This is a genomic window from Escherichia sp. AM3 (assembly GCF_032029835.1).
GTDB lineage: Bacteria > Pseudomonadota > Gammaproteobacteria > Enterobacterales > Enterobacteriaceae > Escherichia > Escherichia coli.
Genome location: NZ_JAVUPQ010000019.1, coordinates 1 through 57,671, shown reverse-complemented (window position 1 = coordinate 57,671; position 57,671 = coordinate 1). Strand labels below are relative to the sequence as shown.

Here is a 57,671-nt window from a genome sequence, read left to right as displayed (position 1 = left end):
GCTGATCGGTCCGAAGAAGATCATAAAGCGCCCCAGATCCGCCGGATTCCAACGCTGCGGCTTTTGAATTTGCTCGTCGTCGACGTTATCAAACGGGATCGCCACCTGTGACACATCATACAGCAGGTTCTGAATAAGCAAGTGTAACGGCAACATCGGCAGGAAGGGCAAGAAAGCACTCGCCACCAGCACGCTGAACACATTACCGAAGTTGGAGCTCGCCGTCATTTTGATGTATTTCAGCATGTTGGCGAAAGTGCGACGTCCTTCAATAACCCCCTCTTCCAGCACCATCAGGCTTTTTTCCAGCAGGATGATATCAGCCGCTTCACGGGCAATATCTACCGCGCCGTCCACAGAAATGCCGATATCCGCAGCGCGTAAGGCGGGCGCATCATTAATACCATCGCCCATAAAGCCAACCACATGCCCTTCGCGCTTCAGTAAGGTCACAATGCGTTCTTTATGCATCGGCGTCAGACGAGCAAACAGCGTGGTGCGCTGTGCGAGATTTGCCAGTTCGTCGTCAGATAGCGTTTCAATATCACTACCAATGACCACCTCTCCCGCGTCCAGCCCCACTTCATGGCACACTTTCGCTGCAACTAACTCACTGTCGCCAGTAAGGATTTTTACGGTAATTCCACTCGCTTTTAATGCCTTCAGTGCCGGAGCAGTTGTCTCTTTTGGCGGATCAAGGAAAGCAATATATCCTTCGAGGATCAGGTCGGATTCATCCGCCCGCTGGTAATCTCCTTCACGCGCTGGCAGGTATTTCGTCGCCACCGCAACCACGCGCAGCCCCTGACGATTCAGCGTATCAGTAACCCGCTTAATCTTACGCAGCATGATGTCATCGAGCGGCACAATCTCGCCATTGTGACGCACCTGCGAACACACATTGAGGATTTCCTGCAATGCACCTTTGCAAACCAGCTGATGGTGCTCGGTATTTTCTGCCACTACCACCGACATCCGGCGACGCTCGAAATCAAACGGAATCTCATCAATTTTTTGCCAACGACTGGCCAGCGAGCGCGCTGACTCTTCATCCGTACCTTCGAGCACCGCTGTATCGAGCAGGTTTTTAAGTCCGGTCTGATAATGACTGTTCAACCACGCGCTATGCAGCACGCGTTCGCTGGTTTTACCGGAGATATCGGTATGATTCTCCAGCACAATTTTGTCCTGTGTCAGGGTGCCGGTTTTATCAGTGCACAGAATATCCATTGCGCCAAAGTTCTGAATAGCATCCAGATGTTTGACGATCACTTTCTGTTTCGACAGCTTTACTGCGCCGCGCGCCAGCGTCGAGGTAACAATCATCGGCAACATTTCCGGCGTTAAGCCTACCGCGACCGAAAGCGCAAACAGTGCCGCTTCCCACCAGTCGCCTTTGGTGTAACCGTTGATAAGCAACACCACCGGAGCCATCACCAGCATAAAGCGAATCAGCAGCATACTGACGCGGCTGATCCCCTGCTGAAAGGCATTCGGCTCGCTTTCCTGCTCACTAACACGCCCCGCCAGTTGACCAAACCAGGTGTTGGCTCCTGTAGCAATCACCATTGCTTGTGCCGTGCCGCTCACCACGGTGGTGCCCATAAAACACAGGGTATCGCACTCCAGCGGATTGCTGTGCTCCGGCTGGCGAGTGGTAGCGGCTTTTTCTACGGGCAGAGACTCACCGGTTAACGACGCCTGAGCGACGAACAGATCCCGCGCCTGCAAGATACGTAAATCTGCCGGGATCATATCTCCCGCCGCCAGTTTTATAATATCGCCGGGCACCAGCTGGTCGATCGGGATCTCCAGCCAGCCATTTTCGCCTTTGTCGTTAATTACGCGCAGCACCGTCGCGGTATTGCTGACCATCGCTTTCAGGGCATCTGCCGCTTTAGTGGAACGTGCTTCCTGAATAAAGTTCAGCAACGTTGAAATAGCGACCATTAGCGCGATAACGCCCGCGGCAAATAAATCTTCCGTGGCGTAAGAAATAGCGCCGAGAATGGTGAGTAAAATATTAAAGGGGTTGCGATAGCAGACCCATAAATGTACCCACCACGGCGACGGTTGTTGTGCGGGTAATTTATTTTCACCATGTTGTTCGCGGGCAGATTCCACTTCCGCCTGATTTAACCCTTCCGGATGGGTGTCGAACGTTTTCCATAATTCTTCTTCGGGCATCACCGCCATTTTCAGGCAATGCGCACTTAAGGACGGCGGGACCGCCGTATTCACTGTCTGCTGCGCGCCAGGCAATGGATCGCGATGAACCAGACGGGAAGGTAAATGGCGAATGAGCCGGGTAAAAATTTCTTTAAACATAAGGAGTCCCTCCGCACTGTCTGAAACAGTACAGAAATGTCTTCAGGCGTGGCGAAGCCTTACCTGAAGGTAATAAAGCTGAGCAGGGACGTTAAAACGTCACGGCCTTACGCATCCGGTAACGCCGTGAAAAGACGGGCTTACCGGAAAAGTTTTAATCTCCGTCGAGGGAGAGGCGTGGGATCAGGTTCCATATAACCTCCGGTAAGTGAAAAAAGCGCCGCAAATAATAAGGAGAATCCAATAATATTCGTAGCATCTATGGCGATATAATACCTGCTGGCAACTAAACCAACGATAAACCAGACTTTACCCATTGCTGAATGCACGGGTAAAGTTAGGCTCAAATAATTAAACAACACGTTACAGGACAACAGGATGCAAAATCGGCTGACCATCAAAGACATCGCGCGCTTAAGCGGCGTGGGGAAATCTACGGTTTCCCGGGTGCTGAATAACGAAAGCGGCGTGAGCCAGCGCACCCGCGAGCGTGTTGAAGCAGTGATGAATCAGCATGGATTTTCCCCTTCCCGCTCTGCGCGCGCTATGCGTGGGCAAAGCGATAAAGTGGTCGCCATCATTGTTACCCGCCTGGATTCGTTGTCAGAAAATCTCGCCGTTCAAACCATGCTGCCAGCGTTCTATGAACAAGGTTACGACCCAATCATGATGGAAAGTCAGTTTTCCCCGCAATTAGTTGCCGAACATTTGGGGGTGCTGAAACGGCGTAATATCGACGGCGTAGTGCTGTTCGGTTTTACTGGCATAACAGAAGAAATGTTAGCCCACTGGCAGTCATCGCTGGTTCTGCTGGCGCGTGACGCAAAAGGCTTTGCTTCGGTCTGTTATGACGACGAAGGGGCAATCAAGATCCTGATGCAACGGCTGTATGACCAGGGGCATCGTAATATCAGTTATCTCGGCGTGCCGCATAGTGACGTGACAACCGGTAAGCGACGTCACGAAGCCTACCTGGCGTTCTGCAAAGCGCATAAACTGCATCCCGTTGCCGCTCTGCCAGGGCTTGCTATGAAGCAAGGCTATGAGAACGTAGCAAAAGTGATTACGCCTGAAACTACTGCGTTACTGTGCGCAACCGACACGCTGGCACTTGGCGCAAGTAAATACCTGCAAGAGCAACGCATCGACACCTTGCAACTGGCGAGCGTCGGTAATACGCCGTTAATGAAATTCCTTCATCCGGAGATCGTCACCGTAGATCCTGGTTACGCCGAAGCTGGACGCCAGGCGGCCTGCCAATTGATCGCACAGGTAACCGGGCGCAGCGAACCGCAACAAATCATCATCCCCGCCACCCTGTCCTGATCGTTACCTGAACGATAAATTGTGATCTTCGCTGCGCTTCGGGAACGTTCCCGTTTTTAAATTTTTCCGCGCAATATATTCTGCAGCCAACCAAAAATGTCATCTGCCATGGGGCTTTATGATGAGCAAAATAAACCAAACGGATATCGATCGGTTGATTGAACTGGTCGGCGGGCGCGGCAATATTGCGACGGTGAGCCACTGTATTACTCGCCTGCGCTTTGTCCTCAACCAACCGGCCAATGCCAGACCGAAAGAAATTGAGCAACTCCCCATGGTGAAAGGCTGTTTCACCAATGCCGGGCAATTTCAGGTGGTGATTGGCACCAATGTGGGTGATTACTATCAAGCACTGATTGCGTCAACCGGACAGGCGCAGGTTGATAAAGAGCAGGTAAAAAAAGCCGCCCGGCAGAATATGAAATGGCATGAGCAGTTGATCTCTCATTTCGCGGAGATCTTCTTCCCGCTGCTGCCCGCGTTGATTAGCGGCGGTTTGATCCTCGGTTTTCGCAATGTGATCGGCGATTTGCCCATGAGCAACGGTCAGACGCTGGCGCAAATGTACCCTTCCCTGCAAACGATCTACGATTTTCTGTGGTTGATCGGTGAAGCGATCTTCTTCTACCTGCCGGTCGGTATTTGCTGGTCAGCGGTGAAAAAAATGGGCGGCACGCCGATCCTTGGTATCGTGCTTGGCGTGACACTGGTTTCTCCACAGCTGATGAACGCTTATCTGCTCGGGCAGCAGCTGCCGGAAGTATGGGACTTTGGCATGTTCAGCATCGCCAAAGTAGGCTATCAGGCGCAGGTGATCCCGGCACTGTTAGCCGGACTGGCGCTGGGCGTTATTGAAACTCGCCTTAAACGCATCGTGCCGGATTACCTCTATCTGGTGGTGGTACCCGTCTGTTCGCTGATCCTCGCGGTGTTCCTCGCCCATGCGCTGATTGGTCCGTTTGGACGCATGATTGGCGATGGCGTTGCCTTTGCGGTACGTCACCTGATGACCGGCAGCTTTGCACCTATTGGCGCAGCATTGTTTGGCTTCCTGTACGCCCCGCTGGTGATCACCGGTGTACACCAGACCACGCTTGCTATTGATTTGCAGATGATTCAAAGCATGGGTGGCACGCCAGTGTGGCCGCTGATTGCGCTGTCGAATATCGCTCAGGGCTCCGCCGTGATAGGCATTATCATTTCCAGCCGCAAGCACAATGAACGCGAGATCTCCGTGCCTGCCGCTATCTCCGCCTGGCTTGGGGTCACTGAGCCTGCAATGTACGGCATCAACCTGAAATATCGCTTCCCGATGCTGTGCGCGATGATTGGTTCTGGTCTGGCAGGATTGCTATGCGGCCTGAACGGCGTTATGGCGAATGGCATCGGCGTAGGCGGCCTGCCGGGAATTCTCTCGATTCAACCGAGCTACTGGCAGGTATTTGCGCTGGCAATGGCTATCGCCATCATCATCCCGATTGTACTCACCTCGTTTATCTATCAGCGGAAATACCGCCTGGGCACGCTGGACATTGTTTAATTTTCTTCGGGGCGCAATTGCGCCCCCTCGCATTTGCAGGAATAACGTAATGACTAATCTTCCCCACTGGTGGCAAAACGGCGTTATCTACCAGATTTATCCAAAGAGTTTTCAGGACACCACGGGTAGCGGCACCGGCGATTTACGTGGCGTTATCCAACGCCTGGACTATCTGCATAAACTGGGCGTTGATGCCATCTGGCTAACCCCCTTTTATGTCTCTCCCCAGGTCGATAACGGTTACGATGTAGCGAACTATACGGCGATTGATCCCACCTACGGCACGCTGGACGATTTTGACGAACTGGTGACGCAGGCAAAATCGCGCGGGATTCGTATCATTCTCGATATGGTGTTTAACCATACCTCTACCCAACATGCCTGGTTTCGCGAGGCGCTGAACAAAGAAAGCCCTTACCGCCAGTTTTATATCTGGCGCGATGGCGAACCAGAAACGCCACCGAACAACTGGCGTTCAAAATTTGGCGGTAGTGCGTGGCGCTGGCATGCGGAAAGCGAACAGTACTATTTGCATCTCTTTGCACCAGAACAGGCGGATCTCAACTGGGAGAATCCAGCGGTACGCGCAGAGCTGAAAAAAGTCTGTGAATTCTGGGCCGATCGTGGGGTCGACGGGTTGCGCCTGGATGTGGTGAATCTGATCTCCAAAGACCCGCGTTTCCCTGAAGACCTGGATGGCGACGGGCGTCGCTTCTACACCGACGGGCCACGAGCACACGAGTTTTTGCACGAGATGAACCGCGATGTGTTTACGCCACGCGGGTTAATGACCGTAGGTGAAATGTCCTCCACCAGCCTTGAGCATTGCCAGCGATACGCGGCACTGACAGGCAGTGAATTGTCGATGACCTTTAATTTTCATCACCTGAAGGTCGATTATCCCGGTGGTGAAAAATGGACGCTGGCTAAACCTGACTTTGTGGCGTTGAAAACATTGTTCCGCCACTGGCAACAAGGAATGCACAACGTGGCATGGAATGCCTTGTTCTGGTGTAACCACGATCAGCCGCGCATTGTTTCTCGCTTTGGTGATGAAGGTGAATACCGCGTGCCTGCGGCAAAAATGCTGGCGATGGTGCTGCACGGCATGCAGGGAACGCCGTATATCTACCAGGGCGAAGAGATTGGCATGACCAACCCACATTTCTCGCGCATTACTGACTATCGCGACGTGGAGAGCCTCAATATGTTTGCCGAGCTGCGCAACGATGGGCGTGATGCCGACGAGTTATTGGCAATCCTCGCCAGTAAATCCCGTGACAACAGCCGCACGCCCATGCAATGGAGCAACGGCGATAATGCCGGGTTTACGGCTGGCGAACCGTGGATTGGCCTGGGCGATAACTATCAACAAATCAACGTAGAAGCCGCGCTGGCCGATGATTCCTCGGTGTTTTACACCTACCAAAAGTTAATCGCATTGCGTAAGCAAGAAGCCATCCTGACATGGGGCAATTACCAGGATCTGCTGCCAAACAGCCCTGTATTGTGGTGCTATCGCCGTGAATGGAAGGGGCAAACCTTGCTGGTCATTGCCAACCTTAGCCGTGAGATCCAACCCTGGCAGCCAGGGAAAATGCGCGGCAACTGGCAACTTGTGATGCATAACTACGAAGAAGCCTCACCACAACCCTGTGCCATGACTTTACGGCCTTTTGAGGCTGTCTGGTGGTTACAGAAGTAAATCTTCCCTAAGCCCCGGTAATGCCGGTCATTCCGGGGTTTTGTCTGTCAGTATGTTGTTTTTGTTGATTTTTCAACCAGAAAATTCATTAAAAAATTTACATATCGCTGTAGCGCCCGTCATCCGTACGCTCTGCTTTTTACTTTGAGCTACATCAAAAAAAGTTAAAACATCCTTGATGCAAAGCACTATATATAGACTTTAAAATGCGTCCCAACCCAATATGTTGTATTAATCAACTATAATTGCTACTACAGCTCCCCACGAAAAAGGTGCGGTGTTGTGGATAAGCGGATGGCGATTGCGGAAAGCACCGGAAAACGAAACGAAAAAACCGGAAAACGCCTTTCCCAATTCCTGTGGATAACCTGTTCTTAAAAATATGGAGCGATCATGACACCGCATGTGATGAAACGAGACGGCTGCAAAGTGCCGTTTAAATCAGAGCGCATCAAAGAAGCGATTCTGCGTGCAGCTAAAGCAGCGGAAGTCGATGATGCCGATTATTGTGCCACTGTTGCTGCGGTTGTCAGCGAGCAGATGCAGGGCCGCAACCAGGTGGATATCAACGAGATCCAGACCGCAGTTGAAAACCAGCTGATGTCGGGTCCATACAAACAACTGGCTCGTGCTTATATCGAGTACCGTCACGATCGCGACATTGAACGTGAAAAACGCGGTCGCCTGAACCAGGAGATCCGTGGTCTGGTCGAGCAGACCAACGCCTCGTTACTCAACGAAAACGCCAACAAAGACAGCAAGGTGATTCCAACCCAGCGCGACCTGCTGGCCGGGATCGTGGCTAAACACTATGCACGTCAGCACCTGCTGCCGCGTGACGTGGTGCAGGCACATGAGCGTGGCGATATTCACTATCACGATCTCGATTACTCGCCGTTCTTCCCGATGTTCAACTGCATGTTGATCGACCTGAAAGGCATGCTGACCCAGGGCTTTAAGATGGGGAACGCCGAGATTGAACCGCCGAAGTCGATCTCTACGGCAACCGCGGTAACTGCGCAGATTATTGCTCAGGTTGCCAGCCATATTTATGGCGGCACCACCATTAACCGTATCGATGAAGTGCTGGCACCGTTTGTCACCGCCAGCTACAACAAACATCGCAAGACCGCAGAAGAGTGGAACATCCCGGACGCCGAAGGCTACGCTAACTCTCGTACCATCAAAGAGTGCTATGACGCCTTCCAGTCGCTGGAGTACGAAGTAAACACCCTGCATACCGCCAACGGTCAAACGCCGTTTGTAACTTTTGGTTTTGGTCTGGGCACCAGCTGGGAATCGCGCCTGATTCAGGAATCTATCCTGCGTAACCGTATCGCAGGTCTCGGTAAAAACCGTAAAACTGCGGTGTTCCCGAAACTGGTGTTTGCGATTCGCGATGGTCTGAACCATAAAAAAGGCGATCCGAACTACGACATCAAACAGCTGGCGCTGGAGTGCGCAAGCAAGCGCATGTATCCGGATATCCTGAACTACGATCAGGTAGTGAAAGTCACCGGTTCGTTTAAAACCCCGATGGGCTGCCGCAGCTTCCTCGGCGTGTGGGAAAATGAAAACGGCGAGCAGATCCACGATGGTCGTAACAACCTCGGCGTGATCAGCCTGAACCTGCCGCGTATTGCTCTGGAAGCAAAAGGCGATGAAGCCACCTTCTGGAAGCTGCTGGATGAACGTCTGGTGCTGGCACGTAAGGCGCTGATGACCCGTATCGCTCGTCTCGAAGGCGTGAAAGCGCGCGTGGCCCCGATCCTCTATATGGAAGGTGCTTGTGGCGTGCGTCTCAATGCTGACGATGATGTTTCTGAAATCTTCAAAAACGGTCGTGCGTCTATTTCGCTGGGTTACATCGGCATCCACGAAACCATTAACGCGCTGTTCGGCGGCGAGCATGTTTACGACAACGAGCAGCTCCGCGCGAAAGGTATCGCGATTGTTGAACGTCTGCGTCAGGCAGTGGATCAGTGGAAAGAAGAAACGGGTTATGGTTTCAGTCTCTACAGCACGCCGAGTGAAAACCTGTGCGACCGCTTCTGCCGTCTCGATACTGCTGAGTTTGGCGTGGTGCCGGGCGTGACCGATAAAGGTTACTACACCAACAGTTTCCACCTTGATGTGGAGAAGAAGGTGAACCCGTACGACAAGATCGACTTTGAAGCGCCTTACCCGCCGCTGGCGAACGGTGGTTTCATTTGCTACGGCGAGTATCCAAACATTCAGCACAACCTGAAAGCGCTGGAAGATGTCTGGGATTACAGCTATCAGCATGTACCGTATTACGGCACCAATACACCGATTGATGAGTGCTACGAGTGTGGCTTTACCGGTGAGTTCGAGTGCACCAGCAAAGGCTTCACTTGCCCGAAATGTGGTAACCATGACGCCTCCCGTGTGTCGGTAACTCGCCGCGTGTGCGGATATTTAGGTAGCCCGGATGCACGTCCGTTTAACGCTGGTAAGCAGGAAGAAGTTAAGCGCCGCGTTAAACATTTGGGGAATGGGCAGATAGGTTAATCTTCACTCTGCGCTAAGCAAATGCCGGATGCGGCGTAAACGCCTTATCCGGCCTACATTTGGCAACGGCTCCAGGCCTGATAAGACGCGACAGCGTCGCATCAGGCATTGATTACCGGATGCAGCCTACACGCGGACTGATAAGCCAGGCGAAATAATGAATTATCATCAGTACTATCCTGTCGACATCGTCAACGGCCCCGGCACTCGCTGCACCCTGTTTGTCTCCGGGTGTGTTCATGAATGCCCCGGTTGCTATAACAAAAGCACATGGCGGGTAAATTCTGGTCAGCCATTTACCAAAGCAATGGAAGACAAGATCATTAAAGATCTGAATGACACTCGTATCAAACGCCAGGGGATTTCCCTCTCCGGCGGCGATCCGCTGCATCCGCAAAACGTGCCGGATATTCTGAAACTGGTAAAACGCATCCGCGCCGAGTGTCCGGGTAAAGACATCTGGGTGTGGACAGGCTATAAACTCGACGAACTCAACGCTACGCAAATGCAGGTTGTTGATTTGATTAACGTGCTGGTCGACGGCAAATTTGTGCAGGATTTAAAAGACCCTTCCCTGATCTGGCGCGGCAGCAGCAATCAGGTGGTGCATCATTTGCGATGATAAGTTCCCTGTTACCTGAGTGCAGGCAACAGGGAAATGAGGAATTAACGATACTTCTGGTGATAGGCGTTGCGGGTCGTTTTCAGTTGCTCTGCAGCAGCCTGCGCTTCTTTTACTTTACCTTCATTTGCCAGCTTCAGCGCGTCGTCAATCTGACCGACCAGAATGTCGAAACCGTGGCAGAAATCTTTCATTTCCGGGCTGTCCGGTGATTTATCTTCGAGCTTCGGCGGCGTTGCTTTTTGCGCATCCAGCGCTGCGGCGCGCATCTTCGTTAACGCGTCTTTGACTTGCGTCGCGTTATCGGCTTTTTCGACCACTTTTAAATTGTCGTTGAGGGTTTCCATATTGTCTTCAAGATCAGCGGCAAACGACGCCGAACTGAATACCAACGAGGAGACTGCAAGAATAGCTAACAGGCTTTTACGCATTGCTCACTTCCTTTTTTATTTACACTTCATCCTTCACACTGCCTCATCGACGGCTACGCTCATTCGCCCGGGTCACGTACTGCGAGTACGCTCCCCGGCCCTCATTCACTTTCCGTCTCGATGCAGTGCGAATGATTTTGTGTAATTTTTTAGTTTATAGCGCGGCAGGTCGCGCCAGTTTTTTACTGCCCGGCGATTTTCATCTCCGGCAACAGCACAGAACCACACTGTATATTACTGCGTGTTTCAATATCGTTACCGACGGTGACAATATTGCGCCACATATCTTTTAAATTACCTGCGATGGTGATTTCACTAACGGGATACTGAATTTCGCCATTCTCTACCCAGAAGCCCGCCGCACCACGGGAATAATCACCGGTAATTGCACTCACGCCCTGGCCCATCAATTCCGTCACCACCAGCCCGGTGCCCATCTCTTTGAGCATCTGCTCGAAGCTTAGACCTTGTCCGGCAATCCGCCAGTTGTGAATACCGCCCGCATGTCCGGTGCTTTTCAGCCCCAGTTTTCGCGCCGAATAGCTGGTCAGCAGCCACTGAGTCAGGATGCCATCTTTAATAATATCGCGACGCTCGGTGCGCACACCTTCGCTGTCGAATGGCGTCGATGCCAGCCCTTTCAGCAGATGCGGATGCTCTTCAATGGTCAGCCAGTCCGGCAGAATTTGTTTACCCAGCGAATCCAGCAGGAAGGTGGATTTACGGTAAACCGATCCACCCGCTATCGCCCCCACCAGATGGCCAAAAAGCCCGGTTGCCACTTCATTGGCAAAAATGACCGGCGCTTTCATGGTGGAGAGTTTACGCGGTGACAGGCGCGATAAAGTACGGCGAGCACAGTCGGCCCCAACCCACTCTGGCGTTTGCAGATCGCTCATCGCACGACCAATGGTGTAGGCGTAATCACGCTCCATATCGCCATTTTCTTCGGCAATTACACAGCTGGAGAGCGAATGACGCGTTGAGCAGTAACCCTGCAACATGCCGTGGCTGTTGCCAAAAACTTTGACACCGTAGTGGCTGTTAAAGCTGCCACCTTCGGTATTGGTGATGCGTTTGTCCGCCTGCAATGCCGCCTGTTCTGCGCGGGCCGCCAGTTCAATGGCTTCATCCGGGGAAACTTCCGCAGGGTGGAACAAGTCGAGATCTGGTGCGTCAAAGGCCAGCAGCTCTTTGTCTGCCACGCCGGCACAGGGATCTGGCGAGGTATAACGGGCAATATCCAGCGCCGCCTGTACAGTACGGGCAATGGCCTGCGGGCTTAAATCGGTGGATGATGCGCTACCTTTGCGGTTCTGGTGATAAACAGTGATCCCCAGCGCGCCATCGCTATTGAATTCAACATTCTCCACTTCACCATAACGCGTGCTTACGCTAATGCCGGTGGTCTTGCTGACGGCAACTTCCGCACCGTCCGATTTGCCTGAGGCCAACTCCAGCGCAGTGGAAACTGCTTCTTCCAGAATCTTGCGCTGCGCTTCAACTTGAGAGATTACTTTCATTGCAAGTGCCATAATGTAGAGAGTTTCTCTGAAGTCTAACAGAGAACCGTTTTTCAGTGCGCATCTTAACTGGTAACATTAGCCTCTTTTTTTAAGGAGCCTGAGATGACTAAGCAGCCCGAAGACTGGCTCGACGACGTTCCCGGTGATGACATCGAAGACGAAGACGATGAAATTATCTGGGTCAGTAAAAGTGAAATTAAACGTGATGCCGAGGAGCTAAAACGCCTTGGCGCGGAAATTGTTGATCTGGGGAAAAACGCGCTGGATAAGATCCCGTTAGATGCGGATCTGCGCGCGGCTATTGAGCTCGCCCAGCGTATTAAGATGGAAGGTCGCCGCCGCCAGTTGCAGCTCATTGGTAAGATGCTGCGCCAGCGCGATGTTGAACCGATCCGTCAGGCGCTGGATAAGCTGAAAAACCGTCACAACCAGCAGGTGGTGCTGTTCCATAAACTGGAAAACCTGCGCGATCGTCTGATCGACCAGGGTGATGACGCCATCGCTGAAGTATTAAATCTGTGGCCCGATGCCGATCGTCAGCAACTGCGTACTCTGATCCGTAACGCGAAGAAAGAGAAAGAAGGGAATAAGCCGCCGAAATCCGCACGCCAGATTTTCCAGTATCTGCGCGAACTGGCGGAGAATGAAGGGTAATTTTCGTTGTTGATGTGAGTATGGTTTGCCGGATGCGGTGCACCTGTAGGCCTGATAAGACGCATCAAGCGTCGCATCAGGCACTATGCTCAAATGCCGGATGCGGCGTGAACGCCTTATCCGGCAATGCTATCTCAGGCTGAGGCCGAATTACTGAGCAGCTTCCGCCTTCTTCGCCAGACCATCCAGCAGTTTCTGATGGATCCCACCAAAACCGCCGTTGCTCATCACCAGAATATGGTCGCCAGGCTGAGCGGTTTTCACCACCATATCTGCCAGCGTATCCACATCGCCACTCCAGTGTGCAGGCTGAACGCAGGCTTCTGCCACTTCTGCCACCTGCCACGGAATATGCGCCGGTTGCAGCAGGAAGACTTCATCGGCACGACCTAATGAAGGTGCCAGATCGTCTTTGCAGATCCCCATTTTCATGGTATTCGAGCGCGGTTCCAGCACAGCAATAATGCGCGCCGTACCACCAACTTTGCCACGCAGCGCCGCCAGCGTTGCCAGAATCGCCGTCGGGTGATGGGCAAAATCGTCATATACCGTGACGCCATTCGCTTCACCACGCAACTCCAGACGGCGACGAGCATTAATAAACGAACCCAGCGCGTTAGCGGCATCTGCCGGCGCTACACCAACATGGCGAGCCGCTGCAATCGCCATCAGGCCATTGTGCATATTATGTTCGCCTACCAGCGACCATTTCACTTCGCCCACTTTTTCGCCATCCAGCAAAACTTCCCATTCGGAAGCATCGGTGGTCAGCTTTTTCGCCTGCCAGTGACCCTGCTCGCCCACCAGCTCCTGCTCGCTCCAGCAGCCCATCGCCATGGTCTGTTTCAGGTTGATGTCGTTTTCTGGCCAGATAATACGGCCCTGCCCTGGAACGATACGCACCAGATGGTGGAACTGTTTCTGGATCGCTTTCAGGTCGTCAAAGATATCGGCGTGATCGAACTCAAGGTTGTTGAGGATCAGCGTACGCGGGCAGTAATGAACAAATTTAGAGCGTTTGTCGAAGAAGGCGCAGTCATACTCATCCGCTTCGATAACAAAGAAGTTGCTTTCGCCCAGACGCGCCGAAACCTCAAAGTTCCCCGGCACACCGCCGATCACAAATCCCGGTTTGTAACCGCACTGTTCCAGAATCCAGGTCGCCATTCCCGCGGTGGTGGTTTTGCCATGTGTACCGGCAACGGCCAGCACCCAGCGGTCGCGCAGCACAAAATCGTGCAGCCACTGTGGACCTGACATATAAGGGATGTTTTTTTCCAGTACCGCTTCCACACACGGATTTCCACGGGTCATGGCGTTGCCAATAATCACCAGATCCGGCTGCGGATCGAGCTGGCTGGCATCGTAACCCTGAATCAGTTCAATGCCTTGCTTCTCAAGTAAGGTGCTCATCGGCGGATACACATTGGCGTCCGAACCCGTTACTTCATGGCCTAACTGGCGCGCCAGCATCGCCAGACCGCCCATAAACGTGCCACAAATTCCTAAAATATGAATGCGCATACGTCACTATCCTTTTTTAATCTGCCGCTCATTTTACGCATATGTCGGGCAAGTGAGAAACGCATTTCAGGATAATCCGCAATTTGCTGGCGCGATTCACCTGAGCGCAACATTCCGATTATTTGTTAAGATTGTTACGGTCGCTTTACTCCATAAACATTGCAGGGAAAGTTTTATGAAAACGTTAGGTGAATTTATTGTCGAAAAGCAGCACGAGTTTTCTCATGCTACCGGTGAGCTCACTGCTTTGCTGTCGGCAATAAAACTGGGCGCCAAGATTATCCATCGCGATATCAACAAAGCAGGACTGGTTGATATCCTGGGTGCCAGCGGTGCTGAGAACGTGCAGGGCGAGGTTCAGCAAAAACTCGACTTGTTCGCTAATGAAAAACTGAAAGCCGCACTGAAAGCACGCGATATCGTTGCGGGCATTGCCTCTGAAGAAGAAGATGAGATTGTCGTCTTTGAAGGCTGTGAACATGCAAAATACGTGGTGCTGATGGACCCACTGGATGGCTCGTCCAACATCGATGTTAACGTCTCTGTCGGTACCATTTTCTCCATCTACCGCCGCGTTACGCCCGTCGGCACGCCGGTAACGGAAGAAGATTTCCTCCAGCCTGGTAACAAACAGGTTGCGGCAGGTTACGTGGTATACGGCTCCTCTACCATGCTGGTTTACACCACCGGATGCGGTGTTCACGCCTTTACTTACGATCCTTCGCTCGGCGTTTTCTGCCTGTGCCAGGAACGGATGCGCTTCCCGGAGAAAGGCAAAACCTACTCCATCAACGAAGGAAACTACATTAAGTTTCCGAACGGGGTGAAGAAGTACATTAAATTCTGCCAGGAAGAAGATAAATCCACCAACCGCCCGTATACCTCACGTTATATCGGTTCACTGGTCGCGGATTTCCACCGTAACCTGCTGAAAGGCGGTATTTATCTCTACCCAAGCACCGCCAGCCACCCGGACGGCAAACTGCGTTTGCTTTATGAGTGCAACCCGATGGCATTCCTGGCGGAACAAGCGGGCGGTAAAGCGAGCGATGGCAAAGAGCGTATTCTGGATATCATCCCGGAAACTCTGCACCAGCGCCGTTCGTTCTTTGTCGGCAACGACCATATGGTTGAAGATGTCGAACGCTTTATCCGTGAGTTCCCGGACGCGTAATCTCCTGCGCCTCTCCACACGGAGAGGCGTTTTTATCGCTGCGCAATGTTGACTCTTGTCACTGGCGAACTCTGACGATTCTCCCACAGCACCGTTAATCCACGCTGTAATGCTATAAAAATAAACAACAAAATACCGATGGCGATTTTCGTCCACCATGAGCTCAGCGTGCCATCAAAGTTTATGTAAGTCTGAATCAGTCCCTGAATCGCCACGCCAAAAAGCGTCCCTAATACCGTTCCAACGCCACCGCTCAGAAGCGTACCGCCAATTACCACTGAGGCGATAGCATCCAGTTCCACACCTACGCCCGCCAGCGCATATCCGGCCTGGGTATAAATCGAGAAGACAATCCCCGCCAGCGTTGCCAGTCCGGTGGAGAGCATATAAATGCGAATAGTGGTGCTGCGAGTGGAAATCCCCATCAGGTTCGCCGACGTTGCGTTGCCGCCAATGGCGTATACCTGATTACCAAAACGGGTACGATGCGCGAGGAAAATACCGATAACCACCACCGCCAACATCAGCAGTCCCATCGCACTTAAGCGACCGCCGCCAGGGATTTTCCACGCAAGGCTTGAGAGCGTGTCATAAATGGGATGGTTTATCGGAATCGACTCTTCCGAAACGAGATAGCTGACACCGCGCAAAAAGAACATCCCCGCCAGGGTAATGATAAATGCCGGGATCTTCAGGGCGTCGATCAAAAGCCCCATAAATGCGCCGAAGGCACAGCCCATCACCAGCACTAGCGGAAACGCCAGCAGCGGCGAGAGGCCGAAATCGCCAATCACTTTTGCCAGAAACACGCCAGTAAAGGCGATCACCGAACCGACGGAGAGATCGATCCCACCGGAGAGGATCACAAAGGTCATGCCAACGGCAATGATCCCAAGAAAGGCGTTATCGGTCAGGATATTGCAGATCACTCTTGTGGAAGCAAAACCGGGAAACTGGGTCAGGCAGTAAAGATAACCCAACACAAAGACGCCGATGGTGATCATCAGTGGCAAATTACGTTTTATCACGGCTACGTACTCCTTTAATCAGACTGATAAAGCGTTGCGACTGGACAATCAGCACGCAAAGAACCACCACCGCTTTTACAACCTGGTTCATCTCTGGCGGAAAGCCCGAAAGCAAAATTCCGGTGTTCATCCCCTGAATAATCAGCGCCCCCACCACCGAAAGCAGTAGGTTAAAACGTCCGCCCATCAGCGATCCGCCGCCAATCACCACCGCGAGAATGGCGTCCAGCTCCAGCCATAATCCGGCGTTATTGGCATCGGCACCGCGAATATCCGCCGCCACGATAATGCCCGCAATCGCCGCACACAGCCCGCTCAACACGTAGGTAAGCATGACGATGATCCGCGTGTTTACCCCGGCATTTTTTGCCGCCCGAATGTTGATACCAACGGCTTCGATAAACATCCCCAGCGCCGTTTTGCGGGTCAACAGCCAGAACAGGAGAAGCGTCAGTACCGCAATAATGACTGGCGTTGGCAGGAACAATAGCGATCCACTGCCAAACCATGAGAGATCCGGCGAGTTAAACGTGACGATCTGCCCGGAGGTGATCAGTTGCGCCACGCCGCGCCCGGCGACCATCAGGATCAGAGTGGCGACAAACGGCTGAATTTTGAGGATCGCTACCAGTATGCCGTTCCACAATCCCGCCAGGATGCCAGTGCCCAGGGCGCTTAACAAAACAATCGGCAGGCTGAATCCCGCGACCGTCATCGCAGCCGTTGTGGCTCCGGCGATAGCCATCACCGCCCCTACGGAGAGATCGATACCACCTGTAGCGATCACCAGCGTCATGCCAATCGCCAGTAACGCAACGGGAGCTGCACGGTTAAGGATGTCGATAGGGCTACCGAACAAACGCCCATCCTGAAGCACCACCTGCCAGAAATGCGGGGCTACCAGGCTATCGACCAGCAGCACTAGCAATAGTGCTACCAGCTGCGGCATCCCCGTCGGCCAGCGAAAGCGCCTTTTCGGCGGCGTAGTGTCCGGGAGAGATTGAGGCATCACACTGTTCTCCTTACGCCGCAATGGCGTTCATGATCGCCGGAACGGAAAGCTCTGCCAGCGGGATCTCCGCCACCTGTTTGCGATCGCGCATGATAATCACCCGATCGGCATAGCCCACCAGCTCTTCCAGTTCGGAGGAGATCACCAGCAGCGCCAGACCGTCAGCACACAGCGTTTCAATCAGGCGGATGATCTCGGCGTGGGCACCAACATCAATGCCGCGGGTTGGCTCATCAAGGATCAGAAATTGCGGTCGGGTCAGTAGCCAACGTGAAAGCAACACTTTTTGCTGATTGCCGCCAGAGAGAAATTCAATCGGTTGTTCAGTTGAAGGTGTGCGAATGCCAAGCTGGCGGATAAAGCGTTCGGCAATCTCTTGCTGTTCTTTGCGGGAAATGGGACGTAGCCAGCCGCGCTGGGCCTGGAGAGCGAGGATGATATTTTCCCGCACCGAGGCGGCAGCGATGATGCCATCGGTTTTCCTGTCTTCCGGGCAGAAGCCAATGCCCAGTACCGAAGCCTGATGTGGCGATCGCAGGTTTTGCGGTTTGCCTTTGATCAACGCCGTGCCGCTGTCAGCAGGTTTGATACCGAAGATCACTTCGGCGGTTTCGGTACGTCCTGATCCCAGCAATCCAGCCAGACCGACGATCTCGCCGGGGCGTACTTCGAGATCAAACGGTGCGATCGTTCCTTTTTTGCCGTAATTTTTGAACGCGGCAACGGGTTTGTCGCTCAACAATGTTCGCCCGGCACGCTGTAGCGCGTGGGTATCCAGCTCGCGCCCCAGCATCATTTTTACCAGTTCGATCTGCGGTAGCTCGCACGTTTCCCGACAGCCTACGAAACTGCCGTTGCGTAAGACGGTGATCCGATCGCTGACCTGATAGACCTGATCGAGAAAGTGAGTGACAAAAATCAGGCTGACGCCGCGATCGCGCAACTGACGCATCAGGTCAAACAGTAACTCCACTTCCTGGGTGTCGAGACTGGCGGTGGGTTCATCGAGGATCAGCACTTTGGCAGAGAGATCGATAGCCCGGCAAATAGCGACGATTTGCTGCATCGCGACTGAAAAGCGGTTGAGCGGTTCGCGCACGTCGAGGGAGAAACCGTAAGATGCCATCAGTTCGGTGGCGCGCTTTTCCATCTCTTTGCGGCGTAGAAGGCCGAAGCGTTTGGGTTCGCGGCCTATAAATAGATTATCAGCGACCGACATATTGGGTAGCAGGTTTACTTCCTGATAGACGGTGCCGATACCGAGTTGTTGTGCATGGGCGGTATTTTTCGGTGAGATAGCCTGGCCTTCCAGCCAGATGGTGCCGCGATCGGCGTGGTATACACCAGTTAATGCTTTGATTAGCGTTGATTTTCCTGCCCCGTTTTCACCAAGCAGCGCCATGATTTCGCCGCGGCGCAGGCTGAAATCAACGTTGTCTAACGCTTTGACGCCGGGGAAAAATTTACTTAATCCTTCGGTGCGGAGGATCTCCTGGTGTTGGTTAGTCGTCATGGTTTCCCCCGGTGTAAAGCGTGCTCCCAGTAGGCATGATAAGACGCGGTAAGCGTCGCATCAGGCTTCAGCGCACCACCGCCGGATGCGGCGCGAGCGCCTTATCCGGCCTACGAATCGGCATCAGGCATAGCAACCCTCAATACCCCATATTTTTCTTCTTCTCTAACTCTTCTTTTGCGGTATCAGGCAGATAAAGGGTGGATTTGGTCAGCGTCAGCTTTTCAGGCATGGTGCCGTCTTTTTTGTATTTCTCCAGCGCGTCGAAGGCGGGACCTGCCATATTCGGCGTCAGTTCAACACTGGCGTTCGCTTCGCCATCAATCATCGCTTTGTAGATATCCGGTACGCCGTCGATAGAACCTGTCAGAATATCTTTGCCTGGTTTCAGGCCCGCTTCTTTAATTGCCTGAATTGCACCAATCACCATGTCGTCGTTATGGGCGTAAACCATGCAGATGTTTTTGCCGTTGTTTTCCGCTTTGATAAAGCTCTCCATGACTTCTTTGCCTTTACTGCGGGTGAAGTCACCTGACTGCGAGCGGATAATTTTGATATTTGGCGCATTCTTAATGGCTTCGGCAAAGCCTTTCTTACGGTCAATGGCGACGCTGGCCCCAACAGTGCCCTGCAGCTCCACCACGTTGCATGGTTTGCCATTCACTTCTTTTACCAGCCAGTCACCAATCAACTTGCCTTCGAGAATGTTGTCGGCAGTGACGGTGGTCATATAGAGAGATTTGTCTTTCACATCAATAGAACGATCGAGCAAGAAGACCGGGATTTCGGCATCTTTCGCCTCTTTTAATACCGGTTCCCAACCAGTCGCAACCACCGGAGCGATAAAGATCGCATCCACCCCTTGCGCGACGAAGGAACGTACCGCTTTAATCTGGTTTTCCTGCTTTTGCTGACCATCGGCAATTTTCAGCGTAATTCCGCGTTTTTCGGCCTCACTTTTCGCCACATTGGTTTCTGCGGCGCGCCAGCCAGATTCCGATCCGACCTGCGAAAATCCTACGGTTAATGGAGCGGCCAACGCCATAGACGACATGGCTGCCGAGACTGCAGAGACTACAAGTAAGCGTTTCCACATAGGGTTGTCCTCGTCGGGGTAATTATTATTGGTGAAAAGATGTTCGCGAAAAAACTATAGACAATTCGTTATGTAACGGATTGCGTTACATCACACTTCAAAGAAGTAAATAAAACGTTAATCACAAGTTTGTAATCGCTTTCATCTCACTATGAAAAATGCGGCTACGGTTATGGATTTTCCTGCTCTGTATACCGTCTTAAAATTGGCGAAAAAGGAAAATGAAGACGAAAACAAGCGAAGACATTCGGCGCGAGTTGGCTATAATACTCGGCACTTGTTTGCCACATATTTTTAAAGGAAACAGACATGAGCTTACTCAACGTCCCTGCGGGTAAAGATCTGCCGGAAGACATCTACGTTGTTATTGAGATCCCGGCTAACGCAGATCCGATCAAATACGAAATCGACAAAGAGAGCGGCGCACTGTTCGTTGACCGCTTCATGTCCACCGCGATGTTCTATCCGTGCAACTACGGTTACATCAACCACACCCTGTCTCTGGACGGTGACCCGGTTGACGTACTGGTCCCGACTCCGTACCCGCTGCAGCCGGGTTCTGTGATCCGTTGCCGTCCGGTTGGCGTTCTGAAAATGACCGACGAAGCCGGTGAAGATGCGAAACTGATTGCTGTTCCGCACACAAAGCTGAGCAAAGAATACGATCACATTAAAGACGTTAACGATCTGCCAGAGCTGCTGAAAGCGCAGATCGCTCACTTCTTCGAGCACTACAAAGACCTCGAAAAAGGCAAGTGGGTGAAAGTTGAAGGTTGGGAAAACGCAGAAGCCGCTAAAGCTGAAATCGTTGCTTCCTTCGAGCGCGCAAAGAATAAATAAGTTCTTCTAGCGCAATAACCCTGAACGCCGGGCTTCGGTTAGTAAGGGTTTTTTTATGCCCGCGATAAATAAACTCTCTATTCCACCATCATTATTCTCAGCGGTTGCAAGGCTTGAACGGTAAGAACAAGCAAACCCGACCACCATTTTGCTGTTCATAGCCACTTGCTGGAAGTTAGCCGACCTCACTCATACTCACCGTTCAAAGCGTGCCCCCGTTTTACCCCTGCACATTTGTGAACGCCAGCAGAGTTTTTTATGCGATTGCAGATATGGAAAGCGGCTCGGAGAGAAAAGCAAAAGATGGAAAAGTTACAAAAAAAAATCGCGAGATACATCGCATAAAACAACGCCACCCGAAGGTGGCGTGCTTTTATTATTACTTATCCCTGTCTAACCAGTCGCCGCTTTCAATTAGCTTTAATCCATCGACGGGTCGTTGATAAACGTACATCCATGCACTCCCGTACGGCGTCTGAATCAACTGGCGCGCGTATTCACCGCCCCTGGTGCGCAAGGCATCAAGTTCGGCCAGCGTGGCGTTGTCAATACGATAAACTTCACCGTGTACTGTTCCGTTCCCCGGAACTGCGCCTGGATAGTGGCCCAGGCTATACAACTGGTAGTTATCGATACTGAAATCGCCCAGTAACTGGGCATTGGTCATCCAGTGACTGTTGCCTTGTTTGTGGCGTAAACTGCCGTAGACAAATATTCGCATTGCTAAAACTCGAACTGATAGAGCAAATCCAGTGCCTGGTCTACACCAGACACGGCTTCCAGATATAGCTTAGGCATCAGGCGATAACGTAACGTGAGTGTTGCTATAGAGTCAAATATACCCACGCCGTATTTCACTTGCAGACCTGGCAATACATAGCCGCTGACCACTACCTGGGAGGAGTCGCCTACTCCCTGGGTGTCGAGCGCTAAATTGCTTACGCCAAACGTCTCGCCGATTTTACCCACAATCTGGCCACTTTGCGCAACCCCCAGACCAATCAGCATCGAGGTCATTGCCGCACTGTCGCTCTGATCGCTCTCCAGCCCTTGTCCACGTAGCAAATAAGACAATGCAGCTTGTTGCGACATCGCCGGGTCAGAGAAGATCTCCGCTTTCGGTTCGTCCGCCAGACCAGTGACGCGAACTCCGGCGATTACGTCGTCTTCTGTAGCATCCGGGTTACGAATAGCTTCAATATTAAGATACGGTTGATCCGGCGGACCAGAGAACAGTAACTCACCTTTACGCACAATCAGATCCTGACCATAGGCATGGAAGCGCCCTTCAGGGATGTTGATCTGCCCGTTCAGGCCCAGCCCTTGTTTGTCCTGAACGACGTTAAGATCGCCCGTCAGCCGCGCTTTCAGGCCAAAGGCGTCAATGCGCACATTGTTGCCAACGTGGACAATCAGGTTACTGTTAATCGGAATCGACGCCGTTTTCGGCTCTTCCGGTTGCAGGTTATCGTTAAGCATCACCACATCGCTGGAGACGCCTACTGCGCTTTCCGGCAGATCGTGCACCACGATGCGCGCCCACGGGACATCCACGCGACCATCGAGGGTAAACAGGTTTGGTGTAGCCTCGAAGACAACATCTGGCGATACATCCATTCGTACCATCGGCGGCACGGTGATCCGCACTTTACTGCCTTTCGCCGTTACCCGCGCCCGCCAGTTTTCAATTTGGCTCCAGTCGGCATCACCGTTCAGGTAGATTTCACCCTGCTGGGTCCGTACTGTACCGGCAAGCGTCGAGCGCATACCATTAAAGTTGACCGCAAGCTGGCTCGGTTGCATATCAAACGGCATAAAGTTGCCGTCGATATCCACACCCGTAACCTGAAGCTGACCAAACAACTGCGGGCTTTGCACATCACCACCCAGACGCAAGTTGGCACTCACCATCCCCGCTGCTTTTTCCCCACGGGTAAAGATGGGGTTTATCATCGCAAGGTTGAAGTTACGGATATTGACGTTGCCACCAAGATTACGGCGGCCTTGCGGATCGGTCACCTGCACCTGTCCATCAAACTGGCCGTTATTGGTCAGGCGGATGGTCCAGCCCAATTCGGCACGGTTGTTACGCAATTCCGCCGTCAGATTCAGTGTCTGAAACGCCACGGGCAGCGCCGCATCGTTGACGGTTTGCGTTACCTGCACGTTACGCCCCGAAAGGGTGATACTGCCCTGCGGCAGCCCCTCTTTGGTGGTGTCCCAGGCAACGTCCGCTTTACCCGTGAAGATACCGCTGGCCTGAGTGGTTTCTGGTATAAATGGTTTCAGCATGGCCAGGTCGAAGCGGTTGAGATTCACCACCGCACGCCCTTCGGCACCCGCATCGATAGTTTGCGGCACGCACAGTTCCGCATTCGGGTTAAGCCAGCAGTGTGGCCCGATGCTGATTTTTTGCTCCTTATTGCGGTAATCCAGCGCAATATCGCGGGTCAGCGACCACGGGCCGACCGGCGTCTGGAAGCGGGTATTGCTAAGAGTTCCCTTCCAGCGTTCTTCTTTGCGATCAAAACTTCCTGCCAGATTAAGCTGCCCGGAGACAGGCTCGCCCTGAATCCGCAACTGTAACTCGTGCTGTTTTTCGCTGCCTTTGGCATTCAGGGTGACGAGGTTGATATTTACATCCGGCTGCGAAATTTGCTCAACGCGTACGTCGAGTTTCCCGGCGATCTGATCGGTGGATTTAATGTCGCCTTCCACGCGAACCTGCGCCACGGAAAGTTCCTGCCAGCGCAGGCCGCGCGCGGTGATATCTGCCAGTAGTTGTGGCGCTTCCACCGTGCCGCGTACTTTCACCAGCCCTTTCGCTGTACCGCCAAGCCCCGGCAGCGCGTTATCCAGCCCCGGCGCGTTGATGGTGGCATCAAGATTGAGATCTTTTACCCCCAGCTCGCCTTTCACTTCGGCACTGTTTGGCCCCAGTTCCAGATGAAGCCCTGGGATCATCCACTGCATATAACTGTTGCCTTTCAGCGTGCCGTCAACGTTCACTTTGTTCTGTTTGACGTTACCGGTCAGCTTCAGTTCTGGCACCTCCATCTGCCAGGTGCCGCCGTACAGGCTACCGCGGGTTTTAATCAAGCCATTGAGTTTCGACGGCCACTCTGGGATCTCTTTGGCGGTGTTAATGCCGTTAAGCGTTAGCTCACCGCGCCAACTAATGGCCTGCTGCCAGTCGAGCAACGCCTTGAGTTCAGTTTTCCCTTCCAGCGCCGCGACGGTGAGTTTGTCGAGATTGACCTGCTGTTCATTACCTTTGGCATCAAGGGTAATGGTGGCTGGCGGGATCTCCAGTCCCTTCACTGCCGTACGCATAGAGAGCGTGTAATCGGTCATTTTGCCGGTAAGTTTCAGTTTCAGATCATCCGCCTGATACTGCTTCTCACCAGTGAACGGCCAGTAAATCTGTTTGCTGTTCACTTCCACGTTGAGCGGCAATCCGGCTTCCGCCAGTCGCGTCTGGGCGCGTAAATCCATATCCACCGGACCGGAAAGATTAACGCCAATCTCCAGCTGTTCGCGCAGCGCGCCGCCCACTTTTAGCTTCACTTTTTCACCTTTCAACGGCTCCACGTTCAGTGTGCTGTTGAGGGTGATATCCACCGGCCAGTTGTCTGACAGCTGCGCCGTGCCGCTGGCGTTGACGATCCCCTGGTTGGAATCGATATCCAGGGCGTCCAGTTTAGTATTGCCGTCAATGCTGCTCACTTTCAGCAGCATGGTGCGCACGGTGATGTCCGTGTCGCCCGTCACGCGTAACTGCTCGCCTTTAAACTCTTCAATGTTCAGGTTAAGCGGCAAATGCACGTCGGTCATTTCCGGCAATACCGGGCGAGAAAAGAGATCTTTCAGCGTTTCGCCGAGCGGCTTTTCATCCGGCTGCGGATTTTCAATCTTCGGTTCGACGACCTCTTCCTGCGCCACTTCCGCCACTTTCGGCAGAGCAATCAGCAGGCCTTTCAGCGACGTCGGTTTCAGGGTCAGGGTTTTCTCCTGCCAGTTCAGGCCGGAGGTGAAGTCCATCACCGATACCGTGGTGTCATCAATCTTGATGTTGACGTTATCCAGCGCCACCCGTGTCAGGGTGATGGGATACGGCGTGGAGAGATCCAGCGGACCGCTATCTTCCTCTTCTTCAACCTGTTCAGAAGGAGGCATTTTTTTACTGTCGATGTTGACCTGAATGTCTTTCAGCGCCAGGTCATTAATACAAACGCTACTGTTCCACAGGCACTCAAGCCCGACCGCCAGATGCAGATTGCCCGCTTTTACCGCCACGCCTGGCTGCTCATAACGAACGTCAGACAAGGTGAGATCGCGCCAGCCGCCGGTGACCTTGCCAATATCCAGTCCTGGTACCCAGCGATCCGCCGCTTTAAATACCAGATGCAGGCCACTGGTGGTGCCCACCAGAAACGCCACCGATCCCAGCAACAGTAAGATAACGATAACCACGCCGAGGCTGATTTTTTTCCATAAACTCATAATTCTGGCCCCAGACCGATGTAAAACTGTAACCCGTGTTCGTCTTTATCCGCGACCGGTACGGCAAAATCGAGTTTGATTGGCCCGACCGGCGATTCCCAGCGCACGCCGACCCCGGTACCGGTTTTAAAGTCGCTGCGGCGAATATCGCTTACCGCTTCGCCACTATCGACAAACACCGCGCCCCACCATTTTCCGGTCACGTTGTACTGGTACTCCAGCGATCCGGTTATCAACTTCGAGGCCCCTTTCAGGTCACCGTTGGCGTATTTCGGAGCGATAGATTTGTATTTGTAGCCACGAATACTGCGGTCGCCCCCGGCGAAGAAACGCAGATCCGGCGGTACTTTGTCGAAATCACCGGTTTCAATCCAGCCCAGCGTGCCGCGTGTAACAAAACGATGGCGATCGTACAGTGTGCGGATCCAGACGTTTTGTGCCTGGAAAACGGAGAAATCGACATCTGAGCCCCAGGCCGTGTTGGAGTAGTCGATAGAGTAGCGTTGCGAGTCGCCCCAGGTTGGCATCAGGCCACCACGAGAACGCGTGCGGCTAATCATCACCCCAGGATAAAACAGCATCGTGGTGTTGGTAATTTCACCCTGAGTAAAGTGGTCGAGACTCCAGCGCAGGTTAATGGCACGCTGCCAGCCGCTGGAGAGATCCCAGTAGCGAGAAGCCACCAGCGTAGTGGAGTCAGATTCGGTATCGTTCAGGTCAGTGCGCTTAAAACCGCCCTGCACCAAATAATATTGTTCCAGTGGATTCTTCAGCAGTGGCATTTTATAGCTGAAGTCGAGGGTCTGTTCCGGCGCGGAAATACTGGTACTGGTGGTCAAACTGTGACCGTATGAGTTCATCCACGGCTTTTTCCACGTCGCTTTCACGCGCGGTCCCACGTCCGTAGAGTAACCGACCCCGGTTTCGATGGTGTTTTCTGTTCGCGGCGAAACCACGCCCGTCAATGGTAATACTTTCGTTTCGCGCGCTTTATCAAATTGTGGAGCCACCACCACCGAGTTAAACCAGCCGGTAGCAGAAAGTCGGCGGTTCAGTTCCGCCAGATCTTTCGATTCGTACTCATCGCCCTCTTTAAACGGCACCAGATTTTGCAGGTATTCATCGCGGATTTGTGATCCTTCAAAGGTCACATGCCCAAAGCGGTAACGTTCGCCACTGTTATAATCAATATCCCAGAAGGCTTTATGCAGGCCGAGCGCAATGCCCAGCTGCGCTTTGGTAAATTCGCTATCGAAATAACCTTTACGCAACGCAATGCTGGTTAAGGACTTTTTGAAATTTTCATAATCGCCCTGGTTCAGCACCGTGCCAATAGCCGGGCGAGTATCGAGCAATTTCAAATAGTCTTTATCGGTCCGCGCGCCGCCGCGCAATACCACATCGGTGCCGCCAATTAACACCGGCACGCCTGGCGTGACTTTGGCGATCAATACCTGCCGCCCTTTCTTTGGCGGTGGACGGAGATCAAATTCAATGGTCGGCTGGTAATAACCCAGCGCTTTCAGACCTTCGCGGATGGCATCATCGACGCGTGCGCGAAAGCGACGGTCTGGCGCCACTTCATCACTTTCAATCGTAGAAAGCTGCGCACGAACGTTCTTTTCCAGCTGTCCCGATACCCCCTCGACCTGTAGACGGACGTTCGCGGCGACGGCAGATCCGCTTAAGCAGAGTAAGCTTACACAGCATAACTGTCGGATATAGCGCACATTTTCTCCTGAATATCCTTTTTTCCTGCCCCTGGAACGCCGTTAAACGGCTTAACAAAAATCCAGTAATATGGATTAAAAAGCAGACTAAACCCCAAATATTTCTTATGTTTTACTTTAGACCTATTCACGGTGGTTATTGTGTGCAAATACGCCTCTTGTTACAACCTTAACCCCAATGACCGATTTTCGGGAGAGCGACACCATGAGTTTATTTGATAAAAAGCATCTGGTTTCCCCCGCCGATGCCCTGCCTGGACGTAACACCCCGATGCCCGTAGCCACGCTGCATGCGGTCAACGGTCACTCAATGACCAATGTACCTGACGGAATGGAGATTGCCATTTTTGCGATGGGTTGTTTCTGGGGTGTGGAGCGTCTGTTCTGGCAGTTACCCGGCGTTTACAGCACCGCCGCAGGCTATACCGGAGGCTATACGCCAAATCCGACTTATCGGGAAGTGTGCTCCGGTGATACGGGTCATGCCGAAGCGGTACGCATTGTTTACGATCCTTCCGTCATCAGCTATGAGCAGTTGCTACAGGTATTTTGGGAGAATCACGATCCCGCCCAGGGAATGCGTCAGGGCAATGACCACGGCACGCAGTATCGTTCAGCGATTTATCCGCTGACCCCAGAACAGGATGCCGCAGCTCGCGCCAGTCTGGAACGTTTTCAGGCGGCGATGCTTGCCGCCGATGATGATCGTCACATCACCACGGAAATCGCTAACGCCACACCGTTTTATTATGCCGAAGATGACCACCAGCAATATCTGCATAAAAACCCGTATGGTTACTGTGGAATTGGCGGAATTGGCGTCTGTCTGCCACCGGAAGCATAGCGTTACGGGTACAAATGTAGATTGTTGATAAAGTGCGCTTTATTTATGCCAGATGCGGCGTAAACGCCTTACCAGGCCTACAAAATCGTCCAAATTCAATATATTGCAAGGACTGCGTAGGCCTGATTGGCATAGCGCATCAGGCAGTATTGCATTTATCAGCTGTCTGAATTTTAACCCTCTGGCGACTTTACAGTACCTTACGCTATACTAGCCACTGAAAATGCCGGTTCACTTTCTTCGAATCGGCTTTCAATGTGTATTTCACACAAATTAATCAACTTCCCCTTCCGAGGATCTGGCCTGAAAGGTCGGATAAGATATGTTAAACAGTATTTTAGTCATACTCTGCTTGATCGCTGTAAGTGCGTTCTTCTCGATGTCCGAGATCTCGCTTGCCGCCTCACGCAAAATCAAACTTAAACTGCTGGCTGATGAAGGCAATATAAATGCCCAACGCGTTCTGAATATGCAGGAAAATCCCGGCATGTTCTTTACCGTGGTCCAAATCGGTCTGAACGCAGTGGCGATTCTCGGCGGTATCGTCGGTGATGCGGCATTTTCTCCAGCTTTTCACAGCCTGTTCTCCCGCTATATGTCGGCAGAACTCTCTGAGCAACTGAGCTTTATTCTCTCTTTCTCGTTAGTGACTGGCATGTTTATCCTGTTTGCGGATTTAACTCCGAAACGCATCGGTATGATTGCGCCAGAAGCGGTGGCTTTGCGTATCATCAACCCGATGCGCTTCTGCCTGTACGTTTGCACCCCGCTGGTGTGGTTCTTCAACGGCCTGGCGAACATGATCTTCCGTATTTTCAAACTGCCAATGGTACGTAAAGATGACATCACTTCTGATGACATCTACGCGGTAGTGGAAGCCGGTGCGCTGGCGGGCGTGTTACGTAAACAGGAACACGAGCTGATTGAAAACGTCTTTGAGCTGGAATCCCGTACCGTTCCGTCTTCAATGACACCGCGTGAAAACGTGATTTGGTTTGATCTCCACGAAGATGAGCAAAGTCTGAAGAATAAGGTGGCGGAACATCCGCACTCTAAGTTCCTCGTCTGTAATGAAGATATTGACCACATCATCGGTTATGTCGATTCTAAAGACCTGCTGAACCGCGTGCTGGCTAACCAAAGCCTGGCACTGAACAGCGGCGTACAAATTCGCAACACGCTGATTGTACCGGATACGTTAACCCTTTCAGAGGCGTTGGAAAGTTTTAAAACCGCAGGTGAAGACTTCGCGGTGATCATGAACGAGTACGCGCTGGTGGTGGGGATCATCACCCTCAACGACGTGATGACCACGCTGATGGGCGATCTGGTCGGTCAGGGGCTGGAAGAGCAGATTGTCGCCCGTGATGAGAACTCATGGCTGATTGACGGCGGCACCCCGATTGACGACGTCATGCGCGTGCTGGATATTGACGAGTTCCCGCAGTCGGGCAACTACGAAACCATCGGCGGCTTTATGATGTTTATGCTGCGTAAGATCCCGAAACGCACCGATTCGGTGAAATTCGCCGGCTACAAATTTGAAGTGGTGGATATCGATAACTACCGTATCGACCAGCTGCTGGTGACCCGGATCGACAGCAAGGCCACCGCCCTTTCGCCAAAACTGCCTGACGCTAAAGATAAAGAAGAAAGCGTCGCGTAACCCCCAGAAACATCAACGGCTCCTGAATCAGGAGCCGTCTTATTACTGCATAGCACTTTGGTTAAGCCATCTCTGTTTGCAGACGCATAACCTGACGGTTAACTTCGGACATCACTGACAAATGCAGCTTATCCTTCACTTTTGGGATAAGAATCTTACCCTTATCAAATTCAAAAGCGCCAACGTCCTTGATGTATAACCGTCCACGGAACAGGATCTTTACGTACTTCGCCACCTGAAGTGGGTTGTACCGTTGGAAAATTTTCATTGTTATCTCCTGCTGAGTATTACGCCTGTGCGGTGCCACAATCGGCCCAACTATTATGAGGCGCAAATTTTAATGCTTAGTGACTATAGACTATCCGGGCAATGTTTCCACCGCGTATAACTTTTTTTACCTAAAGGTTACAATTATTCAGAATTATCTTTTTACCGAAGCGCGGTCTTCAGTATAAGCATTCATTTTTCATATGATTTGTGCGCTTGACCGCAAACTGGCATCACACTTGCGGGAAATTCGATAAATAGCACATATGATTAAAACTCAGACCCAAGTGGTCGGATCACCTGCATATCATAAGAAGGAAACACCATGACCCTACGCAAGATTCTGGCACTCACCTGCCTGCTGTTGCCGATGATGGCTTCCGCACATCAGTTCGAAACCGGTCAGCGAGTGCCGCCGATTGGCATTACCGATCGGGGCGAGTTGGTGCTTGATAAAGATCAGTTTAGCTACAAAACCTGGAACAGCGCGCAGTTAGTGGGAAAAGTGCGAGTACTGCAACATATTGCTGGTCGCACCTCTGCAAAAGAGAAAAACGCGACGCTGATTGAAGCGATTAAATCAGCGAAGTTACCGCACGATCGTTACCAGACCACCACCATTGTTAACACCGACGACGCAATTCCGGGTTCCGGCATGTTTGTGCGCAGCAGTCTGGAGAGTAATAAAAAGCTTTATCCCTGGTCGCAGTTTATTGTTGATAGCAATGGCGTCGCACGCGGTGCCTGGCAGCTGGATGAAAAAAGTTCCGCTGTAGTGGTGCTGGATAAAGACGGTCGCGTGCAATGGGCCAAAGACGGGGCGCTTACTCAGGAAGAGGTGCAGCAAGTGATGGACCTGCTGCATAAATTAATTAATAAATAGACACTCTGAACCCCGGATTCAGGAACGACTCGCGCGGAGTGTAATCCAGCGGTTTACCCTGCCAGTCGTGAACGTGCGCTCCGGCAGCTGCAGCGACAGCATGTCCAGCGGCGGTGTCCCAAATATTCGTTGGTCCGAAGCGCGGGTACAGCTGCGCCTGTCCTTCCGCCACCAGGCAGAATTTCAGCGAAGAGCCGATGGACGTGGTCTGATGTTCGCCAAGCTGTTGCAGATACTCTTTCAGCTCCGCATCTGCATGGGAACGGCTGATAACCACCAGCGGCGGGCGCGCATCGCGGACCTGAATCTGCTTGCGCACACCGCACTCTTCTTTCCACGCTTTGCCTTCTGCCGCGCTGTACATTACGTTCATTACCGGCGCATACACCACGCCTAAAATCGGTTTGCCATGGTCAATGAGCGCAATGTTAACGGTGAATTCGCCATTACGTTTAATAAACTCTTTAGTACCATCCAGTGGGTCTACCAGCCAGTAACGCTGCCAGTGCTGACGGACTTCCCAACCGGGAGGATCTTCTTCAGAAAGGACCGGAATATCCGGTGTCAGCGTACGTAAACCGTCCATGATAACGGTGTGTGCGGCAATATCCGCTGCCGTTACCGGAGAATTGTCCGCTTTGCTGACGACGTCCATCGGTTTCGTCCCGTCGTAGACCTGCATAATGGCATCGCCTGCATTCCGTGCAAGCTGGCATACTTGATCTAACATTTCTCCACCTCGTCTCTGTGAGCGGTGTTAACTTATTGTTTTACTTATACCCTATCGTTAATGAATGCGCCAACTGTGATAGTGTCATCATTTTCAAAGCGTAAAATTGTGGCATTCTTCACTGTTCTATAAGTAAGACGTTTATTCTCCCTTTTCTTTCGTATTCCCGATGATAAAAGGATGTCCCTGATGATTAAGTTTAGCGCAACGCTCCTGGCCACGCTGATTGCCGCCAGTGTGAATGCAGCGACGGTCGATCTGCGTATCATGGAAACCACTGATCTGCATAGCAACATGATGGATTTCGATTATTACAAAGACACCGCCACGGAAAAATTCGGACTGGTACGTACGGCAAGCCTGATTAACGATGCCCGCAATGAAGTGAAAAACAGCGTACTGGTCGATAACGGCGATTTGATTCAGGGGAGTCCACTGGCCGATTACATGTCGGCGAAATGATTAAAAGCAGGTGATGTTCATCCGGTTTATAAGGCGCTGAATACGCTGGATTACACGGTCGGTACACTCGGCAATCATGAATTTAACTACGGTCTGGATTACCTGAAAAATGCGCTGGCGGGAGCGAAATTCCCTTATGTAAATGCCAACGTCATTGACGCCAGAACCAAACAGCCAATGTTTACACCGTATTTAATTAAAGATACCGAAGTGGTCGATAAAGACGGAAAAAAACAGACGCTGAAGATTGGCTATATTGGCGTCGTGCCGCCGCAAATCATGGGCTGGGATAAAGCTAATTTATCCGGAAAAGTGACGGTGAATGATATTACCGAAACCGTGCGCAAATACGTGCCTGAAATGCGCGAGAAAGGTGCCGATGTCGTTGTCGTTCTGGCGCATTCCGGGCTATCTGCCGATCCGTATAAAGTGATGGCGGAAAACTCAGTTTATTACCTCAGTGAAATTCCTGGCGTTAACGCCATTATGTTTGGCCATGCTCACGCCGTTTTCCCAGGTAAAGATTTTGCTGATATCGAAGGGGCTGATATCGCGAAAGGCACGCTGAATGGTGTTCCGGCGGTAATGCCGGGCATGTGGGGCGATCATCTTGGGGTGGTCGACTTACAACTCAGTAATAACAGCGGTAAATGGCAGGTGACGCAGGCGAAAGCGGAAGCACGGCCGATTTACGACATCGCCAATAAAAAATCCCTCGCGGCGGAAGACAGCAAGCTGGTAGAAACACTCAAAGCCGATCACGATGCCACACGCCAGTTCGTCAGCAAGCCAATCGGTAAATCCGCCGACAATATGTATAGCTATCTGGCGCTGGTGCAGGACGATCCGACCGTGCAGGTGGTGAACAACGCGCAAAAAGCGTATGTCGAGCATTACATTCAGGGCGATCCGGATCTGGCAAAACTGCCGGTGCTTTCAGCTGCTGCACCGTTTAAAGTTGGTGGTCGCAAAAATGATCCGGCAAGCTATGTGGAGGTGGAAAAAGGCCAGTTGACCTTCCGTAATGCCGCCGATCTTTATCTCTACCCCAATACGCTGATTGTGGTGAAAGCCAGCGGTAAAGAGGTGAAAGAGTGGCTGGAGTGCTCCGCCGGACAGTTTAACCAGATTGATCCTGACAACACGAAACCACAGTCACTCATCAACTGGGATGGTTTCCGCACCTATAACTTTGATGTGATTGATGGTGTGAATTATCAGATTGATGTTACCCAGCCTGCCCGTTATGACGGCGAGTGCCAGATGGTTAATGCCAATGCGGAAAGGATTAAGAACCTGACCTTTAATGGCAAGCCGATTGATCCGAACGCCATGTTCCTGGTTGCCACCAATAACTATCGCGCTTACGGCGGCAAATTTGCCGGTACGGGCGACAGCCATATCGCTTTTGCTTCACCGGATGAGAACCGCTCGGTGCTGGCAGCGTGGATTGCTGATGAGTCGAAACGTGCGGGGGAAATTCACCCGGCGGCAGATAACAACTGGCGTTTAGCACCGATAGCTGGCGATAAGAAACTGGATATCCGTTTCGAAACCTCTCCATCAGATAAAGCCGCGGCGTTTATTAAAGAGAAAGGGCAATATCCGATGAATAAAGTCGCGACCGATGATATCGGGTTTGCGATTTATCAGGTGGATTTGAGTAAGTAATACACTTCTTTTTCGGCCTATAAATCATCAACCGCATCCGGCACTTTTGTCGGATGCGATGCTGGCGCATCTTATCCGCCCTACAAGTCATGAACCGTAGGCCGGATAAGCGCAGCCGGCAGTTATGCCGCACGTTCATCCCGCACCGCCAACACCTCGGGCAAATTCAACTCAATCCAGTCCGCCAGTGCAGCAACCTTTTCGCTCACCTGCTCGCCCAGCGGCGTGAGGCTATATTCCACATGCGGCGGCACCACCGGATACGCGATACGGTTAAGAAAACCATCCTGTTCTAACGCCTGTAACGACTGCGCAAGCATCTTTTCGCTCACCCCGCCGATTTTGCGCCGCAGGTCGCTAAAGCGATGAGTACCTTCGCGTAGCGCCACCAGAATCAACACCCCCCAACGGCTGGTGACGTGTTTCAACACCTCGCGCGACGGGCACTGTTCCGCAAAGAGATTACCCTCTTTCAGTTGTTGCGACAGGCTAACCTGACTCATTCCATACTTACCTTTTTGTGTGTACTTACTAAAAGTAAGTTTAGGTGTTAGCGTATTTAAACACAAGACAAAACGATGGAGACTTCCCATGATCGCTATTACTGGTGCCACTGGCCAACTTGGTCACTATGTTATTGAATCCTTGATGAAAACGGTTCCTGCCAGCCAAATAGTGGCTATCGTTCGTAATCCGGCAAAAGCCCAGGCCCTGGCAGCACAAGGCATTACCGTGCGTCAGGCTGACTACGGCGATGAAGCCGCACTGACATCTGCACTTCAGGGAGTGGAAAAACTACTGCTGATCTCTTCCAGCGAAGTGGGTCAACGTGCCCCGCAGCATCGTAATGTTATTAATGCCGCAAAGGCGGCTGGCGTGAAATTTATCGCTTATACCAGCCTGCTACATGCAGATACCTCCCCGCTCGGCCTCGCCGATGAGCACATCGAGACGGAGAAAATGCTGGCTGATTCTGGCATCGTTTACACCCTGCTGCGCAACGGCTGGTACAGCGAAAACTACCTCGCCAGCGCCCCGGCAGCACTGGAACACGGCGTATTTATCGGTGCGGCGGGCGATGGCAAAATCGCCTCAGCAACGCGGGCAGATTATGCGGCAGCTGCGGCACGCGTGATTAGCGAAGCCGGTCACGAAGGCAAGGTTTACGAACTGGCGGGCGATAGTGCCTGGACGTTGACACAGTTAGCGGCAGAGCTGACCAAACAGAGCGGCAAACAGGTTACCTATCAAAATCTGAGCGAAGCCGATTTCGCCGCGGCACTGAAAAGCGTCGGACTGCCCGACGGACTGGCGGATATGCTGGCGGATTCTGACGTTGGCGCATCGAAAGGCGGTCTGTTTGATGACAGCAAAACACTTAGCAAATTGATTGGCCACCCAACGACAACGTTAGCCGAAAGCGTAAGCCATCTTTTTAATGTTAATAACTAGTTAATTAAAGTGGCATCCTCCCGCATCCTCTCTGATAATGACGGGATGCCGGGAGCAATCATGTCTGCTTCCTGAACTTTCTTCTGACAGATCAATGGATGCCAGTAATGATTAGCGGCGTGCTGTACGCCCTGTTAGCAGGGTTGATGTGGGGGCTTATTTTTGTCGGGCCGTTGATCGTGCCGGAATACCCGGCGATGTTGCAGTCGATGGGGCGTTATCTGGCGTTAGGGTTAATTGCGCTGCCCATTGCCTGGCTGGGACGCGTGCGTCTGCGTCAGTTGGCGCGTCGCGACTGGCTTACCGCCTTGATGCTCACTATGATGGGCAACCTCATCTATTACTTCTGCCTTGCCAGTGCCATTCAACGTACTGGCGCGCCTGTTTCCACGATGATTATCGGCACCCTGCCGGTGGTCATTCCCGTCTTCGCCAATCTGCTTTATAGCCAGCGCGACGGCAAACTCGCGTGGGGAAAACTCGCCCCGGCACTGATTTGTATTGGCATCGGCCTGGCGTGTGTGAATATTGCTGAGTTAAACCACGGACTCCCCAATTTTGACTGGGCACGTTATACCTCTGGCATCGTGCTGGCGTTAGTTTCCGTGGTCTGCTGGGCGTGGTATGCCCTGCGCAACGCCCGCTGGCTGCGGGAAAATCCCGACAAACATCCAATGATGTGGGCGACGGCGCAGGCACTGGTCACGCTGCCGGTTTCTCTCATCGGCTATCTCGTCGCTTGTTACTGGCTGAATACGCAAACGCCGGACTTCTCCCTACCCTTTGGCCCCCGTCCGCTGGTGTTTATTAGTCTGATGATTGCGATAGCCGTGCTTTGCTCATGGGTTGGCGCACTCTGCTGGAACGTCGCCAGCCAGCGATTACCGACAGTGATTCTCGGGCCGCTGATTGTTTTCGAAACGCTGGCAGGTTTGCTGTACACCTTTTTACTCCGCCAGCAAATGCCGCCGCTAATGACGCTGAGCGGTATCGCGCTGTTAGTGATTGGCGTGGTCATCGCGGTCAGAGCAAAACCAGAAAAACCTTTAACTGAATCTGTCTCAGAAAGTTGACACGCTGGCAGTGAGTTAAATAAGTCTCTGCTACGTAAGGGTTATAGCTTTTGCCTTAAAGATGCATTTAAAATACATCTTATCTTATTAAGAATGAGGTATCAGCTATGGCTTATCGCGACCAACCTTTAGGTGAACTGGCGCTCTCTATTCCTCGCGCTTCAGCTCTGTTTCGTAAATATGATATGGATTACTGCTGCGGCGGTAAGCAAACGCTGGCGCGTGCGGCGGCACGTAAAGAACTGGATGTTGAGGTCATTGAAGCTGAACTGGCAAAGCTCGCTGAACAACCGATTGAGAAAGACTGGCGTAGCGCCCCGCTGGCAGAAATCATCGACCATATCATCGTGCGCTACCACGATCGTCACCGCGAGCAACTGCCGGAGCTGATTCTGCAAGCGACTAAAGTCGAGCGCGTTCACGCCGACAAACCGAGCGTGCCAAAAGGGCTGACAAAATACCTGACTATGCTGCATGAAGAGCTTTCCAGCCACATGATGAAAGAAGAGCAGATCCTCTTCCCGATGATCAAACAAGGCATGGGCAGCCAGGCAATGGGGCCAATCAGCGTAATGGAAAGCGAGCACGATGAAGCGGGCGAACTGCTGGAAGTGATCAAACACACCACCAATAACGTCACACCGCCGCCGGAAGCCTGCACCACCTGGAAAGCGATGTATAACGGCATTAATGAACTGATTGATGACCTGATGGATCACATCAGCCTGGAAAACAATGTACTGTTCCCACGCGCGCTGGCGGGTGAGTGATCTAAAAGCTGGATGGCATTGCGCCATCCAGCATGATAATGCGGTTATTTCCGCAGTTCAGCAGCCCGCTTCTTACCAATAAACAACCAGCCCAGCCCCAGCGCGATAAACCACAGCGGAGTGACCAGCAGCGCCTGGCGAGTGTCATCTTCCAGTGTCAGCAACACGACCACGAACACAAAGAACGCCATACATACCCAGCACATCAGCTTGCCGAGCGGCATCTTGTAGATCGACTTCTCATGCAGATGAGGACGCTGTTTGCGATACACAAGGTACGAGCAAAGGATAATTGTCCAGACGAACATAAACAGAATCGCGGAAACGGTTGTAATCATCGTGAACGCGCCAATCACGCTAGGATTCACATACAACATCACCACACCGCCGAGCAGGCAGATGCAGGAGAAGGTCAGCCCTTTCGCTGGTACTGCGCGCTTAGAAAGTTTAGCGAACGCTTTCGGTGCCACACCTTCCTGCGCCAGACCAAACAGCATACGGCTGGTAGAGAAGACGCCGCTGTTAGCGGAAGACGCCGCAGAGGTCAGTACCACAAAGTTGATCACACTTGCGGCAGCAGGCAGCCCCACCAACACGAACAGTTCAACAAACGGGCTTTTCTCCGGGACTACCGAACTCCACGGCGTCACGGACATAATCACAATCAGCGCGAAGACGTAGAACATAATGATACGGATCGGAATGGAGTTAATCGCGCGTGGCAGTGATTTCTCCGGATCTTTGGTTTCCGCAGCTGTTGTACCTACCAGCTCAATCCCCACGAAAGCGAAAACCGCTATCTGGAATCCGGCAAAGAAGCCACTTAAACCTTTCGGGAACCAGCCGCCATCGTTCCACAAATGCGCGAATGACGCTTCCACACCAGTCGGTGACTGAAAGTGCATCGCCACCATGACCAGGCCGACGACAATCAGCGACACGATGGCGACGATTTTGATCATCGCAAACCAGAACTCCATCTCACCGAACATTTTCACGGTGGCAAGGTTGAGCGTCAGCAGCAGCACTATCACCGCCAGCGAGGCGACCCAGTCGGAGAGATCGGGGAACCAGAACTGAGCATAAGCCGTGATCGCCACCACGTCTGCCATACCGGTTACAACCCAGCAGAACCAGTAAGTCCAGCCGGTGAAATATCCTGCCCACGGCCCGAGTAAATCGGAAGCGAAGTCACTAAAAGATTTGTATTCCAGATTCGAAAGCAGCAATTCCCCCATTGCCCGCATCACGAAAAAGAGCATAAAACCAATGATCATATAAACGAAAATGATCGACGGCCCGGCAAGGCTAATCGTTTTGCCGGACCCCATAAACAACCCCGTACCAATGGCACCGCCAATGGCAATAAGCTGAATATGTCGGTTTGTGAGATTGCGCCGTAGCGACTGTTCAGCCGGAGCCTGATCATCGGCAACGACTTTTACCTGATCTACCATGTTTTTTTCTTCCTGTACCTGTCTGTGTTGTTCAGGCTCTACGGCCTTTAGTCAGTCTATGATACGACGAATCTGTATCGGGACTCATCGATATTAGGTAACAATACGCGGGATGAATACTAAGATTTAGATCTAATGTTAATTTTATGTTTAAAGTGAGTGTCATATCACGGTGATAACGCGAAACAGCTCACAAAAATACACGCTTACGGGGTCTTTGCAAAACAAAATAGCGCCGTTTGGCAAACTGAAGGGTTTATTGCTGCATGCCTGCTCCCCTCTGGTTCGAGGGGAACAGAATGCGCTGCTTAGAGGATTTCCAGCAGTTCGACTTCAAACACCAGGGTGCTGAACGGAGGGATGGACGCGCCTGCGCCACGCTCGCCATATGCCAGTTCCTGCGGGATAGTCAGTTCCCATTTAGAACCTACCGGCATCAGAGTCAGTGCTTCAATCCAGCCAGGGATCACGCCGTTAACCGGGAATTCAGCGGGTTCACCACGAGCAACGGAGCTGTCAAACACGGTGCCGTCGATCAGTTTACCGGTGTAATGAACACGAACGCGGTCGGTACGTGCCGGAATTGCGCCTTCACCCTGGTTGATCACGCGGAATTGCAGGCCAGATTCGGTGCTGTTCACACCTTCTTTTTTGGCATTTTCTTCAAGATATTTCACACCTTCAGCAGCCATCGCCTGGAAACGCTGACGACGAACGGCATCGGCGCGTTCGTGGATTTCACGCAGTGCGCGATGCACCACATCAACCGGAACAGCCGGATGTTTGCCTTCCAGCGCATCGGCAATACCTGCAACCAGTGCTTCTGGCAGCAGCCCTTCCAGGCCAGATTCACTCAGTTGTTGCCCTACCTGCAAACCAATGCCGTAGCTTGCTTGCGCTTCGATGGTGTCAAAAGTTGGGGTGGTCATCGTATTTCCTTTCTTAGGGTATAAAAGTAGCGGGCAGCATATCAGCCACACTTCTTTGGGTAAAACTTTGTCGCAGGAATGATGACAAATCCCGGGGAAAAAGAAACAATAGCAATATCCCGTATGAATATAATAAAGGCGGGTTTACCACGGACATCATAGCGTTAGCTTATTCATAGGCTATGATTGAGGAACAAGACGCGGAGCAGGAGGAAACCATGCCCGGGCGCTTTGAACTAAAACCAACCCTGGAGAAAGTCTGGCACGCGCCGGACAATTTTCGCTTCATGGACCCGCTGCCGCCGATGCATCGTCGGGGGATCATTATTGCCGCCATTGTATTGGTGGTCGGATTTCTGCTTCCATCTGATGATACGCCCAACGCGCCGGTGGTGACGCGTGAAGCGCAGTTAGATATTCAGTCGCAATCCCAACCGCCGACAGAAGAACAGCTGCGGGCGCAATTAGTCACACCACAAAATGATCCTGATCAGGTGGCTCCGGTCGCTCCAGAACCTATACAGGAAGGCCAGCCAGAAGAGCAGCCGCAAACTTCCCAAACGCAACCATTCCAGCCAGATAGCGGAATTGATAATCAATGGCGCTCTTACCGTGTCGAACCCGGTAAAACGATGGCGCAGCTGTTCCGCGACCACGGACTGCCCGCTACCGATGTCTATGCAATGGCGCAGGTAGAAGGCGCGGGTAAGCCGCTGAGTAATTTGCAAAACGGGCAGATGGTGAAAATCCGCCAGAACGCCAGCGGCGTGGTGACGGGCTTAACCATTGATACGGGGAATAATCAACAGGTCCTGTTCACCCGCCAGCCGGATGGCAGTTTTATTCGTGCGCGGTAGATGACGGGTCAACCAAAAGCCAGCTAAGGATTGTCTCTTTGATGACCTTACGTCTGGCTTCCTGTGCCTGGGGTGAAACCATACTGATGTGTTGACATCCTCCACGCCCTGAAGGACGTGGATCCCTGCTACGTTCAGGCTGTCGCCTGAATCATTTCGGTGGGTTCCTGCTTCAACGGGCGGCCTGACTGCACCATCTCTCCACAGGCAAGAACGGCGTGCCCCGCCGCTAAAATGTTACGAGCGCCATTTACATCAGCGTTCGCTGTATATCCACATGCCTGGCATCTGAATTTACTTTGTGACAGGCGATTTTCTTTCGCTGTATGACCACAGCACGCGCAACGCTGGCTTGTGTACGCTGGCGGAACAGCAAGCACCTGACCGCCACGCCAGAGCTGCTTGTACTCAAGCTGGCGGCGCATTTCATACCAGCCCTGATCCAGTATCGAACGGTTTAAACCTGATTTTGCCCGGACATTGCGCCCCGGCTGGCTGACCGTACCCGCTGCTGACTTTGACATGTTGCTGACCTTCAAATCCTCAATGACTATCATTGCGTGGTTTTTGCTGACGGTCGTTGTGACTTTGTGAAGGTAGTCCCTGCGGATATTTGCGATACGGGAATGCAGTCGCTGTATTTTGCGTTTCTGCTTCTGCCAGTTGTTGCTGAATTTGACCTTGCGGCTTAACTGTCGCTGAAGTCTCGCCAGCGTCTTCTGGTTTTTCTGAAAACTGTTTACAGGCCCAAAGACTGTGCCATCTGACAGCGTGGCGAGTTTAGCCACGCCAGCATCCAGTCCGACCATTAATGCTGAAGGGTGAACCGGAGTTGATACTTCATTTTCAGTCTGAATACTGATGTACCACTTACCGCAGGACTGGCTGACAGTGACATTTTTCACAACTCCCGTAACCTGACGGCTATTCCGGTAGCGCATCCAGCCAAGTTTCGGCAGAAAAATACGACTGTTTTCCTGATCGAGCTTAACGCCCTGCGGGTAGCGGAATGCATCATTCTGTCCCCGCTTTTTGAATCGGGGAAAAGCAGCCCGATTCTGGAAGAAGTTTTTGTAAGCCCGCTCAAGGTCTTTCAGTGACTGTTGCAATGGCTGTGAGGGAGAATCTTTAAGCCATTGCGTTTCAGTGGCGTTTTTCCACTCAACCAGCCAGGAAGCCATTTTCCCGTAAGGGATGTATTTATTACCGGCCTCATGATTCTCATTCTGAAGCGCCAGAGCACGATTGAAAACGAAACGACATGCGCCTCATTTCACGCTCCTGTTGACCACCTGGTCTTAACTGGAATTTAAATGCCTGTAGTCGTTTCACAGGCCAAATGATACTTTGGTCTGTGAAAAAAGAAACCGATATCCGGCGTGGAAGGCATTGTGTTTTCCTGATGCATGTTCATCTGGTCTTTGTCACCAGATACCGACGTCAGATTTTTGACTATGACGCGACAGAAAAACTACGCACTTACTTTTCAAATGTATGTGCTGATTTTGAAACTGAACTGGTTGAAATGGATGGCGAACCAGATCACGTCCATTTGTTAATTAACTATCCTCCCAAACTGGCGATATCCAGTCTGGTAAACAGCCTCAAAGGCGTATCGAGTAGGTTACTGCGACGAGATCGACCAGATATTGCAGTCAGGTATTACTACAAAGGCGTTTTGTGGAGTCCTGGCTATTTTGCCAGTAGCTGCGGAGGTGCGCCAATATCCGCCATCCGTCAATACATTGAACAACAGCAAACACCTGGTCAGGTGGAAAACCGCGCCGTATATCCCCGCCCTGAAGGACGGGGTTTTACGGCGCACCGGATAAACCAGGCCAAGCGTATGCTGGTTGATCAAATAATATCCGCCAAGCGCAGCAATATTAATATTCACCTGCAATGGGTCGATATCTGGCTTAAAAATATTGTGTTTCTTCCCTTCATCCAATAAGGATTCCATTAACTGCAAGTGCGCATGGTTAATTTCTAAGAGACGCTGTGATTTTGCATAATGCACACCTTTACTTTGATTTTCACTATGCACAATTTTTAAAAACCAAGGATTAGCAATATAATAATCCCATGTAAAATCAATAATTTTCTCAATGGCTTTTTGTGGCTGGCTAACCTGCTGATTAACGAATACACCGATACCGACAGCGTAGAATAATTACATACCGCACAACAAGAATGGTAAGGCGTGGAAGTCATTTTCTCCCCGAGTGCATCGTTATATCCATAATGAGCGATTTTTGATATTAATATCTTTCACCATCCGCTATTTTCACCACTTCAGAAAACAAACTTATTTTTATTAATATCAATTCTTTTTCTTTGAACATTCAGCTGCGATATTTGTAAAAATATTAAACAGGTAACATTACAATGACATTACCAACCACTATTTATTCATTTCCTGCATATTTATCTCGTTTTTCGTCCACCGACAAACCAGTAAAATTAAAATTTCATCAATACGCACGCGCTACATTACTTTCAAATCGTGGAAGAGATCATAATTGCGATGGCAGACGTACTGTTGAGATCCACAAACTAGATCTCTCAGACTGGCAAGCATTCAATAAGTTAGCGACGAGGTGTAATGCTTACGATGGAATAACAATGAATGGTGATAATTCTTTTGGATGGAACCATGAAGCTACATTAGATAATATTCACGCCCAGAAATACAATAAAGCTTACACGGGTGCGAGGTTAACCGCAGAACTGAAATATTTATTGCAAGATGTCGAATCCTTCGAACCCAATAGTAAATACACAATACACGAAGTGGTTTTGGGACCTGGTTATGGTACTCCAGACTATACCGGCCAAACGATAGGATACGTTGTAACCCTTCCTGCCCAAATGCCTAATTGCTGGTCATCTGAACTACCAACAATCGATCTTTATATCGACCAACTTCGCACTGTTACAGGCGTTTCTAATGCCCTCGGATTCATCATTGCTGCATTGCTAAACGCGTATTCTGATTTACCCCATGATTTGAAAATTGGTCTGCGTTCCTTATCAAGTTCAGCAGCAATCTACTCGGGTTTGGGTTTCGAGCGAGTGCCGCAGGACCGAGACATAAGGAGTGATCGTATGCATCTAACGCCAGCAAACCATCCTGACTTATGGACACAAGAGAATGGTGAATGGATCTACTTGCGAAACTAATACCTGACGAAAAATAGAAAGCAAAACGCCGACCAATGGTCGGCGTTTTTACGTCTCGTTGAATAACGAATTATTCAGCTACTACGTTTACGATCACTTTCGCGAATACTTCGCTGTGAACCTGGAAGCTCACTTCGTGTTCGCCAGTGGTACGCAGAACGCCGTTCGGCAGACGAACTTCGCTCTTAGCCACTTCAACGCCAGCTGCAGTTACAGCGTCAGCGATGTCGCGAGTACCGATGGAACCGAACAGTTTACCTTCGTCGCCAGCTTTAGACGCGATGGTAACAGTTTCCAGTGCATTGATTTTCTCAGCGCGAGCATTAGCAGCTGCCAGAACTTCAGCCAGTTTAGCTTCCAGTTCAGCGCGACGTGCTTCGAAGAATTCAATGTTTTTCTTGGTAGCTGGAACAGCTTTACCCTGCGGTACCAGGAAGTTACGAGCATAGCCCGCTTTAACGTTTACCTGATCACCCAGGCTACCCAGGTTTGCTACTTTATCAAGCAGAATAACTTGCATTACCTTATCCTCTCAAAGTCGTATTAATGGACCGTGACCGATTACTGATGGCGATCAGTGTACGGCAGCAGGGACAGGTAGCGAGCGCGTTTGATAGCGCGAGCCAGCTGACGCTGGTATTTTGCACGGGTACCGGTGATACGGCTTGGGACAATCTTACCGCTTTCGGTGATGTAGTTTTTCAGCGTAGCGATATCTTTATAGTCGATCTCTTGAACGCCTTCCGCGGTGAAACGGCAGAACTTGCGACGACGGAAATAACGTGCCATATGGCTAGTCTCCAGAATCTATCAATTCAATCTGCTCGGCATGCAAAACCATTTTGCTCAGTCCGTTCTTTGCCTTGTGGCATGAAATGAACCCCTGAACGGTTATGCGACTGCCGACCGTTATACTGTGAGTAATGGCCTGGTTTTCGTGTCCGCTAACAATAACGGGCATTTGACACCATGCCTGCCGGTGAAAGCCGGCTTCCTCCTGCACAGAACGATGCTCAAGCACGAACTGGCAGTGAGGAATTCCTGATGGACTGACCTTTCGAAGGGGAGTCCTGCACACGGTGCCGGACAACACCAGACGGTTGGTCATCAGAAATTACTCTTCAGAATCCCCAGCTTCAGCATCATCAGCGGTTTCGTTTGCGAAATCATCGCGACGCTCACGGCGCTCGTCTTTCGCTTTAACCATCGGAGATGCTTCGGTAACAGCGTGCTTGGTACGCATAACCATGCTGCGGATAACGGCATCGTTGAAGCGGAAGGTAGTTTCCAGCTCATCGATCACTTCCTGCGGAGCTTCAACGTTCATCAGAACGTAGTGTGCTTTGTGCAGTTTGTTGATCGGGTAAGCCAGCTGACGGCGGCCCCAGTCTTCCAGACGGTGGATCTTGCCTTCTGCACCAGTGATGGCAGCAGTGTAGCGCTCGATCATGCCCGGAACCTGTTCGCTCTGGTCAGGATGGACCATAAAAACGATTTCGTAATGACGCATCGAATTGCTCCTTACGGATTATTCAGCCTCCTGTCTGGGTCAGCCGAATCCCGGGGAGGCAAGGAACGTGTTAAAGGTCGGCTGAAAAATGACGCGTTATAGTACTTGTATGCCTCGCTAAACTCAAGGGCAGAGCCGAAATAAATCTCCCCTTTCGCAATTAACCTCTAAACCGCTGATTTGGAGTTCATCACACTTCATCATGGTGTTTTTTCGAACAACTGCATCAGAAATGGTCACCATCAACTTCTTTATCATTGATTAAAATTAAATCAGAAGATCATCACAGAGGAGAGCACACAAAGTCAGCCGTCGAGGAGGTATCTATGTTCAGTCGAGTTTTAGCCCTTCTGGCTGTGCTTTTGCTAAGTGCAAATACATGGGCAGCCATTGAAATTAATAACCACCAGGCCAGAAATATGGACGATGTGCAAAGCTTAGGCGTGATTTATATCAACCATAACTTCGCCACTGAAAGTGAAGCACGTCAGGCATTAAATGAAGAGACAGATGCGCAAGGCGCAACGTACTACCACGTAATTCTGATGCGGGAACCGGGGAGTAACGGCAATATGCACGCCAGCGCGGATATTTATCGCTAGCACCAGGTATAACCAACGAAACATTGCCATAGTTTGCTTTGCCCCCTTCGCAGGGGGCTTTTTTTGAAAAACGGCTGCGGAATTAGACCAGTTATCTCCCGAGGAAGGAAATTTCCGCAGCGCGTGTTCTACTTCTGCCCGTAATAAGCGTTAGGACCGTGTTTACGCATGAAGTGTTTATTCATCAGGAAGCTGTCGATGTGATTGAGTTGTGGGTTAATACTGCGCGCAATCCACGCCATTTTCGCCACTTCTTCCATCACCACCGCGTTATGCACCGCATCGTGGGCATCTTTCCCCCAGGCGAACGGTCCGTGCTGATACACCACAATTCCCGGCGTATGCAGCGGCTCGGCGTTGCCCAGCGTTTCGATAATCACTTTGCCGGTGTTCAGTTCATACTCGCCCTGCACCTCTTCTTCGCTTAACCCGCGCGTACACGGAATGTCGCCAAAGAAGTAGTCAGCGTGCGTGGTGCCTAACGCCGGGATCGCCAGCCCCGCCTGCGCCCATGCGGTGGCATGAGTGGAGTGGGTATGGACAATGCCGCCAAGCGACGGGTAACGACGGTAGAGTTCGAGATGCGTCGCAGTGTCGGAAGATGGGCGATACTCCCCTTCCACCACCTTGCCGCTCATATCAACCACCACCATATCGGCCGCTTTCATGGTTTCGTAGGCAACGCCGCTGGGTTTGATCACCACCAGCCCGCGTTCGCGGTCGATAGCGCTGACGTTGCCCCAGGTAAAGGTCACCAGCCCATAGCGCGGCAGATCCATGTTGGCTTCAAACACCTGCTGTTTTAGCTTTTGCATTATGCCGCCTCCACCATGCCTGCTTTGGCCATGCGCGCTTTCACCCAATCGCGCGCTTTCGCCACTTCTGCCGCCGGGTCTTCCGCCGTTTCGCTCCACATCTCAATCAGGTACGGCCCGCAATAGCCACTCTGTTTGAGCGTTTCGAAACAACGTTCGAAATCCACTACACCTTCGCCAAACGGCACGTTTTTGAAGACGCCAGGTTTGGTGTCTTTCACATGTACCGCGACGATATGCCCGATTCCGGCCTGCAACTCCATCTGCACATCGTTGTCCCACGCCGACAGGTTGCCGATATCCGGGTAGAGCTGGAACCACGGATTGTTGAGATAGTGCGCGTAGCCCAGCGCCTTGCTGATGGAGTTCATCAACGGATAATCCATGATCTCCATCGCCAGCGTCACCTGCGCGCGGCTTGCCATCTCAACGCTCTCTTTCAGGCCGTCACGGAAACGACGACGCGTTTCGTTATTGGCTTCCTGATAGTAAACGTCATAGCCCGCCAGCTGGATCACGCGAATACCGACATCCTGGGCGAACTGGATAGCTTTACGCATAATCTCCAGCCCCTGCGCCCGCACCGCGTCATCTTCACTGCCCAGCGGGAAACGACGATGAGCAGAAAGGCACATGGACGGCACGCGCACGCCGGTTTCAACAATCGCATTGACCAGCGCCAGACGCTGCTCGCGGCTCCAGTCGAGGCGCGACAGGCGCTCGTCCGTTTCATCTACCGACATCTCGACAAAATCGAAGCCCAACGTTTTTGCCAGTTGCAGGCGTTCCAGCCAGCACTCCCCGGCGGGGAGCGCTTTTTCATAGATGCCAAGCGGGATTTGTTTGGACAACATATCCGCTCCTTAGCCCCACAGTTCAGCGATGGAACGTTTGAACTGACGTGCGGCTTCCACCGGAGAAGCGGCATCACGGATACTACGGCCCGCGATAAAGACGTGAATCGGAATACCCTTGAACAGCGGCAGATCTTCCAGCGCCAGGCCTCCGGTGACGGTGACTTTGAAGCCCATATCGGAAAGACGTTTGATCGCGGTGATGTCCGCTTCGCCCCACGCCACGCCTGCGGCCTGCGCGTCACGGCTGCGGTGATAAACCACCTGCTGAATGCCTGCATCGCGCCACTGTTGCGCCTGTTCCCAGGTCCAGTAACCGGTCAGTTCGATCTGCACGTCGCCGTTAAACTCTTTTGCCACGTCCAGCGCGCCTTTGGCGGTGTTGATATCCGCACAGCAAATTACCGTCACCCAGTCAGCGTTGGCTTCGAAGCACATACGCGAAAGGATTTTGCCTGCATCGGCAATTTTGGCGTCTGCCAGTACGATTTTGTGCGGGTAGAGCGCTTTCAGGTCACGAACCGCACGCACGCCTTCGCCCACGCACAGAATGGTGCCCACTTCGATAATGTCGACTTCTTCGGCAATCAGGCGAGTGGTTTCGTAGGCGCTATCCATAGTCTGGTTGTCCAGCGCGACTTGCAACATCGGTAATGACATGTTCAATTCCTTCTTAAGCTGCCGCGTTGGTGCGGTCAATGAGATCCAGTACTTCCTGCTCGGTACGGCAGGCGCGTAAACGGTCAAAATTCTCTTCATCTTCAAACAGGTTGACGATCTGCATGATGCCCACTTCCTGGTGAGTATTGGCATCGACCGCCGCCATGGTGATGAGGATATCCACCGGATCGTTGTCGTCGTGGTTAAATTCCAGCGGCTTTTTCAGCGTTACCAGAGAGAAACCTGTTTTCTTAACACCCTCTTCCGGCCGCCCGTGCGGCATCGCCAGCCCCGGAGCGATAACGAAATAAGGGCCAAACTGTTCCACGCCATCCAGAATCGCCTGGTAATAGCGCGGCTCGACAACATCCGCCGCCACCAGCAGGTCAACGCCGATTTTCACTGCGTCCTGCCATGTCTCTGCTTCAGCCTGCAGGCGGATGGATTTATTTTCCGCCAGCGAATCACGTAATTTCATGGCGCGTCCTTACTTCACATCCTGCGGGAAATGCTCTTTGATCACTTCCAGCAGTTTCGGGCCAAAGTCAGCAGGAGAGAGCATGTTGCGCACGCCAACCACGTATTTGTTGCCGGTCACGGTGATTTCGCCCGCAATGTGCGTAGAAGCGATGATGATATCCGCGCCGCTCAACTCGCTTTTGTATTCGCCAACCGCGCAGCTGTTTACCGTGTGGTCAATGTTTGATTGGGTTAAAAACTGGTCCACTTTCATCTTCATGATCATGGAACTGCCTTGTCCGTTGCCACACACAGCCAGAATACGTACGGTCATAATCAAAACTCCTTATTAAGCAGACTGTTCTGCCAGTTGTTTTTCTGCATCTTCTTCTGCGCGCAGCGCGCGGCCAGCGAAGAACATATAAGCCAGTGCAATTACAATGATGACGGCCATAAAGGCGATACCGATGGAGAAGAAGCCTTGCATCATCGGCGGTGCCAGAATCGACCAGTCCGCCATGCCCATCCAGGCACTCATACCGGTGAGTTTCACCGCCCAGACGCAACCAAAGATTTCGATCATCCCCATCACCAGACAAATCTTCAGCGCCGCACGCCAGCCGCCGAAGTGGTTAGCGAACACGCCGATGGTGGCGTTGGAGAAGAACATCGGGATAAAGCCGGGAATAATCAGGATCGAGGAACCGCAGGCGACCAGGATGCCAACCGCAATCAGCTGACCGATGGTGCCCCACATAAAGCCCCAAACCACGGCGTTCGGCGCGAAGCTATAGATAGCCGCACAGTCAATCGCCAGAACCGCACCAGGGATCAGGCGCTGGGAGATACCGTTAAATGCTTCAGAGAGTTCCGCCACAAACATGCGCACGCCCTGAGTGATGATGAAGATCGCCACCGCGAAGGAGAAACCAGTTTGCAGGATGTACACCGTCCAGTTCACTTTGCCTGCCATCGCCTGCACAGTGTCGATACCGAAGGAGAGCAGAATGGCACCAAAGAAGATGGTCATCACAATCGCCGTGGAGACGATGTTGTCGTGGAAAATATTCAGCCAGCCTGGCAGTTTGAGGTCTTCAACGCTTTCCTCTTTTTTGCCGAGGAACGGCGCAACTTTATAGGCAATCCATGATGCAAACTGTTGCTGGTGACCGATGGAGAAACCGCAGCCGTCCGTCACTTCCTGAGTCGGCTTGTACATCATGTTGGAGGTAATGCCCCAGTAGAGCGAAACCAGAATCGCCGTGCAGATAATGGTTGTCCACATGGAGTAGCCGAAAATAAACAACGTAACGGCAATCAGCCCCGCCTGCTGGAACATGATATGACCAGTCAGCATGATGGTACGAATACCGGTAATGCGACGCAGCAGCACGTAACAGATGTTCAGCGCCAGCGCTAACAACACCGCGTAACCTACCCAGCTATAGGCATCGCCCATGCGGTCGATGGTTGTCATCATCGACGCGTAAGTATCGGAAATTGCGCCGTTAATGCCGTAGACTTCGGACATTTTCGCCACCACCGGTTTGAAGGTGCTGGTGAGGATGCCGGACCCTGCCTGCAACAACATGAAACCAATTATGGTTTTAATCGTGCCTTTAATAATAACGCTGACACTTTTGCGCAGTAGGATGTAGCCCAGACAGGTCACAATACCCAGCAACAACGGGGCATTGGTCATGACCTGGTTAAAAAACACGGTAAAGATGTTGTAGAGGATCTCCATAACGATCTCCTGAAGAAGAGGTAACCGGGTATTCCGCACACCCGGAATGTTGTGCACTCACTCTAATTTTCAAAAGTAATCACAACAAGATTATTTATGATTAAATGTGACGCGACCCGCAAATAATTCCACACGGATAGAGTGGGATTCACACAACGAAACAATTATTTATTTAAATTCATTTAGTTAATTTAACTACACATTCCATTAAATCTTTCCACACTCAAAATCAACAACAACTTCCCTGGCAAAAAGTCAAAAAATGGTCATTGCCTTCCTGAAAAAATAGTGTCAGGATTAATCAAAACCAATCACATATTGATTCGAATTAAACTATCATGAAGGTAAATGGCGATGAGTAAAGTGAAAAGTATCACCCGTGAATCCTGGATCCTGAGCACTTTCCCGGAGTGGGGTAGCTGGTTGAATGAAGAAATTGAACAAGAACAGGTCGCTCCTGGCACATTTGCGATGTGGTGGCTTGGCTGCACCGGGATCTGGTTAAAATCGGAAGGTGGCACCAACGTTTGCGTTGATTTCTGGTGCGGCACTGGCAAACAAAGTCACGGTAACCCGTTAATGAAACAGGGTCACCAAATGCAGCGCATGGCTGGCGTGAAAAAACTGCAGCCAAACCTGCGCACCACCCCGTTTGTTCTTGATCCGTTTGCGATTAGCCAGGTCGACGCGGTACTGGCGACTCACGATCACAACGATCATATCGACGTCAACGTCGCTGCTGCTGTGATGCAGAACTGTGCTGATGACGTACCGTTCATTGGACCGAAAACCTGTGTGGATTTGTGGATTGGCTGGGGCGTACCGAAAGAGCGTTGCATCGTGGTCAAACCGGGCGATGTTGTAAAAGTGAAAGACATTGAAATTCATGCGCTTGACGCTTTCGACCGTACTGCACTGATCACCCTGCCTGCCGATCAAAAAGCGGCTGGCGTACTGCCGGACGGCATGGACGATCGCGCGGTGAACTATCTGTTCAAAACGCCTGGCGGCTCCCTGTATCACAGCGGCGACTCCCACTACTCTAACTATTATGCGAAGCACGGTAACGAACATCAGATCGACGTGGCTTTAGGTTCATACGGCGAAAACCCGCGCGGTATCACCGACAAAATGACCAGCGCCGATATGCTGCGTATGGGTGAAGCCCTGAATGCGAAAGTGGTTATCCCGTTCCACCACGATATCTGGTCAAACTTCCAGGCCGATCCGCAAGAGATCCGCGTGCTGTGGGAGATGAAAAAAGATCGTCTGAAGTATGGCTTCAAGCCGTTTATCTGGCAGGTTGGCGGCAAATTTACCTGGCCGCTGGATAAAGACAACTTCGAGTACCACTATCCGCGCGGTTTCGATGATTGCTTCACTATTGAACCGGATCTGCCGTTCAAGTCATTCCTGTAATCTGTCGTTTATACCGGATAGCGTGGAGTAGTTCGCGCTATCCGGCGTAGTATTTCCTGGCTATTTCAAATATCATCTAAAAAAATCAAATTTTATCGGAATAGCTCATGACTGAAGCACAAAGACATCAAATCCTCCTGGAAATGCTCGCACAATTGGGCTTTGTGACCGTTGAGAAAGTCGTTGAGCGTCTGGGAATTTCGCCTGCCACTGCGCGACGCGATATCAATAAACTTGACGAAAGCGGCAAACTGAAAAAAGTGCGCAATGGCGCAGAAGCTATTACCCAACAGCGCCCGCGCTGGACGCCGATGAATCTGCATCAGGCGCAGAATCACGATGAAAAAGTACGTATCGCTAAAGCGGCCTCGCAGCTGGTTAATCCGGGCGAAAGCGTAGTCATCAACTGCGGCTCCACCGCGTTTCTGCTTGGGCGGGAAATGTGTGGCAAGCCAGTGCAAATCATCACTAATTATCTACCGCTGGCAAATTACCTGATCGATCAAGAACATGACAGCGTGATCATTATGGGCGGACAGTACAACAAAAGTCAGTCCATCACTTTAAGCCCGCAGGGCAGCGAAAACAGTCTCTATGCCGGGCACTGGATGTTTACCAGCGGCAAAGGACTGACAGCAGAAGGGTTGTATAAAACCGATATGCTGACGGCAATGGCAGAGCAGAAGATGCTGAGCGTGGTAGGGAAACTGGTGGTACTGGTTGATAGCAGTAAGATTGGCGAACGCGCGGGAATGCTTTTTAGCCGTGCCGATCAAATTGATATGCTGATCACCGGCAAAAATGCTAACCCGGAAATCCTGCAACAACTGGAAGCGCAAGGGGTCAGCATTCTGCGTGTTTAAAGATGCTGGCGGAAAAATGTCACTGCAGCATCTAACGCCTCAGGCGTAATGCGGTGACGCACGCCTGGCTGCCATGAACAGGTTAGCAGTTTATCCCGTCCCGTCTCGCTTAAGGCCTGCTGCAAACGTAGTGATTCATCGGCAGGCACAACGTCATCGTCGAGGCCATGCCACAGCAGTAGAGGTCTGTCACCAAGTTGTTCCAGGTGGTTTGTCGCTTCCCACTCTGCCAGCGGCGCGACAATGTTATTGAATTCATTCTGTTGTGCTGCCGTTTCAGGTATCAGCGGTGGAAACAGTGAACGGGCGAGCGATGTAAAATAGCCTGATCCCATCATACTGGCGGTACATTTCACCGTGGGGTGGCGAGCGGTAATTCCCAGTGCCGTCATCGCGCCCATCGACGCGCCACCGACTGCCAGACGGTCATCACGCAGCCAGTTTTCTTCGGCTATTGCCGCACGTAAAGTAGTGAATTCCTGCATACTTTGTAGCAAGATTTGCCAGAATTGATTTAACCGCCGCGCTTCGTCGCCACTAAAACGGCTACCGTGATCGGGCGCATCCGGCATGATCACCCGCAAACCAGCCTGCGCCAGCGCAACGGCAAAATAGCTATACACCAGGCTGGATGAAGTAAAGCCGTGATAAAAAATTACGCACGGTAACGGGGTATCTTTTTGCCCGACAGGATAAGCATGAAGAACGGGAATATCTGCCAGCTCGCGTGATTCTATTTCAATCATCTGTCTCTCCTTTTTGTCTGGTATGACATGAAGAAATCCTTAGCACAAGTTTCTGCTGGCGGTATTAGTTCATAATGTTGAGATGTGGGTTACGCTTTCGTCACGTTTTCATTCGAAAATCGCGTACCAGGTAACAATTCGGGAACATTCCCCCAAAGTTAAATTAATAAGGCACTACACTATGGTTAGCAGGAAACGTAATAGCGTTATTTACCGGTTTGCCAGTTTATTATTGGTGTTGATGTTAAGTGCCTGTAGCGCACTGCAAGGTACGCCACAGCCAGCACCGCCAGTAACGGACCATCCGCAAGAGATTCGCCGCGACCAGACGCAAGGGTTACAGCGAATAGGTAGCGTAAGCACGATGGTTCGGGGTTCTCCGGATGACGCATTAGCAGAAATCAAAGCGAAAGCTGTCGCTGCAAAAGCTGATTATTACGTTGTCGTCATGGTGGACGAAACCATCGTGACAGGACAGTGGTATTCACAAGCCATTTTGTACCGTAAATAAATCAGACAACTTACATAGTCAGCTTTACATTGCTTTGCGTCCCTATGCGTTTACCTGTGCACAATAAATTACCGGCTGGAAGCCTGGGCGTTTATTACCGCGATGGAATGCCCTGCAACATGTGGGGAAACGAAAAATGGAGCTGACGATGAAACAATTACTTGCCTCACCCTCGCTGCAATTAGTGACTTATCCTGCGAGCGCCACGGCACAGTCTGCAGAATTCGCCAGTGCTGACTGCGTGACGGGCCTGAATGAAATAGGTCAGATCTCAGTTAGCAATATTTCAGGGGATCCGCAGGACGTGGAACGTATCGTGGCGTTAAAGGCCGATGAACAAGGTGCGTCATGGTACCGCATTATTACCATGTACGAAGACCAGCAGCCTGATAACTGGCGCGTACAGGCAATACTGTATGCATGAGTGTCATCTACAGCAAATGAACAATGCCGGATGCGGCGCGAGCGCCTTGTCCGGCCTACAATTTTCACATATTTCATTGAGTTAATCGAAACCAGCGTCGCATCAGTCGTATACGCTTACACACACACTCCCCCCGTCGCCCGCAGCAATAAATCATTCTGGATCTGCTCTGACAACCGTACGCCGCCGCGCGTATCTAACATCACCTGACACCACGCCTGCGCCATTGGCGGAGAGGCATATTTCAACATTTGCGCACCGCAGACCAGCAGGAATAGCTGATGAGTAATTTCTCGCCCCAGTTCTTCAGCTGGCTTACGCAGCTGCTGCTGTAAACGACGAACCGCGCGATCAAAATAACGATCCTGCCCTTTCACTTCCAAAAATGCTTCCGACAATAAGTCGTATACGCCCGCTTGCTTATTGAGAACGCGCAGCACATCCAGGCACATAATATTGCCGGAACCTTCCCAAATACTGTTTACCGGCATCTCCCGGTAAAGCCGCGGCAGCTCGCTCTCCTCGCAATAACCAATGCCGCCCAGCACCTCCATCGCTTCGGCCACAAACGGCATACCTCGTTTGCAGATCACAAATTTTGCCGCAGGTGTAAATAAACGCGCCCACAGAGCTTCTTTGGCATCGGCGCGCCGGTCCCACGCTCGCGCAAGACGAAACAGCAACGCCGTTTGCCCTTCAAGCTGAAGTGCCATGCGACTTAAGACATGACGCATAAGGGGCTGTTGGATCAATGGATTACCAAAAACATGGCGTTGATGTGCATGATAAATCGCCAGCGAAAATGCACGGCGCATCATGGCATGGCTACCTAGGGCGCAATCAAAACGCGTCATCCCCCCCATTTTCAGGATCAGACGAACTCCTTCCCCTTCCTGCCCCAACAACCAGCCAATGGCATCCTGAAACTCCACTTCGCAGCTGGCGTTAGAGCGATTACCCAGCTTATCTTTCAGCCGCTCGAGGCGAATCGCGTTGCGTTGCCCGTCAGGCAAAAAGCGCGGCACAAAAAAGCAGGACAAACCGCCCGTAGTCTGCGCCAGCACCAGATGCGCATCGCTTTGCGGCACCGAGAAAAACCATTTATGCCCCACCAGCCGATAAGAGCCATCTTCCAGGCGCTCTGCGCGGGTGGTGTTGCTCATGACATCGGAACCGCCCTGCTTTTCCGTCATTCCCATGCCAATCAACAAACCGCGTTTTTGCCCACCTGGCAATAAGTGAGAATCGTAGCGATCGCTCAGCAGCGGCGTGGTCCAGTCCTGAAACGGCGTGGGTAACATCTGTAACAACAATGGCGTGGCGGCAAAGGTCATGGTTATCGGACATAACGACCCAGCCTCAACCTGCGCATGTAACATAAAACGCGCCGCGCGCGCCACAAATGCGCCGGAGCGAGCGTCTTCTTCCCAGGCAAGATTGTGCACCCGATTGGTACATAGTGCCTGCATCAGCAGGTGCCAGGCGGGGTGAAAACGCACATCGTCCAGACGGCGTCCTTGCGCATCGTAGCGCAATAATTCAGGCGGATTCACATTCGCCAGCCGCCCCAGTTCAAGGGATTCAGCCGTTCCTAACTGCTGACCAATACTGGCTAGAAAATCGCTATCCCAGCCAGCACCTTCACGCGTTACCGCTTCGCAGAGCGCGCCATCAGACAGGTATAAGTTGCTGTTATTTAATGGTATAGGTTGATTAAAAACGGTGTGAGTTTGCCAGTGCACTGTGTCTCCCTCCATCAATGGCAGTCACCATTAGTATGGTCACTGCCATGGATTCATGACAGAAAGAGATTGCTAAAACATTCTTATCCAGCAATGTAATGCGGAACGAAACGTGAGGTGTCTTTGGTGATCAGCGTGTTATCTTCACGGATCCCCATTCCGCACGCTTCATCATCGACAATCCAGCTACCGATGAGTGTGTAGCTATCGCCAAATCGCGGCAGAGGTTGAAACGCCTGGTAGATCATCGGTTCATCGGCGTAATCACCATCAGCGTGGTCAACGACGTTATTGTGACCGTCGAAAATGGTGACATTTCCGCCTTCGCGCGAGTAGATCGGTTTACGCACATAGCTTTCGCCAGCGGCAATCTGCGGTTTTTCACCCTCAAACCAGGATGCAAGAAGGTTAGGATGACCAGGGAAGAAGCGCCAAAGCAGCGGCATTAGCCCTTTATTACTCAAGATACTTTTCCATAACGGCTCCACCCATTGCTCGCGACGCTTGCGCAGCAGCGGACCATTATCGTCACGCATCATCCACTCCAGCGGATACAGCTTAAATGCACGCTGGATGACATTATCATCAAGATCGGTCAGTACGCCGCCGACGCCCAAACCGAGATCTTCAATGTAGATAAACCGCGACTCCTGCCCTGCCTGCTGGGCGCAGTCCTGCAAGTACAGCACGGTACTCCTGTCTTCATCGGTGTCCTGACAGCAGCAAAAATAAAACGGTTCCCGACTGTAAAGCTCGCTAAAGCGTGAAATCAGGCGTTCCTGAATAGCATTGTACTGATCGGCATCACGCGGAATAATGCCGCTGCGCCGGGCATCCTCCAGCCACAGCCACTGGAAATAAGCCGACTCGTACAATGAAGTTGGCGTATCGGCGTTGTACTCCAGCAGCTTCACCGGCGCATTGCCACACCAGGCAAAATCCATCCGTCCATACAGCGAAGGATCGCGTGCGCGCCAGCTTTCAGCGATCACATCCCAGTACAACGGCGGGATCGCCAGTTGCGTCAGGATCTCTTCATCTTTTACCGCGCGATCCACCACCTCAAGGCACATCTGATGCAGTTCCGCAGTCGGTTTTTCGATCTGCTCTTCAATCTGGCGCAGAGTAAAACGGTAAGCCCGACTCTCATCCCAATAGATTTCATTGTCGATGATATGAAAGTCGAAACCGTTGTTAGCGGCGATCTGGTCCAGATCCCGTCGCACAGGAACGTTGTGTCTCAGCATGATTAGCCTCCCCAATGCCCACGGGCGCTGGAAGAACGACCATAGCCGCCGCGCGAAACGGTTGACGCTTTTTTGGTGGTAAAGCCGCCTGAAGAGTAAGACTCTTTTTTGCCAGAACCGGAGCGCCAGGAGTAATCACCGGAAGTGTTGCGCCAGACGGGGCGGGAAGCAAATGAGGATCCGCCGCTGTTATAGACGAACGGCTCATCGCGATCTTTACGAATAACCCGGCTTAACAAAAATCCAGAAACGACCGGGATCCAACTCTGTTCAACATTGTCGTAGTAGCAATTTTCGTACTTAGACTGACAATTCTGCTGAGTCATATTCTTCGGAACATCGGCATAAAATGCCGCTTTGGCGTTGTTCCAGCCACGCGCGCAAATGTCGGCATTATTACCGTCATCAATACAATCCTGCACTGTCGCGTAAAACGTTCCGTCGCCGTCGTTATCGACATCGCTACTATCGCTACAACCTTTCAATACGAAAAAAGCGGCACCGCCCATTAGCGCCAACGTTAAGTATTTTTGTGCGTAGCGATTGCGACGCGGTTCAAAAGGATTATTCGGTCTACCAATGCGACTAATCGCTCCGTGACCAATTTTACTGTTATTTCTTGATTTGCGTTTTCTGGCCATGATCGTCCATTACCATGTCATACAAGCGGTAATGACTCCAACTTATTGATAGTGTTTTATGTTCAGATAATGCCCGATGACTTTGTCATGCAGCTCCACCGAT

At 51.8% G+C, this 57,671-nt stretch carries 53 protein-coding genes and 5 pseudogenes (1 of these 58 running past the window's edge); 23 read left to right on the top strand and 35 right to left on the bottom strand.

Going from position 1 to position 57,671, the window contains the following annotated elements:
- Window positions 1-2,328 carry the 5' portion of a magnesium-translocating P-type ATPase gene (mgtA, locus tag RTW80_RS10265; protein ID WP_000471866.1) on the bottom strand. 369 nt of this gene lie to the left of the window's left edge, so 2,328 of the gene's 2,697 nt are visible here — the first part of the coding sequence; the start codon lies at window positions 2,326-2,328; its stop codon lies off the left edge, out of view.
- A gap of 140 nt (window positions 2,329-2,468) precedes the next feature.
- A complete protein-coding gene (gene mgtL / locus RTW80_RS10260) occupies window positions 2,469-2,522 on the bottom strand; it encodes a mgtA regulatory leader peptide MgtL (RefSeq protein WP_001387276.1) in 54 nt (17 codons plus the stop codon).
- A gap of 184 nt (window positions 2,523-2,706) precedes the next feature.
- Between mgtL and treR the strand changes: the two genes are divergently transcribed.
- The 5 genes from treR to nrdG all read left to right on the top strand — a co-directional run bounded on the left by treR (window position 2,707) and on the right by nrdG (window position 10,053).
- A complete protein-coding gene (gene treR, locus RTW80_RS10255; protein ID WP_001181324.1) occupies window positions 2,707-3,654 on the top strand; it encodes a trehalose operon repressor TreR in 948 nt (315 codons plus the stop codon).
- Between the two features lie 118 nt (window positions 3,655-3,772).
- On the top strand, window positions 3,773-5,194 hold the full coding sequence (treB, locus tag RTW80_RS10250) for a PTS trehalose transporter subunit IIBC (RefSeq protein ID WP_001299664.1): 1,422 nt from the start codon (window positions 3,773-3,775) through the stop codon (window positions 5,192-5,194).
- 49 nt (window positions 5,195-5,243) lie between these two features.
- A complete protein-coding gene (treC, locus tag RTW80_RS10245; protein WP_001333756.1) occupies window positions 5,244-6,899 on the top strand; it encodes an alpha,alpha-phosphotrehalase in 1,656 nt (551 codons plus the stop codon).
- A 393-nt stretch (window positions 6,900-7,292) separates the two neighbouring features.
- Complete coding sequence (gene nrdD, locus RTW80_RS10240; protein ID WP_000187778.1) at window positions 7,293-9,431, top strand: anaerobic ribonucleoside-triphosphate reductase; 2,139 nt, start codon at window positions 7,293-7,295, stop codon at window positions 9,429-9,431.
- Window positions 9,432-9,588: 157 nt separating this feature from the next.
- Entirely contained in the window at window positions 9,589-10,053 is a 465-nt protein-coding gene (gene nrdG / locus RTW80_RS10235) for an anaerobic ribonucleoside-triphosphate reductase-activating protein (protein WP_001106223.1), read from the top strand.
- A gap of 44 nt (window positions 10,054-10,097) precedes the next feature.
- On the opposite strand, the gene cybC is transcribed toward nrdG, so the two are convergent.
- Both cybC and pmbA read right to left on the bottom strand, forming a co-directional pair.
- Window positions 10,098-10,484 (bottom strand): cytochrome b562, encoded by a 387-nt coding sequence (gene cybC, locus RTW80_RS10230; protein ID WP_032201834.1) that lies wholly within the window; start codon window positions 10,482-10,484, stop codon window positions 10,098-10,100.
- Window positions 10,485-10,666: 182 nt separating this feature from the next.
- Complete coding sequence (pmbA, locus tag RTW80_RS10225; RefSeq protein WP_001162171.1) at window positions 10,667-12,019, bottom strand: metalloprotease PmbA; 1,353 nt, start codon at window positions 12,017-12,019, stop codon at window positions 10,667-10,669.
- Between the two features lie 93 nt (window positions 12,020-12,112).
- Between pmbA and yjgA the strand changes: the two genes are divergently transcribed.
- Window positions 12,113-12,664 carry a ribosome biogenesis factor YjgA gene (gene yjgA, locus RTW80_RS10220; protein ID WP_000166270.1) on the top strand — a complete coding sequence of 184 codons (552 nt, stop codon included), beginning with the start codon at window positions 12,113-12,115 and terminating at the stop codon, window positions 12,662-12,664.
- Window positions 12,665-12,814: 150 nt separating this feature from the next.
- Here the strand turns inward: yjgA and mpl are convergent, their stop codons facing one another.
- Window positions 12,815-14,188, bottom strand: a complete 1,374-nt coding sequence (gene mpl, locus RTW80_RS10215) for a UDP-N-acetylmuramate:L-alanyl-gamma-D-glutamyl-meso-diaminopimelate ligase (protein ID WP_001219806.1) — start codon at window positions 14,186-14,188, stop codon at window positions 12,815-12,817.
- A gap of 175 nt (window positions 14,189-14,363) precedes the next feature.
- On the opposite strand from mpl, the gene fbp reads away from it, so the two are divergent.
- Complete coding sequence (gene fbp / locus RTW80_RS10210; protein ID WP_000853753.1) at window positions 14,364-15,362, top strand: class 1 fructose-bisphosphatase; 999 nt, start codon at window positions 14,364-14,366, stop codon at window positions 15,360-15,362.
- Window positions 15,363-15,394: 32 nt separating this feature from the next.
- On the opposite strand, the gene yjfF is transcribed toward fbp, so the two are convergent.
- The 4 genes from yjfF to ytfQ form a co-directional block, all read right to left on the bottom strand.
- Window positions 15,395-16,390, bottom strand: a complete 996-nt coding sequence (gene yjfF / locus RTW80_RS10205; protein WP_000596015.1) for a galactofuranose ABC transporter, permease protein YjfF — start codon at window positions 16,388-16,390, stop codon at window positions 15,395-15,397.
- Window positions 16,377-17,399 (bottom strand): galactofuranose ABC transporter, ATP-binding protein YtfT, encoded by a 1,023-nt coding sequence (ytfT, locus tag RTW80_RS10200; RefSeq protein ID WP_001361374.1) that lies wholly within the window; start codon window positions 17,397-17,399, stop codon window positions 16,377-16,379. The genes yjfF and ytfT overlap by 14 nt, the downstream gene beginning before the upstream one ends.
- A gap of 13 nt (window positions 17,400-17,412) precedes the next feature.
- Complete coding sequence (gene ytfR / locus RTW80_RS10195; protein ID WP_000210557.1) at window positions 17,413-18,915, bottom strand: galactofuranose ABC transporter, ATP-binding protein YtfR; 1,503 nt, start codon at window positions 18,913-18,915, stop codon at window positions 17,413-17,415.
- Window positions 18,916-19,054: 139 nt separating this feature from the next.
- Window positions 19,055-20,011: a galactofuranose ABC transporter substrate-binding protein YtfQ gene (gene ytfQ, locus RTW80_RS10190; RefSeq protein ID WP_000265933.1), complete on the bottom strand. Its 957-nt coding sequence runs from the start codon at window positions 20,009-20,011 to the stop codon at window positions 19,055-19,057.
- A 309-nt stretch (window positions 20,012-20,320) separates the two neighbouring features.
- Here ytfQ and ppa point away from each other — a divergent pair, with 309 nt between their 5' ends.
- The gene (gene ppa, locus RTW80_RS10185) at window positions 20,321-20,851 is read left to right on the top strand and encodes an inorganic diphosphatase (protein ID WP_000055072.1); all 531 of its coding nucleotides are present in this window, start codon (window positions 20,321-20,323) and stop codon (window positions 20,849-20,851) included.
- A gap of 379 nt (window positions 20,852-21,230) precedes the next feature.
- Here ppa and RTW80_RS10180 read toward each other — a convergent pair whose 3' ends face one another.
- From RTW80_RS10180 to tamA, 3 genes are read right to left on the bottom strand one after another with little or no spacing between them, the layout of a single operon-like run.
- Complete coding sequence (locus tag RTW80_RS10180; protein WP_001219160.1) at window positions 21,231-21,572, bottom strand: gamma-glutamylcyclotransferase; 342 nt, start codon at window positions 21,570-21,572, stop codon at window positions 21,231-21,233.
- A 2-nt stretch (window positions 21,573-21,574) separates the two neighbouring features.
- The gene (gene tamB / locus RTW80_RS10175) at window positions 21,575-25,354 is read right to left on the bottom strand and encodes an autotransporter assembly complex protein TamB (RefSeq protein WP_001556748.1); all 3,780 of its coding nucleotides are present in this window, start codon (window positions 25,352-25,354) and stop codon (window positions 21,575-21,577) included.
- Entirely contained in the window at window positions 25,351-27,084 is a 1,734-nt protein-coding gene (gene tamA, locus RTW80_RS10170; protein ID WP_001556747.1) for an autotransporter assembly complex protein TamA, read from the bottom strand. The genes tamB and tamA overlap by 4 nt, the downstream gene beginning before the upstream one ends.
- Before the next feature lie 205 nt (window positions 27,085-27,289).
- Here tamA and msrA point away from each other — a divergent pair, with 205 nt between their 5' ends.
- Both msrA and RTW80_RS10160 read left to right on the top strand, forming a co-directional pair.
- Window positions 27,290-27,928, top strand: coding sequence for a peptide-methionine (S)-S-oxide reductase MsrA (gene msrA, locus RTW80_RS10165; protein WP_001295196.1), 639 nt, complete (start codon window positions 27,290-27,292; stop codon window positions 27,926-27,928).
- Window positions 27,929-28,250: 322 nt separating this feature from the next.
- Window positions 28,251-29,594, top strand: a complete 1,344-nt coding sequence (locus RTW80_RS10160; RefSeq protein ID WP_000935042.1) for a hemolysin family protein — start codon at window positions 28,251-28,253, stop codon at window positions 29,592-29,594.
- A 61-nt stretch (window positions 29,595-29,655) separates the two neighbouring features.
- On the opposite strand, the gene RTW80_RS10155 is transcribed toward RTW80_RS10160, so the two are convergent.
- Complete coding sequence (locus tag RTW80_RS10155) at window positions 29,656-29,862, bottom strand: DUF1107 domain-containing protein (protein ID WP_000689228.1); 207 nt, start codon at window positions 29,860-29,862, stop codon at window positions 29,656-29,658.
- Window positions 29,863-30,186: 324 nt separating this feature from the next.
- Between RTW80_RS10155 and RTW80_RS10150 the strand changes: the two genes are divergently transcribed.
- Window positions 30,187-30,744 carry a YtfJ family protein gene (locus tag RTW80_RS10150; protein WP_000175289.1) on the top strand — a complete coding sequence of 186 codons (558 nt, stop codon included), beginning with the start codon at window positions 30,187-30,189 and terminating at the stop codon, window positions 30,742-30,744.
- Here RTW80_RS10150 and cysQ read toward each other — a convergent pair.
- Entirely contained in the window at window positions 30,734-31,474 is a 741-nt protein-coding gene (cysQ, locus tag RTW80_RS10145) for a 3'(2'),5'-bisphosphate nucleotidase CysQ (protein WP_000886909.1), read from the bottom strand. The genes RTW80_RS10150 and cysQ overlap by 11 nt on opposite strands.
- A gap of 189 nt (window positions 31,475-31,663) precedes the next feature.
- Between cysQ and cpdB the strand changes: the two are divergent.
- Window positions 31,664-33,607, top strand: a pseudogene (gene cpdB / locus RTW80_RS10140) (2',3'-cyclic-nucleotide 2'-phosphodiesterase).
- Window positions 33,608-33,729: 122 nt separating this feature from the next.
- On the opposite strand, the gene RTW80_RS10135 reads toward cpdB, so the two are convergent.
- Window positions 33,730-34,110: a winged helix-turn-helix transcriptional regulator gene (locus RTW80_RS10135; protein ID WP_000084622.1), complete on the bottom strand. Its 381-nt coding sequence runs from the start codon at window positions 34,108-34,110 to the stop codon at window positions 33,730-33,732.
- An 88-nt stretch (window positions 34,111-34,198) separates the two neighbouring features.
- Between RTW80_RS10135 and qorB the strand changes: the two genes are divergently transcribed.
- From qorB to ytfE, 3 genes are all read left to right on the top strand, one after another.
- Complete coding sequence (gene qorB, locus RTW80_RS10130) at window positions 34,199-35,059, top strand: NAD(P)H:quinone oxidoreductase (protein ID WP_000560561.1); 861 nt, start codon at window positions 34,199-34,201, stop codon at window positions 35,057-35,059.
- A 107-nt stretch (window positions 35,060-35,166) separates the two neighbouring features.
- Window positions 35,167-36,132: a DMT family transporter gene (locus RTW80_RS10125; protein WP_001301505.1), complete on the top strand. Its 966-nt coding sequence runs from the start codon at window positions 35,167-35,169 to the stop codon at window positions 36,130-36,132.
- 107 nt (window positions 36,133-36,239) lie between these two features.
- Window positions 36,240-36,902, top strand: a complete 663-nt coding sequence (gene ytfE / locus RTW80_RS10120) for an iron-sulfur cluster repair protein YtfE (RefSeq protein WP_000331456.1) — start codon at window positions 36,240-36,242, stop codon at window positions 36,900-36,902.
- Window positions 36,903-36,946: 44 nt separating this feature from the next.
- On the opposite strand, the gene cycA is transcribed toward ytfE, so the two are convergent.
- Window positions 36,947-38,359 (bottom strand): D-serine/D-alanine/glycine transporter, encoded by a 1,413-nt coding sequence (cycA, locus tag RTW80_RS10115; RefSeq protein ID WP_000228346.1) that lies wholly within the window; start codon window positions 38,357-38,359, stop codon window positions 36,947-36,949.
- A 308-nt stretch (window positions 38,360-38,667) separates the two neighbouring features.
- On the bottom strand, window positions 38,668-39,288 hold the full coding sequence (gene fklB / locus RTW80_RS10110) for an FKBP-type peptidyl-prolyl cis-trans isomerase (RefSeq protein ID WP_000211225.1): 621 nt from the start codon (window positions 39,286-39,288) through the stop codon (window positions 38,668-38,670).
- A 218-nt stretch (window positions 39,289-39,506) separates the two neighbouring features.
- Here fklB and ytfB point away from each other — a divergent pair, with 218 nt between their 5' ends.
- Complete coding sequence (gene ytfB, locus RTW80_RS10105; RefSeq protein ID WP_001119471.1) at window positions 39,507-40,145, top strand: cell division protein YtfB; 639 nt, start codon at window positions 39,507-39,509, stop codon at window positions 40,143-40,145.
- Here ytfB and RTW80_RS10100 read toward each other — a convergent pair.
- Together RTW80_RS10100 and RTW80_RS10095 are read right to left on the bottom strand one after the other, a co-directional pair.
- Window positions 40,129-40,236, bottom strand: a pseudogene (locus tag RTW80_RS10100) (TetR/AcrR family transcriptional regulator); the annotation flags it as partial. The gene ytfB and the pseudogene RTW80_RS10100 overlap by 17 nt on opposite strands.
- A 43-nt stretch (window positions 40,237-40,279) precedes the next feature.
- A pseudogene (locus tag RTW80_RS10095) lies at window positions 40,280-41,477 on the bottom strand (RNA-guided endonuclease InsQ/TnpB family protein).
- A 7-nt stretch (window positions 41,478-41,484) separates the two neighbouring features.
- On the opposite strand from RTW80_RS10095, the pseudogene tnpA reads away from it, so the two are divergent.
- Window positions 41,485-41,910 (top strand): annotated as a pseudogene (gene tnpA, locus RTW80_RS10090) (IS200/IS605 family transposase); the annotation flags it as partial.
- A 42-nt stretch (window positions 41,911-41,952) separates the two neighbouring features.
- Here tnpA and RTW80_RS10085 read toward each other — a convergent pair.
- Window positions 41,953-42,267 (bottom strand): annotated as a pseudogene (locus tag RTW80_RS10085) (TetR/AcrR family transcriptional regulator); the annotation flags it as partial.
- A gap of 266 nt (window positions 42,268-42,533) precedes the next feature.
- Here RTW80_RS10085 and RTW80_RS10080 point away from each other — a divergent pair.
- Complete coding sequence (locus RTW80_RS10080) at window positions 42,534-43,328, top strand: DUF2686 family protein (protein WP_000174715.1); 795 nt, start codon at window positions 42,534-42,536, stop codon at window positions 43,326-43,328.
- Between the two features lie 70 nt (window positions 43,329-43,398).
- Here RTW80_RS10080 and rplI read toward each other — a convergent pair whose 3' ends face one another.
- The 4 genes from rplI to rpsF are packed head-to-tail and all read right to left on the bottom strand — an operon-like array spanning window position 43,399 to window position 44,838.
- Entirely contained in the window at window positions 43,399-43,848 is a 450-nt protein-coding gene (rplI, locus tag RTW80_RS10075; RefSeq protein ID WP_001196062.1) for a 50S ribosomal protein L9, read from the bottom strand.
- 41 nt (window positions 43,849-43,889) lie between these two features.
- The gene (gene rpsR / locus RTW80_RS10070) at window positions 43,890-44,117 is read right to left on the bottom strand and encodes a 30S ribosomal protein S18 (RefSeq protein ID WP_000135199.1); all 228 of its coding nucleotides are present in this window, start codon (window positions 44,115-44,117) and stop codon (window positions 43,890-43,892) included.
- 4 nt (window positions 44,118-44,121) lie between these two features.
- Window positions 44,122-44,436: a primosomal replication protein N gene (gene priB / locus RTW80_RS10065; protein ID WP_001296681.1), complete on the bottom strand. Its 315-nt coding sequence runs from the start codon at window positions 44,434-44,436 to the stop codon at window positions 44,122-44,124.
- A gap of 6 nt (window positions 44,437-44,442) precedes the next feature.
- Window positions 44,443-44,838, bottom strand: coding sequence for a 30S ribosomal protein S6 (gene rpsF / locus RTW80_RS10060; protein ID WP_001216676.1), 396 nt, complete (start codon window positions 44,836-44,838; stop codon window positions 44,443-44,445).
- Window positions 44,839-45,164: 326 nt separating this feature from the next.
- Here rpsF and yjfY point away from each other — a divergent pair, with 326 nt between their 5' ends.
- On the top strand, window positions 45,165-45,440 hold the full coding sequence (gene yjfY / locus RTW80_RS10055) for a DUF1471 family protein YjfY (RefSeq protein WP_000492914.1): 276 nt from the start codon (window positions 45,165-45,167) through the stop codon (window positions 45,438-45,440).
- A gap of 128 nt (window positions 45,441-45,568) precedes the next feature.
- Here the strand turns inward: yjfY and ulaF are convergent, their stop codons facing one another.
- Genes ulaF through ulaA form a run of 6 tightly spaced genes read right to left on the bottom strand, consistent with a single transcriptional unit; the run spans window position 45,569 to window position 49,975 of the window.
- Entirely contained in the window at window positions 45,569-46,255 is a 687-nt protein-coding gene (gene ulaF, locus RTW80_RS10050; RefSeq protein WP_001170792.1) for an L-ribulose-5-phosphate 4-epimerase UlaF, read from the bottom strand.
- A complete protein-coding gene (gene ulaE, locus RTW80_RS10045) occupies window positions 46,255-47,109 on the bottom strand; it encodes an L-ribulose-5-phosphate 3-epimerase UlaE (protein WP_000949511.1) in 855 nt (284 codons plus the stop codon). Before ulaE ends, ulaF begins: the two co-directional genes overlap by 1 nt.
- A gap of 9 nt (window positions 47,110-47,118) precedes the next feature.
- On the bottom strand, window positions 47,119-47,769 hold the full coding sequence (gene ulaD, locus RTW80_RS10040; protein WP_000056760.1) for a 3-keto-L-gulonate-6-phosphate decarboxylase UlaD: 651 nt from the start codon (window positions 47,767-47,769) through the stop codon (window positions 47,119-47,121).
- Between the two features lie 13 nt (window positions 47,770-47,782).
- Entirely contained in the window at window positions 47,783-48,247 is a 465-nt protein-coding gene (gene ulaC / locus RTW80_RS10035; RefSeq protein ID WP_000776510.1) for a PTS ascorbate transporter subunit IIA, read from the bottom strand.
- Window positions 48,248-48,256: 9 nt separating this feature from the next.
- The gene (gene ulaB / locus RTW80_RS10030; RefSeq protein WP_000218362.1) at window positions 48,257-48,562 is read right to left on the bottom strand and encodes a PTS ascorbate transporter subunit IIB; all 306 of its coding nucleotides are present in this window, start codon (window positions 48,560-48,562) and stop codon (window positions 48,257-48,259) included.
- A gap of 15 nt (window positions 48,563-48,577) precedes the next feature.
- Entirely contained in the window at window positions 48,578-49,975 is a 1,398-nt protein-coding gene (gene ulaA, locus RTW80_RS10025; protein WP_001353960.1) for a PTS ascorbate transporter subunit IIC, read from the bottom strand.
- A gap of 354 nt (window positions 49,976-50,329) precedes the next feature.
- Between ulaA and ulaG the strand changes: the two genes are divergently transcribed.
- Together ulaG and ulaR are read left to right on the top strand one after the other, a co-directional pair.
- Window positions 50,330-51,394, top strand: coding sequence for an L-ascorbate 6-phosphate lactonase (gene ulaG / locus RTW80_RS10020; protein WP_001556744.1), 1,065 nt, complete (start codon window positions 50,330-50,332; stop codon window positions 51,392-51,394).
- A 107-nt stretch (window positions 51,395-51,501) separates the two neighbouring features.
- Window positions 51,502-52,257, top strand: a complete 756-nt coding sequence (gene ulaR, locus RTW80_RS10015; protein WP_000133631.1) for an HTH-type transcriptional regulator UlaR — start codon at window positions 51,502-51,504, stop codon at window positions 52,255-52,257.
- Here ulaR and yjfP read toward each other — a convergent pair.
- Window positions 52,254-53,003, bottom strand: a complete 750-nt coding sequence (gene yjfP / locus RTW80_RS10010) for an esterase (RefSeq protein ID WP_000569723.1) — start codon at window positions 53,001-53,003, stop codon at window positions 52,254-52,256. The two genes, ulaR and yjfP, sit on opposite strands and share 4 nt — an antisense overlap.
- A gap of 181 nt (window positions 53,004-53,184) precedes the next feature.
- Between yjfP and bsmA the strand changes: the two genes are divergently transcribed.
- Both bsmA and yjfN read left to right on the top strand, forming a co-directional pair.
- Entirely contained in the window at window positions 53,185-53,514 is a 330-nt protein-coding gene (gene bsmA / locus RTW80_RS10005; RefSeq protein WP_000254633.1) for a biofilm peroxide resistance protein BsmA, read from the top strand.
- A gap of 148 nt (window positions 53,515-53,662) precedes the next feature.
- Complete coding sequence (yjfN, locus tag RTW80_RS10000; protein WP_000811566.1) at window positions 53,663-53,938, top strand: DUF1471 family protease activator YjfN; 276 nt, start codon at window positions 53,663-53,665, stop codon at window positions 53,936-53,938.
- 116 nt (window positions 53,939-54,054) lie between these two features.
- On the opposite strand, the gene RTW80_RS09995 is transcribed toward yjfN, so the two are convergent.
- From RTW80_RS09995 to RTW80_RS31315, 4 genes are all read right to left on the bottom strand, one after another.
- Window positions 54,055-55,680 carry an isovaleryl-CoA dehydrogenase gene (locus tag RTW80_RS09995; RefSeq protein ID WP_001556743.1) on the bottom strand — a complete coding sequence of 542 codons (1,626 nt, stop codon included), beginning with the start codon at window positions 55,678-55,680 and terminating at the stop codon, window positions 54,055-54,057.
- Between the two features lie 83 nt (window positions 55,681-55,763).
- Window positions 55,764-56,927: a glutathionylspermidine synthase family protein gene (locus RTW80_RS09990; RefSeq protein WP_000943981.1), complete on the bottom strand. Its 1,164-nt coding sequence runs from the start codon at window positions 56,925-56,927 to the stop codon at window positions 55,764-55,766.
- Between the two features lie 2 nt (window positions 56,928-56,929).
- Complete coding sequence (locus RTW80_RS09985; protein WP_000101682.1) at window positions 56,930-57,568, bottom strand: DUF1190 domain-containing protein; 639 nt, start codon at window positions 57,566-57,568, stop codon at window positions 56,930-56,932.
- Window positions 57,569-57,610: 42 nt separating this feature from the next.
- Window positions 57,611-57,671, bottom strand: a 61-nt coding sequence (locus RTW80_RS31315; RefSeq protein WP_071528444.1) for an IS1 family transposase, incomplete at its 5' end; no start/stop codon positions are given.

Coding starts and splice junctions, on each gene's coding strand:
- ppa (WP_000055072.1), top strand. CDS start 20,321: ATGAGCTTACTCAACGTCCCTGCGGGTAAAGATCTGCCGGAAGACATC.
- rpsF (WP_001216676.1), bottom strand. CDS start 44,838: ATGCGTCATTACGAAATCGTTTTTATGGTCCATCCTGACCAGAGCGAA.
- RTW80_RS10155 (WP_000689228.1), bottom strand. CDS start 29,862: ATGAAAATTTTCCAACGGTACAACCCACTTCAGGTGGCGAAGTACGTA.
- ulaG (WP_001556744.1), top strand. CDS start 50,330: ATGAGTAAAGTGAAAAGTATCACCCGTGAATCCTGGATCCTGAGCACT.
- priB (WP_001296681.1), bottom strand. CDS start 44,436: ATGACCAACCGTCTGGTGTTGTCCGGCACCGTGTGCAGGACTCCCCTT.
- fbp (WP_000853753.1), top strand. CDS start 14,364: ATGAAAACGTTAGGTGAATTTATTGTCGAAAAGCAGCACGAGTTTTCT.
- ytfT (WP_001361374.1), bottom strand. CDS start 17,399: ATGCCTCAATCTCTCCCGGACACTACGCCGCCGAAAAGGCGCTTTCGC.
- yjfN (WP_000811566.1), top strand. CDS start 53,663: ATGAAACAATTACTTGCCTCACCCTCGCTGCAATTAGTGACTTATCCT.
- treB (WP_001299664.1), top strand. CDS start 3,773: ATGATGAGCAAAATAAACCAAACGGATATCGATCGGTTGATTGAACTG.
- rplI (WP_001196062.1), bottom strand. CDS start 43,848: ATGCAAGTTATTCTGCTTGATAAAGTAGCAAACCTGGGTAGCCTGGGT.
- ulaA (WP_001353960.1), bottom strand. CDS start 49,975: ATGGAGATCCTCTACAACATCTTTACCGTGTTTTTTAACCAGGTCATG.
- bsmA (WP_000254633.1), top strand. CDS start 53,185: ATGGTTAGCAGGAAACGTAATAGCGTTATTTACCGGTTTGCCAGTTTA.
- ulaD (WP_000056760.1), bottom strand. CDS start 47,769: ATGTCATTACCGATGTTGCAAGTCGCGCTGGACAACCAGACTATGGAT.
- RTW80_RS10135 (WP_000084622.1), bottom strand. CDS start 34,110: ATGAGTCAGGTTAGCCTGTCGCAACAACTGAAAGAGGGTAATCTCTTT.
- RTW80_RS09990 (WP_000943981.1), bottom strand. CDS start 56,927: ATGCTGAGACACAACGTTCCTGTGCGACGGGATCTGGACCAGATCGCC.
- yjfP (WP_000569723.1), bottom strand. CDS start 53,003: ATGATTGAAATAGAATCACGCGAGCTGGCAGATATTCCCGTTCTTCAT.
- ulaF (WP_001170792.1), bottom strand. CDS start 46,255: ATGCAAAAGCTAAAACAGCAGGTGTTTGAAGCCAACATGGATCTGCCG.
- nrdD (WP_000187778.1), top strand. CDS start 7,293: ATGACACCGCATGTGATGAAACGAGACGGCTGCAAAGTGCCGTTTAAA.
- tamB (WP_001556748.1), bottom strand. CDS start 25,354: ATGAGTTTATGGAAAAAAATCAGCCTCGGCGTGGTTATCGTTATCTTA.
- treC (WP_001333756.1), top strand. CDS start 5,244: ATGACTAATCTTCCCCACTGGTGGCAAAACGGCGTTATCTACCAGATT.
- RTW80_RS10160 (WP_000935042.1), top strand. CDS start 28,251: ATGTTAAACAGTATTTTAGTCATACTCTGCTTGATCGCTGTAAGTGCG.
- yjgA (WP_000166270.1), top strand. CDS start 12,113: ATGACTAAGCAGCCCGAAGACTGGCTCGACGACGTTCCCGGTGATGAC.
- cybC (WP_032201834.1), bottom strand. CDS start 10,484: ATGCGTAAAAGCCTGTTAGCTATTCTTGCAGTCTCCTCGTTGGTATTC.
- RTW80_RS10080 (WP_000174715.1), top strand. CDS start 42,534: ATGACATTACCAACCACTATTTATTCATTTCCTGCATATTTATCTCGT.
- rpsR (WP_000135199.1), bottom strand. CDS start 44,117: ATGGCACGTTATTTCCGTCGTCGCAAGTTCTGCCGTTTCACCGCGGAA.
- RTW80_RS10180 (WP_001219160.1), bottom strand. CDS start 21,572: ATGCGAATATTTGTCTACGGCAGTTTACGCCACAAACAAGGCAACAGT.
- ytfB (WP_001119471.1), top strand. CDS start 39,507: ATGCCCGGGCGCTTTGAACTAAAACCAACCCTGGAGAAAGTCTGGCAC.
- ytfR (WP_000210557.1), bottom strand. CDS start 18,915: ATGACGACTAACCAACACCAGGAGATCCTCCGCACCGAAGGATTAAGT.
- ytfQ (WP_000265933.1), bottom strand. CDS start 20,011: ATGTGGAAACGCTTACTTGTAGTCTCTGCAGTCTCGGCAGCCATGTCG.
- nrdG (WP_001106223.1), top strand. CDS start 9,589: ATGAATTATCATCAGTACTATCCTGTCGACATCGTCAACGGCCCCGGC.
- ulaE (WP_000949511.1), bottom strand. CDS start 47,109: ATGTTGTCCAAACAAATCCCGCTTGGCATCTATGAAAAAGCGCTCCCC.
- yjfY (WP_000492914.1), top strand. CDS start 45,165: ATGTTCAGTCGAGTTTTAGCCCTTCTGGCTGTGCTTTTGCTAAGTGCA.
- cycA (WP_000228346.1), bottom strand. CDS start 38,359: ATGGTAGATCAGGTAAAAGTCGTTGCCGATGATCAGGCTCCGGCTGAA.
- msrA (WP_001295196.1), top strand. CDS start 27,290: ATGAGTTTATTTGATAAAAAGCATCTGGTTTCCCCCGCCGATGCCCTG.
- pmbA (WP_001162171.1), bottom strand. CDS start 12,019: ATGGCACTTGCAATGAAAGTAATCTCTCAAGTTGAAGCGCAGCGCAAG.
- fklB (WP_000211225.1), bottom strand. CDS start 39,288: ATGACCACCCCAACTTTTGACACCATCGAAGCGCAAGCAAGCTACGGC.
- qorB (WP_000560561.1), top strand. CDS start 34,199: ATGATCGCTATTACTGGTGCCACTGGCCAACTTGGTCACTATGTTATT.
- mpl (WP_001219806.1), bottom strand. CDS start 14,188: ATGCGCATTCATATTTTAGGAATTTGTGGCACGTTTATGGGCGGTCTG.
- treR (WP_001181324.1), top strand. CDS start 2,707: ATGCAAAATCGGCTGACCATCAAAGACATCGCGCGCTTAAGCGGCGTG.
- RTW80_RS10125 (WP_001301505.1), top strand. CDS start 35,167: ATGATTAGCGGCGTGCTGTACGCCCTGTTAGCAGGGTTGATGTGGGGG.
- ulaB (WP_000218362.1), bottom strand. CDS start 48,562: ATGACCGTACGTATTCTGGCTGTGTGTGGCAACGGACAAGGCAGTTCC.
- ulaR (WP_000133631.1), top strand. CDS start 51,502: ATGACTGAAGCACAAAGACATCAAATCCTCCTGGAAATGCTCGCACAA.
- ulaC (WP_000776510.1), bottom strand. CDS start 48,247: ATGAAATTACGTGATTCGCTGGCGGAAAATAAATCCATCCGCCTGCAG.
- RTW80_RS09985 (WP_000101682.1), bottom strand. CDS start 57,568: ATGGCCAGAAAACGCAAATCAAGAAATAACAGTAAAATTGGTCACGGA.
- ytfE (WP_000331456.1), top strand. CDS start 36,240: ATGGCTTATCGCGACCAACCTTTAGGTGAACTGGCGCTCTCTATTCCT.
- cysQ (WP_000886909.1), bottom strand. CDS start 31,474: ATGTTAGATCAAGTATGCCAGCTTGCACGGAATGCAGGCGATGCCATT.
- RTW80_RS10150 (WP_000175289.1), top strand. CDS start 30,187: ATGACCCTACGCAAGATTCTGGCACTCACCTGCCTGCTGTTGCCGATG.